The organism is Limnohabitans simekii (SeqCode) (assembly GCF_965234735.1).
GTDB lineage: Bacteria > Pseudomonadota > Gammaproteobacteria > Burkholderiales > Burkholderiaceae_C > Limnohabitans > Limnohabitans simekii.
Window position 1 is genome coordinate 1 of record NZ_OZ248541.1, and the last position, 54,036, is coordinate 54,036.

The 54,036-nt window shown below is 57.3% G+C and carries 59 protein-coding genes, 1 tRNA gene and 1 pseudogene (1 of these 61 only partly in view); 44 read left to right on the forward strand and 17 right to left on the reverse strand.

Annotated features, from left to right (window positions below; genetic code table 11):
* A pseudogene (locus AC8GFP_RS04155) lies at positions 1-140 on the forward strand (IS30 family transposase); the annotation flags it as partial.
* 339 nt (positions 141-479) lie between these two features.
* Positions 480-689 carry a HigA family addiction module antitoxin gene (locus tag AC8GFP_RS04160; RefSeq protein WP_506610562.1) on the forward strand — a complete coding sequence of 70 codons (210 nt, stop codon included), beginning with the start codon at positions 480-482 and terminating at the stop codon, positions 687-689.
* 22 nt (positions 690-711) lie between these two features.
* Here AC8GFP_RS04160 and AC8GFP_RS04165 read toward each other — a convergent pair.
* Positions 712-1,799 (reverse strand): IS3 family transposase gene (locus tag AC8GFP_RS04165; protein WP_506611399.1). Its coding sequence is split into 2 segments (ribosomal slippage): positions 712-1,547 and positions 1,547-1,799, totalling 1,089 coding nucleotides; the frame shifts between segments, so codons are not numbered across the junction.
* A gap of 283 nt (positions 1,800-2,082) precedes the next feature.
* Here AC8GFP_RS04165 and AC8GFP_RS04170 point away from each other — a divergent pair.
* Positions 2,083-2,262, forward strand: coding sequence for a type II toxin-antitoxin system HicA family toxin (locus tag AC8GFP_RS04170; RefSeq protein WP_506611400.1), 180 nt, complete (start codon positions 2,083-2,085; stop codon positions 2,260-2,262).
* Positions 2,259-2,591: a type II toxin-antitoxin system HicB family antitoxin gene (locus AC8GFP_RS04175; RefSeq protein WP_506610564.1), complete on the forward strand. Its 333-nt coding sequence runs from the start codon at positions 2,259-2,261 to the stop codon at positions 2,589-2,591. The genes AC8GFP_RS04170 and AC8GFP_RS04175 overlap by 4 nt, the downstream gene beginning before the upstream one ends.
* A gap of 20 nt (positions 2,592-2,611) precedes the next feature.
* On the opposite strand, the gene AC8GFP_RS04180 is transcribed toward AC8GFP_RS04175, so the two are convergent.
* Positions 2,612-2,875, reverse strand: coding sequence for a Txe/YoeB family addiction module toxin (locus tag AC8GFP_RS04180; protein ID WP_506610566.1), 264 nt, complete (start codon positions 2,873-2,875; stop codon positions 2,612-2,614).
* Positions 2,872-3,126, reverse strand: coding sequence for a type II toxin-antitoxin system Phd/YefM family antitoxin (locus AC8GFP_RS04185; RefSeq protein ID WP_506610568.1), 255 nt, complete (start codon positions 3,124-3,126; stop codon positions 2,872-2,874). Before AC8GFP_RS04185 ends, AC8GFP_RS04180 begins: the two co-directional genes overlap by 4 nt.
* A 145-nt stretch (positions 3,127-3,271) precedes the next feature.
* Between AC8GFP_RS04185 and hisI the strand changes: the two genes are divergently transcribed.
* Genes hisI through pdxA form a run of 9 tightly spaced genes read left to right on the forward strand, consistent with a single transcriptional unit; the run spans position 3,272 to position 8,953 of the window.
* The gene (gene hisI, locus AC8GFP_RS04190) at positions 3,272-3,682 is read left to right on the forward strand and encodes a phosphoribosyl-AMP cyclohydrolase (RefSeq protein ID WP_506610570.1); all 411 of its coding nucleotides are present in this window, start codon (positions 3,272-3,274) and stop codon (positions 3,680-3,682) included.
* On the forward strand, positions 3,679-4,047 hold the full coding sequence (locus AC8GFP_RS04195) for a phosphoribosyl-ATP diphosphatase (protein ID WP_506610573.1): 369 nt from the start codon (positions 3,679-3,681) through the stop codon (positions 4,045-4,047). Before hisI ends, AC8GFP_RS04195 begins: the two co-directional genes overlap by 4 nt.
* Before the next feature lie 28 nt (positions 4,048-4,075).
* Complete coding sequence (locus AC8GFP_RS04200; protein ID WP_506610575.1) at positions 4,076-4,435, forward strand: histidine triad nucleotide-binding protein; 360 nt, start codon at positions 4,076-4,078, stop codon at positions 4,433-4,435.
* A 35-nt stretch (positions 4,436-4,470) separates the two neighbouring features.
* On the forward strand, positions 4,471-4,719 hold the full coding sequence (tatA, locus tag AC8GFP_RS04205) for a Sec-independent protein translocase subunit TatA (RefSeq protein ID WP_506610577.1): 249 nt from the start codon (positions 4,471-4,473) through the stop codon (positions 4,717-4,719).
* A gap of 3 nt (positions 4,720-4,722) precedes the next feature.
* Positions 4,723-5,199, forward strand: coding sequence for a Sec-independent protein translocase subunit TatA/TatB (locus AC8GFP_RS04210; protein WP_506610579.1), 477 nt, complete (start codon positions 4,723-4,725; stop codon positions 5,197-5,199).
* Between the two features lie 6 nt (positions 5,200-5,205).
* Positions 5,206-5,997 carry a twin-arginine translocase subunit TatC gene (tatC, locus tag AC8GFP_RS04215; protein WP_506610581.1) on the forward strand — a complete coding sequence of 264 codons (792 nt, stop codon included), beginning with the start codon at positions 5,206-5,208 and terminating at the stop codon, positions 5,995-5,997.
* Positions 5,998-5,999: 2 nt separating this feature from the next.
* A complete protein-coding gene (locus AC8GFP_RS04220; RefSeq protein WP_506610583.1) occupies positions 6,000-7,145 on the forward strand; it encodes a S1C family serine protease in 1,146 nt (381 codons plus the stop codon).
* A 1-nt stretch (position 7,146) separates the two neighbouring features.
* On the forward strand, positions 7,147-7,902 hold the full coding sequence (locus AC8GFP_RS04225) for a Nif3-like dinuclear metal center hexameric protein (protein ID WP_506610585.1): 756 nt from the start codon (positions 7,147-7,149) through the stop codon (positions 7,900-7,902).
* Positions 7,805-8,953 (forward strand): 4-hydroxythreonine-4-phosphate dehydrogenase PdxA, encoded by a 1,149-nt coding sequence (pdxA, locus tag AC8GFP_RS04230; protein WP_506610587.1) that lies wholly within the window; start codon positions 7,805-7,807, stop codon positions 8,951-8,953. The genes AC8GFP_RS04225 and pdxA overlap by 98 nt, the downstream gene beginning before the upstream one ends.
* Before the next feature lie 28 nt (positions 8,954-8,981).
* On the opposite strand, the gene mscL is transcribed toward pdxA, so the two are convergent.
* Entirely contained in the window at positions 8,982-9,413 is a 432-nt protein-coding gene (gene mscL, locus AC8GFP_RS04235; protein WP_506610588.1) for a large conductance mechanosensitive channel protein MscL, read from the reverse strand.
* A 154-nt stretch (positions 9,414-9,567) separates the two neighbouring features.
* Here mscL and petA point away from each other — a divergent pair, with 154 nt between their 5' ends.
* From petA to AC8GFP_RS04270, 7 genes are all read left to right on the forward strand, one after another.
* Complete coding sequence (petA, locus tag AC8GFP_RS04240) at positions 9,568-10,167, forward strand: ubiquinol-cytochrome c reductase iron-sulfur subunit (protein WP_506610589.1); 600 nt, start codon at positions 9,568-9,570, stop codon at positions 10,165-10,167.
* A 15-nt stretch (positions 10,168-10,182) separates the two neighbouring features.
* Complete coding sequence (locus tag AC8GFP_RS04245) at positions 10,183-11,583, forward strand: cytochrome b (protein ID WP_506610591.1); 1,401 nt, start codon at positions 10,183-10,185, stop codon at positions 11,581-11,583.
* A gap of 20 nt (positions 11,584-11,603) precedes the next feature.
* The gene (locus tag AC8GFP_RS04250) at positions 11,604-12,368 is read left to right on the forward strand and encodes a cytochrome c1 (protein WP_506610593.1); all 765 of its coding nucleotides are present in this window, start codon (positions 11,604-11,606) and stop codon (positions 12,366-12,368) included.
* Positions 12,369-12,457: 89 nt separating this feature from the next.
* Entirely contained in the window at positions 12,458-13,069 is a 612-nt protein-coding gene (locus tag AC8GFP_RS04255; protein ID WP_506610595.1) for a glutathione S-transferase N-terminal domain-containing protein, read from the forward strand.
* 11 nt (positions 13,070-13,080) lie between these two features.
* Positions 13,081-13,506: a ClpXP protease specificity-enhancing factor gene (locus tag AC8GFP_RS04260; protein ID WP_506610597.1), complete on the forward strand. Its 426-nt coding sequence runs from the start codon at positions 13,081-13,083 to the stop codon at positions 13,504-13,506.
* A gap of 39 nt (positions 13,507-13,545) precedes the next feature.
* Positions 13,546-13,621: transfer RNA gene (locus tag AC8GFP_RS04265), tRNA-Thr, on the forward strand.
* Between the two features lie 58 nt (positions 13,622-13,679).
* On the forward strand, positions 13,680-14,849 hold the full coding sequence (locus AC8GFP_RS04270) for a serine hydrolase domain-containing protein (RefSeq protein ID WP_506610599.1): 1,170 nt from the start codon (positions 13,680-13,682) through the stop codon (positions 14,847-14,849).
* A 76-nt stretch (positions 14,850-14,925) separates the two neighbouring features.
* On the opposite strand, the gene AC8GFP_RS04275 is transcribed toward AC8GFP_RS04270, so the two are convergent.
* Positions 14,926-16,353 carry an amidase gene (locus AC8GFP_RS04275; RefSeq protein ID WP_506610601.1) on the reverse strand — a complete coding sequence of 476 codons (1,428 nt, stop codon included), beginning with the start codon at positions 16,351-16,353 and terminating at the stop codon, positions 14,926-14,928.
* Between the two features lie 72 nt (positions 16,354-16,425).
* Here AC8GFP_RS04275 and AC8GFP_RS04280 point away from each other — a divergent pair, with 72 nt between their 5' ends.
* The 7 genes from AC8GFP_RS04280 to AC8GFP_RS04310 are packed head-to-tail and all read left to right on the forward strand — an operon-like array spanning position 16,426 to position 24,260.
* Complete coding sequence (locus AC8GFP_RS04280) at positions 16,426-18,018, forward strand: ABC transporter substrate-binding protein (RefSeq protein WP_506610602.1); 1,593 nt, start codon at positions 16,426-16,428, stop codon at positions 18,016-18,018.
* A 1-nt stretch (position 18,019) separates the two neighbouring features.
* Positions 18,020-18,973, forward strand: coding sequence for an ABC transporter permease (locus AC8GFP_RS04285; RefSeq protein ID WP_506610604.1), 954 nt, complete (start codon positions 18,020-18,022; stop codon positions 18,971-18,973).
* Positions 18,973-19,851, forward strand: coding sequence for an ABC transporter permease (locus AC8GFP_RS04290; RefSeq protein WP_506610606.1), 879 nt, complete (start codon positions 18,973-18,975; stop codon positions 19,849-19,851). The genes AC8GFP_RS04285 and AC8GFP_RS04290 overlap by 1 nt, the downstream gene beginning before the upstream one ends.
* Entirely contained in the window at positions 19,851-21,431 is a 1,581-nt protein-coding gene (locus AC8GFP_RS04295; RefSeq protein ID WP_506610608.1) for a dipeptide ABC transporter ATP-binding protein, read from the forward strand. Before AC8GFP_RS04290 ends, AC8GFP_RS04295 begins: the two co-directional genes overlap by 1 nt.
* A gap of 4 nt (positions 21,432-21,435) precedes the next feature.
* Entirely contained in the window at positions 21,436-22,845 is a 1,410-nt protein-coding gene (locus tag AC8GFP_RS04300) for an amidase (RefSeq protein WP_506610610.1), read from the forward strand.
* Between the two features lie 17 nt (positions 22,846-22,862).
* Positions 22,863-23,432, forward strand: a complete 570-nt coding sequence (locus tag AC8GFP_RS04305) for an NADPH-dependent FMN reductase (RefSeq protein ID WP_506610612.1) — start codon at positions 22,863-22,865, stop codon at positions 23,430-23,432.
* A 51-nt stretch (positions 23,433-23,483) separates the two neighbouring features.
* Complete coding sequence (locus AC8GFP_RS04310; RefSeq protein WP_506610614.1) at positions 23,484-24,260, forward strand: type III pantothenate kinase; 777 nt, start codon at positions 23,484-23,486, stop codon at positions 24,258-24,260.
* Here the strand turns inward: AC8GFP_RS04310 and AC8GFP_RS04315 are convergent.
* Positions 24,242-26,278 carry a molybdopterin-containing oxidoreductase family protein gene (locus tag AC8GFP_RS04315; RefSeq protein ID WP_506610616.1) on the reverse strand — a complete coding sequence of 679 codons (2,037 nt, stop codon included), beginning with the start codon at positions 26,276-26,278 and terminating at the stop codon, positions 24,242-24,244. The two genes, AC8GFP_RS04310 and AC8GFP_RS04315, sit on opposite strands and share 19 nt — an antisense overlap.
* A 132-nt stretch (positions 26,279-26,410) precedes the next feature.
* On the opposite strand from AC8GFP_RS04315, the gene AC8GFP_RS04320 reads away from it, so the two are divergent.
* Positions 26,411-27,601: a M20 aminoacylase family protein gene (locus AC8GFP_RS04320; RefSeq protein WP_506610618.1), complete on the forward strand. Its 1,191-nt coding sequence runs from the start codon at positions 26,411-26,413 to the stop codon at positions 27,599-27,601.
* A gap of 42 nt (positions 27,602-27,643) precedes the next feature.
* Here AC8GFP_RS04320 and AC8GFP_RS04325 read toward each other — a convergent pair whose 3' ends face one another.
* On the reverse strand, positions 27,644-28,309 hold the full coding sequence (locus AC8GFP_RS04325; RefSeq protein ID WP_506610620.1) for a TetR/AcrR family transcriptional regulator: 666 nt from the start codon (positions 28,307-28,309) through the stop codon (positions 27,644-27,646).
* 11 nt (positions 28,310-28,320) lie between these two features.
* On the reverse strand, positions 28,321-28,731 hold the full coding sequence (locus AC8GFP_RS04330) for a phasin family protein (RefSeq protein ID WP_506610621.1): 411 nt from the start codon (positions 28,729-28,731) through the stop codon (positions 28,321-28,323).
* Between the two features lie 88 nt (positions 28,732-28,819).
* Here AC8GFP_RS04330 and rfaH point away from each other — a divergent pair, with 88 nt between their 5' ends.
* The 7 genes from rfaH to rfbC all read left to right on the forward strand — a co-directional run bounded on the left by rfaH (position 28,820) and on the right by rfbC (position 34,417).
* The gene (gene rfaH / locus AC8GFP_RS04335; protein WP_506610623.1) at positions 28,820-29,305 is read left to right on the forward strand and encodes a transcription/translation regulatory transformer protein RfaH; all 486 of its coding nucleotides are present in this window, start codon (positions 28,820-28,822) and stop codon (positions 29,303-29,305) included.
* 5 nt (positions 29,306-29,310) lie between these two features.
* Positions 29,311-30,075, forward strand: coding sequence for a polyprenyl diphosphate synthase (gene uppS, locus AC8GFP_RS04340; protein WP_506610625.1), 765 nt, complete (start codon positions 29,311-29,313; stop codon positions 30,073-30,075).
* An 89-nt stretch (positions 30,076-30,164) separates the two neighbouring features.
* On the forward strand, positions 30,165-31,022 hold the full coding sequence (locus AC8GFP_RS04345) for a hypothetical protein (RefSeq protein WP_506610627.1): 858 nt from the start codon (positions 30,165-30,167) through the stop codon (positions 31,020-31,022).
* On the forward strand, positions 31,019-32,080 hold the full coding sequence (gene rfbB, locus AC8GFP_RS04350) for a dTDP-glucose 4,6-dehydratase (protein WP_506610629.1): 1,062 nt from the start codon (positions 31,019-31,021) through the stop codon (positions 32,078-32,080). The genes AC8GFP_RS04345 and rfbB overlap by 4 nt, the downstream gene beginning before the upstream one ends.
* Positions 32,070-32,948 (forward strand): dTDP-4-dehydrorhamnose reductase, encoded by an 879-nt coding sequence (gene rfbD / locus AC8GFP_RS04355; protein ID WP_506610631.1) that lies wholly within the window; start codon positions 32,070-32,072, stop codon positions 32,946-32,948. The genes rfbB and rfbD overlap by 11 nt, the downstream gene beginning before the upstream one ends.
* Positions 32,949-32,988: 40 nt before the next feature.
* Entirely contained in the window at positions 32,989-33,864 is an 876-nt protein-coding gene (gene rfbA, locus AC8GFP_RS04360) for a glucose-1-phosphate thymidylyltransferase RfbA (protein ID WP_506610633.1), read from the forward strand.
* A gap of 1 nt (position 33,865) precedes the next feature.
* Entirely contained in the window at positions 33,866-34,417 is a 552-nt protein-coding gene (gene rfbC, locus AC8GFP_RS04365; RefSeq protein ID WP_506610635.1) for a dTDP-4-dehydrorhamnose 3,5-epimerase, read from the forward strand.
* Between the two features lies 1 nt (position 34,418).
* Here the strand turns inward: rfbC and AC8GFP_RS04370 are convergent, their stop codons facing one another.
* Positions 34,419-34,802, reverse strand: a complete 384-nt coding sequence (locus tag AC8GFP_RS04370; protein WP_506610637.1) for an H-NS histone family protein — start codon at positions 34,800-34,802, stop codon at positions 34,419-34,421.
* A gap of 205 nt (positions 34,803-35,007) precedes the next feature.
* Here AC8GFP_RS04370 and argB point away from each other — a divergent pair, with 205 nt between their 5' ends.
* Together argB and slmA are read left to right on the forward strand one after the other, a co-directional pair.
* On the forward strand, positions 35,008-35,904 hold the full coding sequence (gene argB, locus AC8GFP_RS04375; RefSeq protein ID WP_506610639.1) for an acetylglutamate kinase: 897 nt from the start codon (positions 35,008-35,010) through the stop codon (positions 35,902-35,904).
* A gap of 16 nt (positions 35,905-35,920) precedes the next feature.
* The gene (gene slmA, locus AC8GFP_RS04380; RefSeq protein WP_506610641.1) at positions 35,921-36,541 is read left to right on the forward strand and encodes a nucleoid occlusion factor SlmA; all 621 of its coding nucleotides are present in this window, start codon (positions 35,921-35,923) and stop codon (positions 36,539-36,541) included.
* Here slmA and AC8GFP_RS04385 read toward each other — a convergent pair.
* The 4 genes from AC8GFP_RS04385 to AC8GFP_RS04400 are packed head-to-tail and all read right to left on the reverse strand — an operon-like array spanning position 36,534 to position 40,997.
* Positions 36,534-38,060: a UxaA family hydrolase gene (locus tag AC8GFP_RS04385; protein WP_506610643.1), complete on the reverse strand. Its 1,527-nt coding sequence runs from the start codon at positions 38,058-38,060 to the stop codon at positions 36,534-36,536. The genes slmA and AC8GFP_RS04385 overlap by 8 nt on opposite strands.
* 19 nt (positions 38,061-38,079) lie before the next feature.
* Positions 38,080-39,477, reverse strand: a complete 1,398-nt coding sequence (locus tag AC8GFP_RS04390; RefSeq protein WP_506610645.1) for a TRAP transporter large permease — start codon at positions 39,475-39,477, stop codon at positions 38,080-38,082.
* Positions 39,478-39,480: 3 nt separating this feature from the next.
* Positions 39,481-40,020: a TRAP transporter small permease gene (locus AC8GFP_RS04395; protein ID WP_506610647.1), complete on the reverse strand. Its 540-nt coding sequence runs from the start codon at positions 40,018-40,020 to the stop codon at positions 39,481-39,483.
* Positions 40,017-40,997, reverse strand: a complete 981-nt coding sequence (locus AC8GFP_RS04400) for a sialic acid TRAP transporter substrate-binding protein SiaP (protein ID WP_506610649.1) — start codon at positions 40,995-40,997, stop codon at positions 40,017-40,019. The genes AC8GFP_RS04395 and AC8GFP_RS04400 overlap by 4 nt, the downstream gene beginning before the upstream one ends.
* 145 nt (positions 40,998-41,142) lie before the next feature.
* Between AC8GFP_RS04400 and AC8GFP_RS04405 the strand changes: the two genes are divergently transcribed.
* A complete protein-coding gene (locus AC8GFP_RS04405; RefSeq protein WP_506610651.1) occupies positions 41,143-42,012 on the forward strand; it encodes a fumarylacetoacetate hydrolase family protein in 870 nt (289 codons plus the stop codon).
* 2 nt (positions 42,013-42,014) lie between these two features.
* Here the strand turns inward: AC8GFP_RS04405 and ttcA are convergent, their stop codons facing one another.
* The 4 genes from ttcA to AC8GFP_RS04425 are packed head-to-tail and all read right to left on the reverse strand — an operon-like array spanning position 42,015 to position 44,471.
* On the reverse strand, positions 42,015-42,884 hold the full coding sequence (gene ttcA, locus AC8GFP_RS04410; RefSeq protein ID WP_506610653.1) for a tRNA 2-thiocytidine(32) synthetase TtcA: 870 nt from the start codon (positions 42,882-42,884) through the stop codon (positions 42,015-42,017).
* Positions 42,885-42,887: 3 nt separating this feature from the next.
* Entirely contained in the window at positions 42,888-43,256 is a 369-nt protein-coding gene (locus tag AC8GFP_RS04415; protein ID WP_506610655.1) for a dihydroneopterin aldolase, read from the reverse strand.
* 4 nt (positions 43,257-43,260) lie between these two features.
* Positions 43,261-43,674, reverse strand: a complete 414-nt coding sequence (locus AC8GFP_RS04420; protein ID WP_506610657.1) for a dihydroneopterin aldolase — start codon at positions 43,672-43,674, stop codon at positions 43,261-43,263.
* The gene (locus AC8GFP_RS04425) at positions 43,671-44,471 is read right to left on the reverse strand and encodes an SDR family oxidoreductase (RefSeq protein WP_506610659.1); all 801 of its coding nucleotides are present in this window, start codon (positions 44,469-44,471) and stop codon (positions 43,671-43,673) included. Before AC8GFP_RS04425 ends, AC8GFP_RS04420 begins: the two co-directional genes overlap by 4 nt.
* Positions 44,472-44,488: 17 nt before the next feature.
* On the opposite strand from AC8GFP_RS04425, the gene AC8GFP_RS04430 reads away from it, so the two are divergent.
* The 6 genes from AC8GFP_RS04430 to AC8GFP_RS04455 all read left to right on the forward strand — a co-directional run.
* The gene (locus tag AC8GFP_RS04430; RefSeq protein WP_506610661.1) at positions 44,489-45,595 is read left to right on the forward strand and encodes a class I SAM-dependent methyltransferase; all 1,107 of its coding nucleotides are present in this window, start codon (positions 44,489-44,491) and stop codon (positions 45,593-45,595) included.
* Between the two features lie 2 nt (positions 45,596-45,597).
* Entirely contained in the window at positions 45,598-45,792 is a 195-nt protein-coding gene (locus AC8GFP_RS04435; protein WP_506610663.1) for a DUF2905 domain-containing protein, read from the forward strand.
* A gap of 103 nt (positions 45,793-45,895) precedes the next feature.
* A complete protein-coding gene (locus AC8GFP_RS04440) occupies positions 45,896-47,107 on the forward strand; it encodes an efflux RND transporter periplasmic adaptor subunit (protein WP_506610665.1) in 1,212 nt (403 codons plus the stop codon).
* Positions 47,104-50,202, forward strand: a complete 3,099-nt coding sequence (locus AC8GFP_RS04445) for a multidrug efflux RND transporter permease subunit (protein ID WP_506610667.1) — start codon at positions 47,104-47,106, stop codon at positions 50,200-50,202. The genes AC8GFP_RS04440 and AC8GFP_RS04445 overlap by 4 nt, the downstream gene beginning before the upstream one ends.
* Positions 50,199-53,288 (forward strand): efflux RND transporter permease subunit, encoded by a 3,090-nt coding sequence (locus AC8GFP_RS04450; RefSeq protein WP_506610669.1) that lies wholly within the window; start codon positions 50,199-50,201, stop codon positions 53,286-53,288. Before AC8GFP_RS04445 ends, AC8GFP_RS04450 begins: the two co-directional genes overlap by 4 nt.
* Positions 53,285-54,036: the 5' portion of an efflux transporter outer membrane subunit gene (locus AC8GFP_RS04455; RefSeq protein WP_506610671.1), read on the forward strand. It continues 643 nt past the right edge of the window; 752 of the gene's 1,395 nt are visible here — the first part of the coding sequence; it begins with the start codon at positions 53,285-53,287; the stop codon falls past the right edge of the window. The genes AC8GFP_RS04450 and AC8GFP_RS04455 overlap by 4 nt, the downstream gene beginning before the upstream one ends.

Below are 54,036 nucleotides of genomic sequence, written 5' to 3' on the forward strand. Positions count from 1 at the left end.
GAGCCATGTCCACAGTCAGCGATGAGGAAATTAGAATGATTCAAAACAGATTGAATAACAGACCAAGAAAAAGATTGGGATTCAAAACACCCTCAGAGGTGTTTCATCAATCGCTCAAGCGCGTTGCGCTTCGAACTTGAATCCGCCAAAAATTATATGGACATGTTTTGCTATTTTTTCTTGTGTGTATTCCAACATTTGGATTTGCCATCCCAATTTGTTGGATTCTGTGCGGAATAAAAGGCAACGATTGGCATCACAAAAACCTCTTAGAAAAAGGTTATTTGACCGAAAAACAATGGGACAAAAAATAAATCATTTGAATGGCAGAAACGTTTTTATTTAATCTTGAAGCACTAATGATGATCACAAGGAACAGCACATTATTTGCAGCAATCAGCATTGTGGAGTTTGCTTCGTTTGGACACATGAAGGCGCTACAGAAGTAGAGATCGTCGACTATCACTAAAGGAAAAGCCATGCGTACCGTTAAACCTGTTTCCCCCGGCGAGATGCTTGAAGAAGAATTCCTCAAGCCACTGGGCCTGACGAAGTACCGCCTTGCCAAGGACATCGGCGTGCCTGCGCAAAGGATTGGCGAAATTGTGGCTGGCAGGCGCTCGGTCACAGCGGATACAGACCTTCGGCTATGCCGCTACTTTGGCTTGAGGGTAATCACCCCCTTTTGAAGGGGTCGCAGAAGTAGAAACGTTACGCAGCCATGGCCAGCCGCTGCTTGGGTGTGAACCCGCCCAAGGCCATGTTTGGGCGGTCATGGTTGTAAGACCACATCCACTTCGTTGCAAAGTCTTGAACCTCTGCCAAGTCTGACCAATAGTACTGTGACAGCCATTCGTACCGTACCGTCCTATTGAATCGTTCCACATAAGCATTTTGCTGTGGGTTACCCGGCTGGATGTATTCCAACCTGATGCCCCACTCTTGAGCCCAAGTCTGTATTGCCGCACTGATGTATTCGGGGCCGTTGTCACATCGAATTACCTGCGGCCTTCCGCGCCACGAGATGATCTGCTTGAGCTCCCGAATCACCCGCTCTGAAGGTAACGAGAAGTCGACCTCCATCCCAATGGCTTCGCGGTTGAAGTCGTCAATGACATTGAACAACCGAAACGTTCTGCCGTCTTCGAGCTGGTCGTGCATGAAATCCATCGACCACACCTGGTTGATACCCTGTGGCACCGTCAGCGCCTCAGGTTTCTCGCGCACCAGCCGCTTGCGGGGCTTGATCCGCAAATTGAGCTCCAGCTCCTTGTAGATGCGATACACACGCTTGTGGTTCCATTTGAAGCCCTTGACGTTGCGCAGATACAGATAGCACAGGCCAAAGCCCCAGCTGCGATGGTTATCGGTCAGTTTGACCAACCAATTGGCCACCTCATCGTTCTCAGCGTCGCGCTTACGCTCGTAGCGATAGCAGGACTCGCTGATTCGAAATGCATCGCAGGCTGCCCTGATACAAACACCTAGATCTGTTACCGCCTTCTTGGCCATCTCCCGTCTGCGAGATGGCCTCACCACTTTTTTTCGAGAGCCTCCGAGACAATTTCAGCCTTGAGCTTTTCCTCAAGGTACATCTTCTTCAAACGACGGTTTTCTTCTTCCAGCTCTTTCATGCGCGACATCATGGACACATCCATGCCACCGTACTTGGCCCGCCATTTGTAAAACGTCGCCGTGCTGATGCCCAACTCGCGGCAAATATCTGGGACACCAATGCCAGCTTCAACCCTTTTGACTGAATCAATGATTTGGCTGTCGCTGAATTTTGATCTCTTCAGTTAGAACCTCTTCCATTGGAAAAAATTCTACTTCTCAGGCCTTTGGTTCTAGGGGACGATTACCACACAAGACGAATTCATCTATATCTTGGAAGGCCACCCGACTTTGCATACCGATGAGGGCCGCTCCCGCTTGTCGCCGGGCATGTGTGCGGGTTTCAAAAACTCAACCCTTGATCAAGGTACCATAAAATAGTACCATTCAATCGTTAAGCGCAAATACCAACGCACCCTCGCTCTGATATTTGCAAGGCCAACCAGCGCCAATATTCAGTGGCGCGACATTGAGGCCATGTTTCAGCAGTTGGGTGCGGAGGTCAGTGAGCGAGAAGGCAGCCGCGTGGCGGTGGTGCTGTTCGGAGAAGTTAGGGTGTTTCACAGACCCCATCCATCCCCCAACACCGACAAAGGCGCTGTCGCCAGCATTCGTAAATGGCTAGAGCAGCACGGAGTAGAACCATGAACACCATGACAGTTGAGGGCTTTCACGCCAAGATCGAATACGACGATGAGCTAGACCTGTTTCGCGGGGAAATTCTCGGGCTCAATGGCGGGGCTGACTTCTATGGAAAGAATCCCAAGGAGTTGCGCACAGAGTTCAAAAAGTCTTTGCAGGTCTTTCTGGATGTGTGCCAAGAAAAAGGCATTGAGCCCAAAAGAAATTTCTCGGGCAAATTTAACCTGCGCATTTCACCCGAGTTGCATGAGCAACTGGCCATTGCGGCGCAGGCCCAGGGCAAAAGTATCAACCTGCTGGCGCAAGAGGCTTTGCAGCTGCGTGTGGCGTCTTGAGTTACTTGCCTAACGGCCGCTCATTTATCGTAATGAAACCGACAAGCGATGATGAGTACCGCCACATCATCTGCTTCGTAAACCAGCCGATGGGTGTCATCAATTCGGCGTGACCAATAGCCTGACAAGTTACCCACCAATGGTTCTGGTTTGCCAATGCCTGTGAAGGGGTCTCGGCAAGTGGCGTTGATCAGCGTGTTGATGCGTTTGAGGGTTTTACGGTCCTGACCTTGCCACCACACATAGGCATCCCACCCATCAGGGGTGAAGTGGATCTCCCTCATACATCCAACAACTTGCGCTTTTTGGCCTTTCCTGCTTTGGCCTGTTCAATCGAGCGCAGCAGGGCACGAGCATTGGCGGGGTTGGACATCAAATAAAAGGTTTCCTGCATGCTGGCGTAAGCCTCTTCAGACATCAGTACTGCATTGCCCCCTTCGCGGCGGTGAATCAACGTGGGCGCTTGGTCGTCTATGACCTTGTCAATCACGGCTTTGAGCGAGTTGCGAGCGTCGGTGTAACTGATGACTTGCATGGCTTGGACCTGTTCAGGTAGTTGATCAGGTATTGTAAAAGCTATTTTCTTGAATGTGAAGCCAATCTAATTGCCGGCGATGGAAACCGAATGGGGCAAAAGGCTTTCATTTCTGGCTCTGGCGATACCCTTAACATCTCCCCCTATGAATTGGTTAGACGCTATCAAATGGGACGCCCAAGGCCTGGTGCCGGTCATCGCCCAAGAACAAAGCAGCAAAGACGTGCTGATGTTCGCCTGGATGAACCGCGAGGCGCTGCAACAAACCGCCGCGCTGGGCCGCGCTGTGTATTTCAGCCGCTCGCGCAACAAGCTGTGGTTCAAGGGCGAGGAGTCGGGCCATGTGCAAACCGTGCACGACATCCGCCTCGATTGCGACAACGACGTCATCTTGCTCAGCGTCACCCAAACCGGCCACGACCCCAGCATCGCTTGCCACACCGGCCGCCACAGCTGCTTTTACCAACGCTGGCAAACCAGCCCTGACGGCGGCCAATGGCTCAGCGTCGAGCCGGTGCTGCAAGACCCCGCCACCATTTACAAAGCCCATCCATGACTTCCAACGACACCCTGAGCCGCTTGGCCGCTGTGATTGAAAGCCGCAAAGCGGCCAACGGTGGCGACCCCGACACCAGCTACGTGGCGCGTTTGCTGCACAAAGGCCCGGACGCGTTTTTGAAAAAAATCGGCGAAGAGGCCACCGAAACCGTGATGGCCGCGAAAGACCTGGACCATGGCGGCCAACCGCAGCATCTGGTGAACGAAATAGCCGACCTTTGGTTCCATTGCCTGGTGGCGCTGTCGCACTACAACCTGCACCCCGAAGATGTGCTGCAAGAGTTGTCGCGCCGCGAGGGCTTGAGCGGTTTGGAAGAAAAGGCCTTGCGCAAAGCACAAGCTCGCGAGTCGGGCGAAGATTAACCACCAGCTTTTTTCAGCAGAGTTCACCATGCACACCGATCCAAATTGCATCTTTTGCAAAATTGTTGCGGGGAAAATTCCCAGCAAAAAAGTTTATGAAGACGACGAGTTGTTCGCGTTCCACGACATCAACCCGTGGGCGCCGGTGCATTTCCTCATCATCCCCAAAGCCCACATTCCCTCTTTGGCCCAAGCCAAGCCGGAGCACGCCGCCATGCTGGGCCGCATGATGGTGCTGGTGCCCGAGCTGGCACTGCAAGAGGGCGTGAACCCCTATCCCAAGGGTGGTTTTCGGCTGGTGACCAACACCGGCGAAGAGGGCGGCCAAGAGGTTCACCACATGCATTGGCATGTCATGGGCGGCCCACGCCCCTGGTTGCGTGGCTAAGACTAGAATTCCTGAAGTTTATTGAGGAGCATCCCATGGGGACTTTTTCTGTTTGGCATTGGTTGATTGTTTTATTGATTGTTGTTTTGGTCTTTGGTACCAAAAAGCTCAAAAGTTTGGGCGGGGATTTGGGTGGTGCCGTTAAAGGATTCAAAGACGGCATGAAGGACGGCTCCGCTGGTCCTGATGCCAACGCTGGCGCTGCGGCTCAGCAAGTCGCTGGAACGCCTGTTCAAACCGCAGACAAAGCGCCCATCGACGTTGAAGCCAAATCCAAGTCTTGATCGATGTTTGATTTAGAGGTATCGAAGCTGGCCATGATTGGCGCGGTGGCACTGGTGGTCATCGGACCAGAGAAGATGCCTCGCGTGGCCCGCACCATCGGCACCTTGCTGGGCAAAGCCCAGCGCTACGTCTCAGATGTCAAAGCCGAGGTCAACCGCTCCATGGAAATGGAAGACCTCAAAAAGATGAAGGAAACCATGGACACCGCCATGAGCGATGTCCAGTCGAGCGTGCTGAACGCCACCACCAAGCTCAACCAAGGGGTGTCGGGCTTGGGCTTAGACAGCAGCGACAGCGAAACCGATGCTTGGCAAGCCCCACTGCCTGAGTACAAACACCCGCAAAAAAATTGGCGTTTAAAGCGCTCCGCCATGCCACACTGGTATAAAGCTCGTCAAGGTGTGCGCACCCGCGCTTTATCGGGCGCCGCCCGCGTCGCGCGTTACCGTCCGCCGGGCAACGGCAGCAACAGCTTTTAAGGCCACATGTCCGATTCCAGCACCCCAGAAAAAGATGAAATGGCGGGCTCAGAACAGCCGTTCATCCAGCACTTGAAAGAATTGCGCGACCGTTTGGTCAAGGGGGCCATCGCCGTGGCCGTGGTCTGTGTCGTGCTGAGCGTGTTTCCCGGGCCAGCCCAGCTCTACGACTTTTTAGCCGCACCTTTGATTGCCAATTTGCCCGACGGCACCAAGTTGATCGCCACCTCGGTCATCTCGCCATTCATGGTGCCTTTGAAGATTTTGCTGATGACTGGTTTTTTGATCGCCTTGCCCGTGGTGCTCTACCAAGCTTGGGCATTTGTGGCGCCGGGTCTTTACACGCACGAGAAAAAGCTGGTGATGCCGCTGGTCATCTCCAGCACCTTGCTGTTTTTCATCGGCGTGGCCTTTTGCTATTACTTCGTGTTTGGCCAGGTCTTCAAATTCATTCAAAGTTTTGCGCCCAAAAGCATCACGGCAGCACCTGATATCGAGGCTTATTTGAGCTTTGTGCTCACCATGTTCGTTGCATTTGGTTTGTCTTTCGAAGTGCCCATTGTGGTCATCGTGCTGGCGCGGATGAACTTGGTCACGATTCAAAAACTCAAGGACTTTCGTTCTTATTTCATTGTGTTGGCATTCATCATCGCCGCCATCGTCACGCCACCCGATGTGGTGTCGCAGTTGGCCTTGGCCATCCCCATGGTGTTGCTCTATGAGTTGGGCATCTGGGCGGCACAGTTGTTCATCAAACACACCCGCGCCCCAGAAGATGCGGGTGCAGAAGCTTCCTGACCATGAAACGCTTGTGGCTTGTGTTTTCCCAAGCAGTCACCGTGTTGCTTGCGATATGGTTTGTGGTCATCACCCTCAAGCCGGAGTGGCTGCAATCGGGAAGTGGTTGGGACGGCAGCTTGCAAGTGTTGGAGGCACCGGCCTCTGTTGCCAGCTCCACCAGTGTGGGCAGCCTGAGGGGTGCGGCCAAAAAAGCGTCGGCCTCCGTGGTCAGCATCAACACCACCCGCAACACAGATTTGCCTGACCGGGCCAAAGACCCTTGGTTTCGTTATTTCTTTGGCGACCAAGACGAGTCTTCCGCGCAAATGGGCTTGGGCAGTGGCGTCATCGTCAGCCCTGACGGTTTCATTCTCACCAACAACCATGTGGTTGAGTCGGCTGATGAAATCAATGTCGTGCTCAACGATGGTCGACGCACCCAAGCCAAGTTGGTCGGCACCGATCCAGAAACCGATTTGGCGGTGCTGAAAATCAAGCTCGACAAACTGCCCGTGATGGTCATGAACAGCTCGGAGCTCACCCAAGTGGGCGACATTGTGCTGGCCATTGGCAACCCGTTTGGCGTTGGTCAAACCGTCACCAGTGGCATCGTGTCGGCTTTGGGCCGCAACCAGTTGGGTATCAACACCTTTGAGAATTTCATCCAAACCGACGCCGCCATCAACCCGGGCAACTCGGGCGGGGCCTTGGTGGATGTGCAAGGCAATTTGCTTGGCATCAACACGGCCATTTACTCGCGCTCTGGCGGTAGTTTGGGAATAGGTTTTGCCATACCCGTTAGCACTGCCAAGCAAGTGCTAGAAGGCATTGTCAAAGAGGGCCTAGTGGTGCGCGGCTGGATTGGTGTCGAGCCCACCGACATGACCGCCGACCTGGCCAAAACTTTCAACGTGCAGCGTGACAGCGGCGTCATCATCACGGGTGTCTTGCAGTCTGGACCGGCCTTCAAAGCGGGCGTTCGCCCCGGCGATCTGATGCTGGCGGTGCAAGGCCATCCGGTACAAACCGTGTCTGAATTGTTGGCACAGGTGGCCGCCTTGAAGCCTGGCGCACAAGCTGATTTACTTGTTTTGCGCAAGAGCGAAGAACTGGTTCTGAGTGTCACACCAGCTCAGCGCCCCAAAGTCAAAACGGCACCGCGCTGACATGGCCAGCCGCGACCAACTGCTGACGCTTTGCAACGACATGTTGCAGCCAGCCAAATTCAAAGACTATTGCCCGAACGGCTTGCAAGTGGAAGGCCGCGCAGAGGTGCAAAAAATTGTTTCGGGGGTGACCGCCAGCCGTGCCTTCATTGAAGCGGCCATCGATGCGGGGGCCGACACCTTGCTGGTGCACCACGGTCTGTTTTGGCGCGGCCATGATGGCGCGGTGACTGGCTGGCTCAAGCAACGTTTGGCCTTGCTGCTGGCGCACGACATCAACCTGCTGGCCTACCACTTGCCTTTGGACGCCCACCCCGCTTTGGGCAACAACGCACAGTTGGGGTTGCTGATGGGCTGGGAAACCTTGTCGCGTTTTGGCGAGCAAGACTTGGCCTGTTTGGGCGCGCCCGCTGCGGGTTGCGAGACATTGGATGCACTGGTTCACAACCTGCACACCACCTTGGGCCGTGCACCAGTGGCGGTCTTGCCCGACCCCAAGCGACCTTTGAAACGGATTGCCTGGTGCACGGGTGGGGCGCAGTCATGGTTTGAAGCTGCCATCGCTGCTGGCGCAGATGCGTTCATCACGGGTGAAATATCCGAGCCACAAGCCCATTTGGCGCAGGAAACCGGCGTGGCGTTTTTGGCCTGCGGCCACCATGCCACTGAACGTTATGGCGCACCGGCTTTGGCCGCGCATGTGGCGTCGCAGTTGGGCATGGCCCACGCTTTCATCGACATCGGCAACCCAGCTTGAGGCGGCCCGCTTGAACGCCCCCGCATCGTCACTGCCCTTGGCCCTGACCATGGGCGACCCGGCCGGTATTGGCCCTGAAATCATTCTGAAAGCCTTCGCGCTGCACCCCGAGCAGATGCGTGGTGTCTGTGTCGTGGGCGACTTGGCCGCCATGCAGCAGCATCTGAATAGCTTGTCAGCGGTGTTGCCAGTGCAGTTGCAATGTATTGCTGTGCAAGACCTGCCGCAGGTTTGGCGCATGGGCAACTTTCAAGTGCCCGTGTTGCAAGCGGGCGCGAGCTTGCCCTTCAAGCCCGGGCAGGCCAGCGCCGAGGGCGGACGCATGGCGGCAGCTGCGGTGAGTTGGGCGGCACAAGCCGCTCTGCGCGGCGAGGTGGCCGCTGTGGTGACCGCACCGCTGCACAAAAAAGCCTTGTCTTTGGCGGGCGTGGATCACCCCGGCCACACTGAAATGCTGCAGGCTTTGGCGGCTGCACACCTTGGCGTGTCAGTGGCCGACTTGCCGGTGCGCATGATGTTGCGCAGCCCCGGCCTGAGCACCGTGTTGGTCAGCATCCATGTGTCCTTGCGACAAGCTATCGAGGCCGTCACCGTGGCCAATCTGCTGCAAACCCTGCGCATCACCCACACAGCTTGGCTGCAATTGCATGGCCGTGCACCGCGCATGGTGGTGGCGGGCTTGAACCCGCATGCTGGTGAGGATGGTTTGTTTGGCACGGAAGAGTTGACCGAGATTGCCCCGGCCATTGCGCAAGCCCAACAACTGGGCTTGCAGGTGAGTGGCCCCTACCCACCCGACACCGTGTTCATGAATGCGCACAGCGCGGCTGGCCAAGCCAGTACCGATGTGGTGGTGGCCATGTACCACGACCAAGGTTTGATTCCGGTGAAATATTTGGGCTTGGACCATGGCGTGAACCAAACACTGGGGTTGCCGTTCGTGCGCACCAGCCCCGACCACGGCACCGCCTTTGACATCGTGGGGCAGGGGGTGGCCGACCCCAGCAGCTTGCTGGCCGCAGTGCGGGTGGCACGCGGCCAGGCCGTTTAACAACAAAGCGCTTGGGTATGCAGTTTGGTCAGCGTTTGAGTTGATCGCGGATTTCGCGCAGCAACAAAATATCTTCCGGCGTGACCACCTCAGCTGCTGCTGGTGCCGCCGCCTCACTGCGTTTCAAACGGTTGATTTGCTTGACCATGATGAAAATCACAAAAGCCAAAATAAAGAAGTTGACCGCCACAGTGATGAAGTTGCCATAAGCAAACACCGGAATGCCCGCCTTTTTCAGGGCGTCCAAAGTAGGAGGCACTTGCTCGGGCACATGGGCCAGCGCAATGAAATAGTTGGAGAAGTCCAGGTGGCCAATCAACATGGACACCAGCGGCATGATCAGATCACCCACCATGGCATCAACAATTTTTCCAAAAGCCGCACCCACAATCACGCCAATGGCCAAATCAATCACATTGCCTTTGAGGGCGAACTCTTTGAACTCTTTGAGCATGGTCAAACTCCCAGATTAGTTGAACTAAAGAATGCTCTCATATTTTTTTGTGATTTATTCCGTATTCAATTAAGTAGAAACCATTGTGCGGGTTCGACCTGAGAGGCTCGGTTAGAATGTCCGGCTAACTCAAATTCGCATAGAAACATAGAGGTCTTTCATGAGTGACACCACTGTGGACACCGACAAGCGCACATGGCTGATTGCCTCCGGTTGCGCAGGTGCAGTAGGCGGCGCAGCCGTCGCGGTTCCTTTCATCAGCGCATTCAGCCCCTCAGAGCGAGCCAAAGCAGCTGGTGCCGCCGTTGAAGTTGACATTTCAGCCATCAAGCCTGGTGAAAAACTCACCGTTGAATGGCGCGGTAAGCCAGTTTGGATCATGCGCCGAACGCCAGAACAAATCGAAGCCTTGAAGAAAGTCGAGTCCCAACTCGCAGACCCCGAGTCCAAGCGCAATCCCGCCGAGTTGACCCCTGAATATGCCCGTAACCAGGCCCGCTCTATCAAGCCTGAAATCTTTGTTGGTGTGGGTATTTGCTCGCATTTGGGCTGTTCCCCCAGCGACAAATTTCAAACCGGCCCACAGCCATCATTGCCTGACGACTGGCAAGGCGGCTTTTTCTGTCCGTGCCATGGATCCACCTTCGACATGGCTGGTCGGGTTTACAAAAACAAGCCTGCACCAGACAACCTCGAAGTGCCACCCCACATGTACCTCTCCGAGACACGCCTGTTGATTGGCGAAGATAAAAAAGCTTAAAGGCGCACACCTACCATGGCTGAATTCAAAGACGTTCCACCCAATGCGCCAGCGGCTGAAAAAGCCCTGAACTGGATTGACAACCGATTCCCGCTCTCCAAGCTCTTCAAAGAGCACATGAGCGAGTACTACGCGCCCAAGAATTTCAACTTCTTTTACTTTTTTGGCGTGCTGTCACTGCTGGTCTTGGTGATTCAAATCCTGACGGGTATTTTCTTGGTGATGCACTACAAACCAGACGCCGATGAAGCCTTCGCTTCAGTGGAGTACATCATGCGAGATGTCCCCTGGGGTTGGTTGATTCGCTACATGCACTCCACGGGCGCCTCAGCCTTTTTTGTGGTGGTCTATCTGCACATGTTCCGCGGTCTCATTTACGGGTCTTACCGCAAGCCCCGTGAATTGGTCTGGGTGTTTGGTTGTGCCATTTTCTTGGCGCTGATGGGTGAAGCTTTCATGGGCTATTTGTTGCCATGGGGCCAAATGTCCTACTGGGGCGCCCAAGTGATTGTGAATTTGTTCTCTGCGATTCCTTTCATCGGCCCCGATTTGGCCTTGCTGATCCGCGGTGACTATGTGGTGGGCGACGCCACCTTGAACCGCTTCTTCAGCTTCCACGTCATCGCCGTGCCTTTGGTCTTGTTGGGCTTGGTGGTGGCGCACATCATCGCTTTGCACGAAGTCGGCTCCAACAACCCTGACGGTGTGGAAATCAAAGACAAGAAAGACGCCAACGGAAAACCGTTGGACGGCATTCCGTTCCACCCCTATTACTCTGTGCACGACCTGATGGGCGTGATTGGTTTTCTGTTGGTGTTTTGCGCCATCATTTTCTTTGCGCCAGAGTTTGGTGGTTATTTCCTGGAATACAACAACTTCATTCCGGCGGACCCACTGAAGACACCTTTGCACATTGCCCCTGTGTGGTATTTCACCCCCTACTACTCCATGTTGCGTGCGATCACCAGCGAGATGATGTATGGACTCATCCTCTGTGTGTTGGTCGCCGCTTATTTGGGTGCCACCCGCGCCAACATCAGCAACTTCCTGAAAGTGGTTGTGGTTGGGAGTGCCGTTGCATTGGTGCTCATGATGCTGAGCATTGACGCTAAATTCTGGGGCGTGGTGGTCATGGGCGGCGCTGTGGTCATCTTGTTTTTCTTGCCATGGCTTGACAACTGTGCGGTCAAATCCATCCGCTACCGCCCTGATTGGCATGTCTACCTCTATGCCATTTTCGTGATCAACTTCTTTGTCTTGGGTTACTTGGGCATTCAACCACCATCGGCGATTGGCGAACGCGTGTCGCAAATTGGCACCTTGTTCTATTTCGGTTTCTTCCTGCTGATGCCTTGGTGGAGCCGAATGGGTGAGACCAAGCCTGTGCCAGACCGCGTGAACTTCGTCGCACACTGAACCGCTTGGAGCCAATAACCATGAAAAAATTCATTCTCAGTGTGATCTTGGTCCTGACATCTGCTTTGTCTGCCGTGCCTTCTTTTGCCGCAGGTGCCAGCATTCCGTGGGACAAGGCGCCAGACCGTTTGAACGATTTGGGCGCTTTACAAAACGGCGCCAAGTTGTTTGTCAATTACTGCCTGAACTGTCACGCGGCCTCTTACATGCGCTTTAACCGCCTGACCGACATCGGTCTGACCGAGCAGCAAATCAAGGACAACCTGCTGTTCACCACCGACAAGGTGGGCGAAACCATGAAAATAGCGATGGACCCTAAGCAGGGCAAGGACTGGTTTGGCGGCAACCCCCCTGATCTGACCGTGATTGCACGTTCACGCTCCGGTTCTGGCGGCTCTGGCGCAGACTATCTCTACACCTACTTGCGCACTTACTACCGTGATGACAGCAAAGCCACTGGCTGGAACAACTTGGCTTTCCCCAATGTGGGCATGCCTCATGTTTTGTGGGAATTGCAAGGTCAGCGCAAACCAGTGTTTGAAGAAATTCATTCCAAGGGACACACCACCCAAGTGCTCAAAGGCTGGGAGCAAATCACCCCTGGCAAGATGAGCCCCATTGCATACGATTCGGCGGTGGGCGATTTGGTGAATTACATGCAATGGATGGCCGATCCCACACAATCGACCCGCATTCGCGTCGGCGTGTGGGTCATGCTCTACTTGTTGGTGTTCTTCGTCATTGCTTGGCGCTTGAATGCCGCCTATTGGAAAGACATTCGCTAAATTGCTTTGCCGTAACCCGTCTCTGACGGGTTCTTACAATGGGCATTCGGCTTGCCCATTAAATCGTTCGTTTTTCAGGAGCCACTCTCATGATGGTCTTGTATTCAGGGACAGTATGTCCTTTTTCGCATCGTTGCCGCTTCGTCTTGTTTGAAAAAGGCATGGATTTTGAAATCCGCGATGTCGATCTCTACAACAAGCCCGAGGACATCAATGTGATGAACCCCTATGGGCAGGTGCCCATTTTGGTTGAACGTGATTTGATTTTGTACGAATCCAACATCATCAACGAATACATCGACGAACGCTTTCCCCATCCCCAGTTGATGCCCGGAGACCCCGTTGACCGGGCTCGCGTTCGCTTGTTCTTGCTGAATTTCGAAAAAGAACTGTTCACCCACGTCATCACGCTGGAGTCTCGTTCACAAAAAGCCAACGAAAAAGTGTTGGAAAAAGCCCGAGCACATATCCGCGACCGGTTGACTCAACTGGCCCCCGTGTTCTTGAAAAACAAGTTCATGCTGGGCGATAACTTCTCCATGCTCGACGTGGCCATTGCACCTTTGCTCTGGCGCTTGGACCATTACGGCATCGAGTTGTCCAAAAATGCAGCCCCTTTGTTGAAATACGCGGAACGTATTTTTTCACGCCCCGCCTACATTGAAGCACTGACCCCGTCTGAAAAGGTCATGCGCAAGTAATTGGCCATTGCATGATCAACATCACGCAGTCCTCTTCCACGCGGCCCTATTTGGTTCGCGCTTTGCACGAATGGTGCACTGACAACGGCTTCACACCTTATGTGGCTGTGTCAGTGGACGATTCAGTGCAGGTGCCCCGCGAGTACGTCAGCAATGGCGAGATCGTGCTCAACATCAGTTTTGACGCCACCAGCAACCTGCAACTGAGCAACGAATTCATTGTTTTCAAGGCGCGATTCGGCGGTGTGGCACGAGAAATCTCCGTGCCCATGGGGCGGGTGATTGCCATTTACGCCAAAGAAAATGGACAAGGCATGGCGTTTCCAGCGCCAGTTGACATGGATGCATCCGCGGATGCCAAACCCCCAACTGATCTTGAACCAACACCAACGCCGCCCGCAGGCAGTGTGCGTCCTCAACTCAAACGCATCAAATAGTTGAAGGCCTGCCTCAAGCTTCGTTAGAATCTCAACCATGCCGCTTTAGCTCAGTTGGTAGAGCAACCGCCTTGTAAGCGGTAGGTCGTCAGTTCGAATCCGACAAGCGGCACCAATCCAAAAGCCAGTACCCTACAAACGTACTGGCTTTTTTTTCGACCAAGGGGACTGTCATGAAAAAATCAATTCAGTGGATGGCTGGCTTGTTGCTAGTGCTGGCATTCATTCTGCAACTCTCAGGCCATGGTTATATTTGGAAAGCGCTCTACAGCACCTATTTGCAAGGGCATCGAACCGCCCATATTGACGATGCCCACAACTTCGATCAGCGCGTGATTGCCAAAGGCGCTGAGCAAGCATGGCCCAGAGCCACCAACTACAACCAACAAACCTTGTCCGACCCGATTCAACAACACCACCAACAACACGAGACAGCTGCTTTTTTGGTGGCGCAACATGGGCAATTGGTGCATGAGCAGTATTTCGCACCCTACACAGCGCAAAGCCGCACCAACTCTTTTTCTGTCGCCAAAACCATCACCACCATGCAAGTGGGCATGGCGGTGCAACAAGGTTTCATCAGCAGCTTTGATGCGCCCATCACCGAGCAAATCAAAGAGTACGCCAACGATCCGCGCGGCAACAAAGCCACGGTGGCGCAACTCGCCAGCATGAAGTCCGGGCATGAGTGGGACGAGAACTACTACCTGCCGCTGAACATGACCACCGACTTGTATTACGGCAAGCATGCCGAGGCATTGGTGTTGTCGCATGGCTTTGAGCGTGAGCCGGGCAGTGAATATGAATACAGCAGTGGCACAACGCAGGTGTTGGGGGTGTTCCTCAAGCGTGCCTTGCAAGCCAAAGAGCCCACGCTCACTGTCAGTCAGCATTTGTCTCGCAGTTTGTGGGCGCCGTTGGGCATGGGCAGCGACGCCATCTACACCATGGACCGCCCTAGCGAACAAGGCGGCATGGAGCGCACCTATTGCTGTATCTTCGCGACCGCTCAAGATTTTGGCCGCATTGGACAACTGCTGTTGCAAGATGGCGTGTGGAATGGCCAACAGTTGCTCGACAAAGCCTTTGTCGAGCGTATGCGCCAACCAGATTTGCAACCTTTCTATGGCCACTCACTGTGGATGGATTGGAATTACCAGCACCCGTTTTACTTGCTGCAAGGCCATGAAGGCCAATATGTGATGGTGGTGCCTTCCCATGGTTTGGTGGTGGTCAGAACGGGCAAACACCGGGATAAAAAAACCTTGGGTCCAAATGGCCAAATTCCCAAAGAGGTTTACAGCTATGTGGACGAAGCTGTGCGCTTGGTTCAGAAGCCGTGAGTGCAATCATGTTTGGTGAAAGCTCATGCGAGCTTGGCGCGCTGAATGCACCACAAAGGCTGATTGGCAATGCTGGTCAAGGTCGAATGGTCAACCAATCTTGCACCGTCTCTTCATAAGCCAATCCCAATGACAGCAATGCCAAGTCACCTTGCGTTTGGCCAATCAGTTGCATGCCCATGGGCAAGCCTTGGGGGTTGAAACCCACCGGCACATTCAGCGCAGGCAGGCCGCACAAACTCGCATACAGCACCACTTCCATCCAACGGTGGTAGGTGTCCATCTGCACCTTGCCAGTGGGGGTGTCAATCTGCTCGGGCCACCGCTTGTGAATCTCAAACGGCCACACTTGGCAAGACGGCAACACCAATACATCAAACCGGGACAGCAGCCCCAGCATGTGCTGATAAAAAGCGGTGCGATCGATGCTGGCTTGCAAAAAATCGGTGGCGGTCATGCCCGCAGCTTGGTCAAACTCCCACAAGGCTTCAGGCTTCACAAGGTGTCGCCCCTTGGCCACCATGGGCGCGATGCGCGAGGCCGTGAGAACACGCCGCCATGCCAGCCAGGTTTGCCACACCGCCTCGGGCGGGTAGCCCAGCGACACGGGCTCCACGTTGCAGCCCAAACCCTCAAGCCTTTTCAAACCCTGCTCGCAAGCTTCCAAGATGCCTGCTTCCATGGGCAAATAGCCGTCCAAGTGGCCCAACCAACCGATGCGCAGGCCGCTGGCTTGGGGTCGCAACCCACTTGCAAAACCTTTTGGCAACGGCGCCAACGACAACGGCGACCGCGCATCAAAACCCGCCATCACCTCCAAGCTGTGCGCCAAGTCGGTCATGCTGCGTGCCATCGGCCCGTCGGTGCTGAGTTGACTCACCCACACATCGTTGGCGGGGTAGGCTGGCACCCGGCCTTGCGAGGGCCGCAGGCCAAACACATTGTTCCAAGACGCAGGGTTGCGCAAGCTGCCCATGAAATCCGAGCCATCGGCCACTGGTAACAGCCTGAGCGCCAAGGCCACCGCCGCGCCGCCACTGCTGCCGCCCGCACTGAACGCTGGGTTGTAGGCGTTGCCCGTGCTGCCAAACACAGGATTGAAGGTGTGCGAGCCCAGACCCCACTCAGGCGTGTTGGTTTTGCCAATCACGATGCCCCCAGCGGCTTTCAGGCGCTGGGTCAGCAAAGCGTCTTGCTTGGGGATGTTGTGCGTCAACAAGGGCGAGCCGCAGGTGGTGGGAATGCCCGCCACATCCACCAAATCTTTCAAAGCGATGGGAAAGCCGTGCATCCAGCCGCGTGAGTGACCGCGGTGCAAGGCTTGATCAGCTGCATCGGCTTGCGCCAACAGCAGGCCCGGGTCTTGCAAGCTCACCAGGGCATTGAAGCGCGGGTTCAAGGCATCGATTCGGCCTAAATAGGCCTGCATCACCTCGCGGCAAGACAACTGCTTGCCGTGAAGGGCTTTGGAAAGTTCTTGGGCGCTGAGTTCGGTGACAACCATAGACAAGCCTGCGGATCATGGAATCGCTTATATTGAGCTTGAAATGTAGCTTGCAAAAAAGAAAGGCAGCTGATGCGACGAGGATTTTTGAAAACACTGGTGCTGGGCTGTGCTGCCCTGCTGTTGGCCACAACAGCCATGGCGCAAAATGCCGTGCCGCCCAACAAGGTGTTTCGCTTCGTGCCCCACACCAATTTGGCGGTGCTCGATCCCATTTGGACCACGGCCTATGTGACGCGCAACCATGGCTACATGATTTACGACACCCTGTTCTCTGAGGACGGCAAGGGCAAGATCCAGCCTCAAATGGTGCAAAGTTACAGCACCAGCAAAGACGGCAAAACCTGGACTTTCAAGCTGCGCCCTGGTTTGGCCTTCCACGATGGCAAGCCGGTCACCAGCGAAGATGTCGCGGCATCCTTGAAACGATGGTCCAGTCGTGACGCCATGGGTGGCGTCTTGTTTGGATTTGTCGATAAATTGGAAACACCCGAAGCCAGCACCCTGCGCATGGTGTTGAAGGAGCCTTGCGCCATCGTCCTGGAAGCCTTGGGCAAAGCCTCCAGCAATGTGCCGTTCATCATGCCAGCCCGCATCGCCGCCACGCCTGGCACCGAACAAATCAAAGAGCACATCGGCTCGGGACCCTTCATCTTCAAGGCCGATGAATTCAAGCCCGGCGCCATCGCGGTGTACGAGCGCAACACCAAGTACGTGTCGCGCCCCGAAGCGCCCAGCGGCTTGGCTGGTGGGCGGCCCGTCAACTTCGACCGTGTGGAATGGGTCATCATCCGCGACCCGCAAACCCAGTTCAATGCCATCTTGGCCGGTGAAGTCGACATGGTCGAGCAACCCAGCTTTGAGCAGTACGAAACCTTGAAGAAAAGCGCTGGCGTGAAAGTGGACGATTTCACGCCCGCAGGTTTTCAGTATGTGATGCGTTTCAATCATCTGCACCCACCATTCAACAACCTGAAAGTGCGGCAAGCCGCCATGCTGGCGGTGGGCCAACAAGCCTTCATCAACACCCAAGTGGGCGTGCCCGAGTTGGTCAGGCCGTGTCGCAGCATCTACCCATGCAGCTCGGTGTTCGCCGATGAAAACACCGCAGGCTTCACGGGTGTGAGCAATGCTGCCAAAGCCAAAGAGTTGCTCAAAGAAGCGGGCTACGACGGAACGCCGATTGTCATGATGCGCCCGACCGATTTGGCCGCCATCACCAAGCTGCCCTTGGTGGCCAAGCAACAACTTGAAGCTGCTGGTTTCAAAGTGAATTTGCAGCAAATGGACTGGGCCTCCTTGGTGGCTCGCCGCGCCAAAAAAGAGCCGCCTGCGCAAGGCGGCTGGAACATGTTTTTCACCACCTGGAGTGCGCAAGACATTGACAATCCGCTCAGCAGCGCCATGCTCAACACGCGCGGTGCCACGGGTTGGTTTGGTTGGCAAGATGAACCCCGCATCGAAGAATTGAAGGCCAAATTTGCCCGAACGCCCGAAGCGGCTGAGCAGAAAAAAATCGCCTCGCAAATTCAAGCCTTGGTGTTTGAAACTGCCGCCTTTGCGCCACTGGGCCAATACCGCAATCCCACGGTCTTGCGCAACAACGTGAGCGGCATGTTGCAAACCCCGGGCATCCCTGTCATGTGGGGTCTGTCCAAGCCATGACATGCTGAGCTTTTTAGGCCGCCGCTTGTTGGCGGTGATCCCCGTTCTGCTGGTGGTGTCGGTGGTGGTGTTTTTGCTGCTGCGCCTCTCACCCGGCGACCCTGCTGCGGTCATTGCGGGCAACAACGCCACCTCCGAAGACATCGCCAACATCCGACAACAGCTCGGCCTCGACAGCAACTTGGCAACCCAATACGGCATCTGGATGGGCCGCGTGTTACAAGGCGACTTGGGCTATTCCTACTACTTGGGCAAACCGGTGTTGGCGCTGATCGCACAACGTGTTGAGCCCACCTTGTCCTTGGCCTTGGGCACGGCCTTGTTGGCGGTGTTGATCGCGGTGCCCTTGGGCACCTTGGCAGCTTGGCGCATGGGTGGCTGGCTCGACCGATCGTTGTCGGCATTTTCGGTGGCGGGTTTTTCGGTCCCGGTGTTCGTCATCGCCTATGTGCTGATTTATGTGTTCGCCATGCAGTTGCAATGGTTGCCAGTGCAGGGTTACAAGCCGCTCACCGGGCCGCAAGCGCAAGGCGTGTGGGACTGGGCGCGGCAACTGATCTTGCCGTGGTTGACCTTGTCCACCATTTACGTGGCGTTGATCGCCCGCATCACCCGCGCCAGTGTGTCGGAGGCTTTGAGCGAAGACTACATCCGAACCGCACGCGCCAAAGGCTTGGCCGAGTTCAGCGTGTTGCTGCGCCATGCCTTGGCCAATGCCGCCGTGCCCATCGTCACCGTGGTGGGCATTGGCGTGGCGTTGCTCATCGGCGGCGTGGTGGTCACTGAAACCGTGTTCGCGATTCCTGGCTTGGGCTCGCTCACGGTGGACGCGGTCTTGAACCGCGACTTCCCCGTCATTCAAGGTTTGGTCTTGTTGTTCTCGTTGTCGTATGTCGGCATCAACCTCTTGGTGGACACCAGCTATTTGTGGCTGGACCCGAGGATTCGCCACTGATGGCCGCGCTTTCGCATCGCTTGTGGGTCCATGGCTCGGTGCGTTTTGGCACGGCCGTGTTGGGCTTGATGCTGTTGGTGTCCTTGTTCGCGCCATGGTTGGGCACGGTGGACCCGGCCGCCATGGACGCCAACCACATCAACAAAGCGCTGGGCTTGGCAGGCGAGTTTGCTTTGCCCGATGGCAGCGTGGTGGCCCACACTTTTTGGTTGGGCACCGACAGCTTTGGCCGCGATGTCTACAGCCGGGTCTTGTTTGGCGGGCGCATCTCTTTGTTGGTTGGTGTCGCCACCGCTTTGCTGGCGCTGGGCCTGGGTGGTTTGTGCGGCATGTTGGCCGGTTACTTTCGCCAAGTGGACATGGTGCTGATGCGCTTCATGGACGGCTTGATGGCCATTCCGGCGGTGTTGTTGGCCATTGCTTTGGTGGCGGCGCTGGGCGCGAATGTGGCCACGGTGGTCATCGCCATTGCCATACCCGAGGTGCCGCGTGTCACGCGGCTGGTGCGCTCCTTGGTGCTCACGCTGCGCGAAGAGCCGTATGTGGAAGCCGCACGCGCCTTGGCCACACCCACGCCGGTTATTTTGTGGCGGCACATCCTGCCCAACGCCATGGCGCCGCTCTTGGTGCAAGGCACGTTTGTGGCGGCGTCTGCGGTGTTGACCGAAGCGATTTTGAGTTTCTTGGGGCTGGGCTTGCCGCCCGATGTGCCCACCTGGGGCAACATCATGGCCGAGGGCCGCACCCAGTTCAGCCAACAACCCGGGCATGTGTTGTTCCCCGCATTGTTTTTGGTGCCCACGGTGTTGGCCATCAATTTGCTGGGCGATGGTTTGCGCGACGTGCTCGATCCGAAATTCGCCAAGCGGGTGGGCTGATGAACACACCTGTGTTGAGCATTCAGCAGTTGAGCGTGGCCTTGCCAGCGGGCGCGGACCGCAGCCACGCCTTGCAAGACATCAACCTGCAACTGCATGCGGGGCAAACGCTGTGCGTGGTGGGTGAGTCTGGCTCGGGCAAATCGGTGCTGGCCACCACGGTCATGGGTTTGTTGGCATCCGAATTGAAAGTGACTCAAGGCCAAGTGGCTTTGCAAGGCGAAGCGCTGCTGAGTGCCACACCTGCACGTTGGCGTGCTTTGCGCGGCCAGGCCATGGGCATGGTGTTCCAAGAACCGATGACCGCCTTGAACCCGGTGATGCGTTGCGGCGACCAGGTGGACGAGGTGCTGCGCACCCACACCGATTGGCCCGCTGCGCAACGCCGCGACCACATCATGCACATGCTGGCGCAAGTGCGCTTGCCTGACCCCGAGCGTGTTTGGCACAGCTATCCGCACCAACTCAGTGGCGGGCAACGCCAGCGCATCGTCATTGCCATGGCCATGGCGATGAAACCGGCGCTGCTCATTTGCGATGAACCGACCACAGCGCTGGACGTGACCACGCAAAAAGACATCTTGCAACTCATCCACCAGTTGCAACAAGACACCGGCAGCGCCGTGCTGTTCATCACCCACGACATGGGCGTGGTGGCCGATATTGCCGACCAGGTGTTGGTGATGCACCAGGGCCTGGCCGTGGAAATGGGCTCGCGTGACGATGTGCTGTTGCGCCCGCAAGCCGACTACACCCGCGCCTTGTTGGCCGCGGTGCCGAGCATGACGCCGCCGCCCGCCAAAGTGATGGCCGATACGCCGCCCGTGTTGCAAGCGCAAGCCGTGTGGAAAACCTATGGCACGCACTTGGCCTTGCAAAACGCGGCGCTGCAATTGCGTGCGGGTGAAACCGTCGGGGTGGTGGGCGAGTCGGGCTCGGGCAAGTCCACCTTGGCGCGGTGCATCTTGCGCCTCATCGACCCCACATCCGGCGACATCCATTGGGGCCAGGACAACATCGCCCCTTGGCCTGAAAGTCGTTTGCGGCCATTGCGCCACCGGGTGCAGGTGGTGTTCCAAGACCCGAACCGTTCATTGAACCCGCGTTTGACCATCGGTCAGTCGATGGTGGAAGGGGCACGCAACTTTGGCCAAAGCGCATCGCAGGCCGAGCAATTGGGCCGCGATTTATTGCAACAAATGCGCTTGCCCGAGGGCGCATGGCAACGCTATCCCAGCCAGTTCAGCGGCGGCCAACGCCAACGCATCGCCTTGGCGCGAGCCTTGGCCTGTCGGCCCGATGTGTTGGTGGCCGATGAAGCGGTGAGCGCTTTGGACGTGTCGGTGCAGGCGCAAATTTTGGATTTGCTGCGCGAGGTGCAAGCCCGCATGGGATTGGGCTTGCTGTTCATCACCCACGACCTGCGGGTGGCGGCGCAACTCTGCGACCAAGTGATCGTGATGCACCAAGGCCAGATTGTGGAGCGCGGTGCCACCGCCACGTTGTACGCCCAACCGCAACACGCCTACACCCGCGCCTTGCTCGCCAGTGCGCCCGATGTGCAAGCTTTGATGGAGTAACACCATGCAGCAACTGACCCAATGCACCGCCACCCAATTGCTCACGCTCTACCGAAGCGGCGCTGCTTCACCGGTGCAAGCCACCGAGGCGGTGCTGCAACGCATCAACCAGCTCAACCCACGCTTGAACGCGTTTTGCCTGGTCGATGAAGAAGCGGCTTTGCAATCGGCGCGGGACAGCGAAGCGCGTTGGCAAGCCCACAGAAACAACGGCACCGATGTCTTGCCCCTGGATGGCGTGCCAGTCTCCATCAAAGATTTGATCTTGACCCGGGGTTGGCCCACGCTGCGCGGCAGCAAAACCGTCAACCCGGATCAGCCTTGGGAAGTGGATGCGCCAGTGACGGCACGGTTGCGCGAAGCGGGCGCGGTGTTGCTGGGCAAAACCACCACGCCTGAATTTGGCTGCAAGGGCGAAACCAATTCACTGCTCACAGGCATCAGCCGCAACCCCTGGAATCTGGAGCACACGCCCGGTGGTTCATCGGGCGGTGCATCAGCCGCGGTGTCTGCAGGTTTGGGGCCCTTGGCGGTGGGCACCGATGGCGCGGGCAGTGTGCGCATTCCCGCGGCCTTTTGCGGCAACGTGGGTTTCAAGCCCAGCTTTGGCCGTGTGCCTGCCTACCCCTTGTCGCCGTTTGGCTCGGTGGCGCATTTGGGGCCGCATGCCATGACGGTGGAAGACGTGGCCTTGATGATGAACAGCATCAGCCAGCCCGATGCGCGGGACTGGACCTCGCTGCCGTTTGATGGCACCGACCACACGGAGCTGTTGGACTTTGGGGTGCGCGGTTTGCGCGTGGCTTATTCACCCACGCTGGGTTACGCGAAAGATGTGCACCCCGAGATAGCCGCCGCCACGGCGCAAGCAGCGCAACATTTGCACCACCTGGGCGCGTTCGTGGAGCAGGTGGACCCGGGCATTGACGACCCCCTCGACATCACCACTGGTTTGTGGTTTGCCGGGGCGTACCAGGTGTGGCAAACCTTGAGCCCGGCGCAACAAGCCCTGACCGACCCCGACTTTGCCGCCGAAGCCGCCTTGGGTGCCAAGTTGGACGCCAACGCTTTGCATCAACTCAACCAACGGCGTGGCGTTTTGGGTTCGCATTTGCGCCAGTTCATGCAGCGCTTTGATCTGATTTTGACGCCCAGCACCGCGGTACCGGCCTTCAAAGCGCGGCCTGCTGGTCACAGCCCCATGACGTCCGAGGCCATGCTGGGCTGGACCCCGTTCAGCTACCCGTTCAACCTGAGCCAACAACCGGCCATCAGCCTGCCTTGTGGCTTGACATCCGAGGGCTTGCCCATGGGTGTGCAGTTGGTCGGGCCCATGTTTGGTGATGCGCTGGTGTTGCAAGCGGCGCAGGCCTTGCAAGCTTGTTATCCGCTGCAACGACCTACACTCTCCTGATTTGCCTTTCAACAACAATGACATCTCCTCTTTTCATCGTCGGCTTGGGCGGTACCTTGCGCGACGGTTCGTCCAGTGAACACGCCTTGAAACTTTCTTTGGCCCATGCGGCCAGCTTGGGCTGCGACACGCAACTTTTTGCCGGGCCCGATTTGGATTTGGCGTTGTACGACCCCAGACGCACCGAGCGCAGCCCTGCTGAAGCGGCCTTGGTTGCAGCCTTGCGCCGCGCCGATGGCGTGATTTTTTCCACGCCCAGTTACCACGGCAGCATCTCGGGCTTGCTGAAAAACGCCATCGACTACATCGAAGACATGAACCAAGACGAGCGCGTGTACTTGACAGGCCGAGCCGTGGGTTGCATTGTGTGTGCGTATGGCTCGCAGGCCATGGGCACCACCTTGTCCTCCATGCGCGACATCATCCACAGCTTGCGCGGTTGGCCCACGCCCTTTGGTGCCAGCTTGAACGTGTTGCAAATGCCTTTTGAAAACCCAGGCAGCGACAGCGCCAACGAAGCTTTGCATGCTTGCCAAACCGTGGCCGAAGAAGTTGTTCAATTTGCCAAGGCTTGGCGCAAGTCCTGAAGCGCTCCTGGGTGGGTATCATCCCGCCCACCTTGGCAGCCCATTCACCCCATGACATTCATCGCCCTTGATGTTGGCAACACCCGCTTGAAGTGGGCTTTGTTCGACAGCCACCAACCCGATGCGCAACTGCTGTCGCACGGCGCGGTGTTCTTGGAGCACATCGACCGACTCGCCGATGAAGATTGGAAAGACCTGCCAGCCCCCTCTGAAACACTGGGCTGTATTGTGGCCAGTGATGCGTTGCGTCGGCGGGTGGGCGAGCAAATGGAGCACTGGGATTTGTCACCGCGTTGGGTCGTGCCCAATGCCGCCGAAGCGGGTTTGGTGAATGGCTATGACCACCCGACACGCTTGGGTGCCGACCGCTGGGTGGCCATGATCGGCGCCCTGGCTCGCATGAAAGAACAAACCCAAGGCCAAGCGCCGCGCCCCATGGTGGTGGTGATGGTGGGCACAGCGGTGACGGTGGAGGCCATTGACGCGCAAGGACATTTTTTGGGCGGCTTCATCTTGCCGGGCCACGGCATCATGTTGCGGGCCTTGGAGTCTGGCACCGCTGGCTTGCGTGTGCCCACCGGCGAGGTGCGTGAATTTCCAACCAACACCAGTGATGCGCTCACCAGTGGCGGTACCTATGCGATTGCAGGTGCTGTTGAACGCATGGTGCAGCATGTTCGCCAACACACCCACAACGAACCGCTGTGCTACATGACCGGTGGCGCAGGCTGGAAGATGGCCCCCAACATGTCGGTGAAATTCGAATTGGTGGAAAGCCTGATTTTTGATGGCCTGCGGCAAATCGCCAGTCAGCGTTTGGCCACCTGAACCGCGCAGTCGTAGAACACCGGTGCGCGGCCCATGTCGGTGAGTTTTTGCGAGGTGAGTTCGTTCACATTGGTGCCATTGGCACCCAGCTTGCGCCACCAAATCCCCAAACCCACCACCATGCCCACACGCGCACGTGTGCTGACGTGGGCTTTGCATTCATAGCTGCCTCGGTCGTTGAACACCCGCACCATGTCGCCGTCTTGCAGTTGCCGCAGGGATGCGTCATTCGGGTGAATTTCAAGCAGCGGTTCGCCCTCCATGTCGCGCAGACTTTTCACATTCACAAACGACGAGTTCAAGAAGTTGCGGGCGGGCGGCGAGATCATGGCCAGCGGGTAGGTGTCTTGCGCGGTGGGTGCTTCGTAATTGGGAATGAAGTCGGGCAAACCGTCTGCGCCCAGTGCCACCAAACTGCTGCTGACGAATTCACACTTGCTCGAGGCGGTGGCAAAACCGCCTTGCGCAAACGGGGCGTCGTTCATGGGCCAATGTGCAAAACCATCTTGCAGCAATTTCTCCCACGTGACGGGCGCAGCGCTTTGCAGGTTGCGCGGGTGTTGCAGCGCCAAGCGGCACAGGCTTTCATCGTTTTCTTGCAGCAAGGGGTTGTGCAGGCCCATGCGCAAGGCGAGTTCTCGAAAGATCTGCGTGTTGGTTTTGGCCTCACCCAGCGGTGCGATGGCTGGGCGGTTCAACAGCACATCGGTGTGGCCATAGCTGTTGTGGATGTCCCAGTGTTCAAGTTGTGTGGTGGCGGGCAACACAAAGTCGGCATGGTCGGCGGTGTCGGTCATGAAATGCTCGAGCACCACGGTGAACAAATCCTCACGTGCAAAGCCCTTCACCACCTTGGCCGATTCGGGGGCCACCGCCACCGGGTTGCTGTTGTAAACCACCATGGCTTCAATCAAGTTGGGCGTGTTCAAGGCGTCGCCGATCGTGCTCATGTTCACCAATGGCGCAAGCGGGTTGGTGTGCAGATCCGGGCGTTGCAAGGCCACGCCGTTGTGCAGCGCATGGCCTGAAGCACTCAGCACCACGCCACCAGCACGGTGCCGCCAAGCGCCAATGAGCGCGGGTAAACAGGCCACGGCTCGCACCGCATTGCCACCACCCCGCGAGCGTTGCACGCCGTAGTTCAAACGGATGGCCGCGGGCTTGATGTGCGCATAGTCGTGCGCCAGTTGGCGAATGGCTTGCACGTCCAAACCACACACCTCGGCCGCGCGTTCGGGCGGCCATTGCAAAGCCCGTTCACGCAAGGCTTCAAAGCCCACGGTGTGCTGCGCGATGTAGTCGTGGTCCAGCCAGTCGTGGGTGATGAGTTCGTGCATCAGCGCCAACGCCAACGCGGCATCGGTGCCGGGCTTGAGCGCCAGGTGCAGATCGCATTTGTCGGCGGTTTCGCTGCGGCGCGGGTCGATGCACACCAGCTTGGCGCCGTTGCGTTTGGCCTCTTGCGCAAGTCGCCAAAAATGCACGCTGCTGGTGATGGCATTGCTGCCCCAAATGAGGATGAGTTTGCTCTCGGCAAAAAACTGCACCTTCATGCCCAGCTTGCTGCCAAAGGTGTGGGTCAGCGCCTCGGCACCGGCGCTGGCACAGATGGTGCGGTCGAGTTGCGCGGCGCCCAGCAGATTGAAGAAACGCATGGCGATGGACTCGCCTTGCACCATGCCCATGGTGCCCGCGTAGCTGTAGGGCAGGATGCGTTCTGGGTTGCGATCGGCGATGCCCTTGAGCTTGGCGGCGATGTCTGACAGCGCTTCGTCCCAACTCACCCGTTCAAACTGACCACTGCCTTTGGGGCCGCTGCGCTTCAAGGGGTGCAACACCCGCTCGGGGTGGTAAGTGCGCTCGGTGTAGCGCGACACCTTGGTGCACAACACACCATCGGTGAGCGGGTGGGCCGGGTTGCCTTGCACCTTGATGGCCACGCCGTCTTGCACGGTGGTCAAAAGGGAACAGGTGTCGGGGCAGTCGTGCGGGCAGGCGCCCAGGATGGTGGTGGTCATGGCTGCATTGTGCTGTTTCTTGGCCCGGTTGACCATGGCGGAAGTACCCGCCTGAGGGAGAAAATCAACACAAACTGCGGCCCTTTGCCCTTCAGGTAGACTGATTCTTCAAACCACAAACAGGTGAGACTCATGAAACTCCTCGACACCATGGTCCTCGAAGCCGCCAGCCTGGTGGCGGTGCGCCGCGACATCCACGCCCATCCCGAACTCTGCTTTGAAGAGCAGCGCACCTCGGATCTGGTGGCCGCCAAATTGACCGAGTGGGGCATCGAGGTGCACCGCGGTTTGGGCACCACTGGCGTGGTGGGCATCATCAAAAACGGCACCAGTTCACGCAGCATCGGTTTGCGTGCCGACATGGACGCGCTGCCGGTGCACGAGGCCAACACCTTCGCCCATGCCAGCCAACACGTGGGCAAGATGCACGCTTGCGGCCACGACGGTCACACCACCATGTTGCTGGCGGCTGCGCAGCACTTGGCCAAGCACCGCAACTTTGACGGCACCGTGGTGCTGATTTTTCAACCGGCGGAAGAGGGCGGCGGCGGTGCCCGCGAAATGATCAAGGACGGCTTGTTCGAGAAATTCCCGGTGGATGCGGTGTTTGGTTTGCACAACTGGCCGGGCATGGCGGTGGGCAAGCTCGCGGTCAGTGCTGGCCCGGTCATGGCCTCCAGCAACGAATTCAAAATCACCATCCAAGGCAAAGGCTGCCACGCCGCCTTGCCGCACAACGGCATTGACCCGGTGCCTATCGCTTGCGAGATGGTGCAGGCCTTTCAAACCATTGTGTCGCGCAACGTCAAGCCCGTGGACGCAGCCGTCATTTCAGTCACCATGATCCACGCGGGTGAAGCCACCAATGTGGTGCCCAACAGCTGCGAGTTGCAAGGCACGGTGCGGACCTTCACCGTCGACATCCTCGACATGATCGAGCGGCGCATGCGGACCGTGGCCGAGCACGTGAGTGCCGCGCACGAAGCCAGCTGCACCTTCGAGTTTGTGCGCAACTACCCGCCCACCATCAACCACCCCCAGGAAGCCGATTTCACCCGCGAGGTGTTGGCCGACATCGTCGGTGCCGAGAACGTGCTGGCGCAAGAACCCACCATGGGCGCGGAAGACTTTTCCTACATGCTGCTGGCCAAACCCGGGGCGTATTTCTTCATTGCCAACGGCGAAGGCGCACACCGCGAAATGGGCCATGGCGGGGGCCCTTGCACCTTGCACAACCCCAGCTACGACTTCAACGACGACCTGATTCCGCTGGGCGGCACGGTTTGGGTGCGCATGGTGGAACGCTTCTTGGCCAAGGCCTGAGCCTCCTCATACAACCTCCTTCAGCGGGCACGCTGCCTGCGTTCAAGCGGGCAGGGCGTCGGCATACACCTGCATCAAGGCCAGCAATTGCGCTTTCGGGGTGTTGGACAAATACGGCAGCATCAAACTGAGCACCTGCTGCGCCCCGTGCAACACGCCATGTTGGGCACTGGCGTCTTCCATGGCGTGGCGCGGGTTGCGCACATATTCATAGCTCAGCCACCAGGTGAGCATCACCACCATGTGGGTGGCGCAGTGTGTGCGCTCCGTGGCGGTTTGTTGCAACAGTTTGGCTGATTGCAGCTGCCCCAGCAACTGCCCCAAAGCTTGTTCTTTCAGCGCCAGGATGTCTTTCATCTGCCCTTCCACATGCCGGTTCTTGCTCAGCAAATCGTTCAGGTCGCGGTAAACAAAGCGGTAGCGCCACACCAGCTCGAACAGGCTGTGCATGAAAAACCAACTGTGCTCGAGGTCGCGCACGTCAGCCGCAGCGGGCAAGAGCCCGCGCATCTCGGCTTGGTAACTGTCGAACAAGGCGTTCACCAACAACTCTTTGCTGGCGTAGTGGTAGAACAAATTGCCGGGACTGATGCCCATGTCTGAGGCAATCAGCGTGGTGGCAACATTCGGTTCGCCAAAGCGATTGAAGAGTTGCAGCGCCGCCGTCTGAATCCGCTCGGCGGTGCGACGGGGCGCTTTTTTCACCATGTGTTTGATGCTTATTTGCGTTTGGCTGGGGTGGTTTGCTCAGCCAGCTGTGCTTCCAAAGCCGCCACCCGCGCCTCCAATGCGGCCAGGTCTTGGGCGCTGGGCAAGCCCATGCTTTGCAAGGCTTTGGCCACGCGCTCTTCAAAAATGCCTTCCAATTTATCCATTTGGCCGCTGGCGCGTTGCCCCATGTCGCTGGCCATGGCGGTCATTTTGTGCGCGGCTTCGGTCACTTTGGCCTGCGCTTGCTGGGTGGCTTCTTGCAATTTGGAACCGTCTTTCACCAGGGTTTCGAACACCTTGGTGCCCTCTTGCTGGGCCTTGGCGAATGCGCCCATGCCAGCCAGCCAAATTTGCTGGGCCGAGTCCTTCATGTGTTCACTCATCTTGAGCGGGTCAAAATCGGGTTTGTTGCTGGCCATGGCGTGCTTTCAAGGTGTCTGGGATCTGTCAATTTAACCGCTTTACAATCACTTCTCAAATAAATTAATTACTCATCTATTCCAACGCATGCTTTGGTACGCCGTTCACTCCAAACCCAAACAAGAGCACCGCGCCCTTGAAAACCTGCAGCAGCAGGGCTTCGAAGCGTGGTTGCCTATGTTGACGGTGGAAAAACTGCGTCGTGGCCGCTTGGCCGAAGTGGTGGAACCCATGTTCAGCCGCTACTTGTTCATCCGCTTAGACACCGAACACAGCAATTGGGCCCCCATCCGTTCTACCTTGGGCGTCAGCCGTTTGGTGAGTTTTGGCAACCGACCCGCGCCCATGGCCGATGAATTGATTCAAGCTCTGCGTGGTTTGCCCGAGCGGGCCCCCGAGCGTTTGCTCAAAGTCGGTCAAGAAGTGGTGTTCATCGACGGCCCCTTGAAGGGCTTGCAAGGCATTTACCAACAAACCGACGGTGAAGCACGGGCCATGGTGTTGGTGGAACTGATGAGCAAACAGCACAGCATCACCGCCGATGTGCGGCACCTGCACCCTGTCACAATTTAGGCCACATGAGTCAACCCCTCCAACACATCGCCATCATCATGGACGGCAACGGTCGCTGGGCCAAAAAGCGCTTGTTGCCGCGCACCGTGGGCCATGTGCGTGGGGCCGCCAATGTGCGACAAATCGTCAAGGCGGCCAGCGAGCAAGGCGTGAAATACCTCACGCTGTTTGCCTTCAGTTCGGAAAACTGGCGGCGTCCGGCCGAGGAAGTCTCGGCGCTCATGGGTTTGTTTTTGCAATACCTCGAGAGCGAAGTCGCCGAGATGAAAGCTGCGGGCATTCGTTTGCGCGTGATTGGCGACCGCAGTGCGTTTGCGCCTTTGCTGCAGTCGCGCATCGACCAAGCCGAGCAAGACACAGCGCTCAACGACCGGTTGTACCTGACCATCGCCGCCAACTACGGTGGCCAGTGGGACATCTTGAATGCAGCACGCGCTTGGCAAATGGCGCACCCCGAGAAAACGCTGCAAGACATGGACGATCAAGCCTTGGCCGCGCACCTGAGCACCGCTGGTTTGCCCGACCCCGAATTGCTCATCCGCACCGGCGGCGAGTCACGCATCAGCAATTTTTTGCTTTGGCAAACCGCTTACACCGAGTTGTATTTCACCGACTTGCATTGGCCCGATTTCAATGCCGCTGCCTTGCAACAAGCCATTGCTTCCTACGGCAAACGGGTGCGTCGCTTTGGCCAAACCGATGAGCAGGTGCTCAGCCACAACACCACAGATAACAACCCTGTCGCTCAGCCCACTTTCAAGATCAGCTAATATTCGTCCGTTCAACGTAGACATTACTTTCAAACGTTTCCTGCTCACTTTGACAGGCGTTTTCCAAATACCTTCCTAGCTTTTTAATGATGAAAAACGACACCCGCACACCCCATCCTCGCAAAGAGAATGCGCCTGCCCGCGCTGGCCGCTGCATCGCATTGATCGACAGCAATTACATGGCTTGGTTGGTTCGCCAGTCCCCTGAAGCCAATGCCGAACCCGAAAATTACAACCGCGCCGCCTTGCTGCCCACCTTGGCCCATGCCTTGAAGCAAGCCGGTTTGAATGTCGATGTGCAACGCGTTTATTGGTACACCGACACACCAGACAACCAATTCCCGCAAGACCAAATCGTGCGCCACTTGGACGTGACCAGTGGCGAGCCCAGCGATGTGGTGTTGCAAGCCCTGTCCTCGGACATCAGCCGCTTGGCCGAACGCCATGCCTGCGAGCACCTGCTGGTGGCCAGCGACGACGACCGATTGACCAACGTGATTGATGAAGCCCAGTTGCACGGTTTGAATGTGTATTTGCTGGCCGATGAATCCGCCCGGCACATGGACCAGTTGGTGAATGAAGACCCGGCTTGGTGCCGTTTGCTTGGCCAAGCCGACCGCCGTGTGCTGTTGTTGCCGCAAGCCGCACGTGAAGTCAACACCCCACCGCGTGCCCCTTCCGCACCCGCGCAAGACCCCGAGGTGGTGCGAGTGAAATTGCAAGAAGTGGTTGACGCTTGGTGGGACGACGAGCCCGAAGACCTGCGCGAAGACCTGCGCGACGAGTTGCGTGGCAGCCAAGGCTTGCCGCAAGAAGTGGACCGCCACATGCTGCTGCGTGTGCGCCGCGCCCTAGATCGGCCCTTGAGTTTCCCCGAGAAAAAAATGCTGCGCGAAATGGTGCGTGGCCGCGTTTTGGGCGTGTCTGAGGAAGGCATGCCTGTATGACCATCCTGGTGACGGGCGGCGCTGGCTTCATTGGCAGCAACTTCGTTCACCACTGGTTGGCCTCGGCCAACGAAGCCGTGGTCAATTTGGACAAGCTCACCTATGCGGGCAACTTGGCCAATTTAGCCAGCCTGCAAAACAATCCGCACCATGTGTTTGTGCAAGGCGATATTGGCGACACCACGCTCTTGCCTCAACTGCTGGGCCAGCACCAACCCCGCGCGGTAGTGCATTTCGCCGCCGAGTCGCACGTGGACCGCTCCATCCACGGCCCCATGGATTTCATCCAAACCAATGTGGTGGGCACGTTTCATTTGCTGGAATCTGTTCGCGCCTATTGGGCCGCGCTGGCCGCTGAACAACAAACCGCGTTTCGCTTTTTGCATGTCAGCACCGACGAGGTGTATGGCAGCTTGGCCCCCGACGCCCCGGCCTTTGCCGAAACCCATGCCTACGAGCCCAACAGCCCTTACAGCGCTTCCAAAGCCGCCTCCGACCACTTGGTGCGGGCCTGGCACCACACCTATGACCTGCCCGTCCTCACTACCAATTGCAGCAACAACTATGGCCCCTACCACTTCCCCGAAAAACTCATCCCGCTGGTGATCCACAACGCCTTGGCGGGCAAGCCCTTGCCGATTTATGGCGACGGCATGCAGGTGCGCGATTGGCTCTATGTGCAAGACCATTGCAGCGCCATTCAGCGGGTGTTGCAAGCCGGTCGCTTGGGCGAAACCTACAACGTCGGTGGTTGGAATGAAAAGCCCAACATCGAGGTGGTGCGCACCTTGTGCAGCTTGCTCGACGAGTTACAACCACGCGCCGACGGTCAAAGCTATGCCACGCAAATCACTTATGTGAAAGACCGCGCAGGGCATGACCGCCGCTATGCGATTGACGCGCGAAAGATTGAGCAAGAACTCGGCTGGCGCCCGCAAGAAACCTTTGAAACCGGTTTGCGCAAAACCGTGGTTTGGTATTTGGCCAACGCCGATTGGGTGGCCAACGTCACCAGCGGCCAGTACCGCCAATGGGTCGGCAAACAGTATGGCGCTTGACGGCGTTTTGTTGTTCGGCGCTGCCGGACAACTTGGCCATGAACTCGCCTCTCGCTTGCCTGTTTTGGGGCCCGTCACCGCGCTCACCCGACAAGACATCGACCTGAGCAACGCAGACGCACTTCGCAGCCTGCTGCAAGCCCAGCGGCCCGCCGTGATCGTCAATGCCGCCGCTTATACAGCTGTGGACAAAGCCGAGCAAGAACCAGCGCTGGCGCAGGCCATCAATGTCACGGCACCATCCGTGATGGCTGAAGAGGCTGCCCGCAGCAGCGCCGTGTTGGTGCATTACTCGACCGACTATGTGTTCAACGGCCAGGCCACGCGGCCCTACCTTGAAACTGACCCAACCGATCCGCAGTCGGTCTATGGCCGAACCAAACGCGATGGCGAGCAGGCGGTGATCCAAAGCGGAGCCCGGTATGTGCTGTTGCGCAGCTCTTGGGTGGTCGGGGCGCACGGCCAGAATTTTTTGAAAACCATGCTGCGTCTGGCGCAAGAACGCGACAGCCTGCGGGTGGTGGCCGACCAGGTCGGCGTGCCCACCTCGGCCGCCTGGATGGCCGAGACCACGGTCTTGGCCTTGCAACAAGGCTTGAACGGCCTGTTTCACCTGACGCCTGCCGGTCAAACCAACTGGCATGCCTATGCCCAATACGTGTTGCAGCAAGCCCAAAGCTTGGGCTGGCGCTTGAAAGCGAGCCCCGAGCAAGTGCAGGCCATCACCACCGCCGACTATCCGCTGCCCGCGCCGCGCCCAGCCTATTCCATGCTGGAGAGCAGCCTGTTGGCCAAGGCTTTGAATCTCGAGCTGCCGCCCTGGCAGGCGGGCGTGGACAGCGTTCTGCGGGCATTGCGGACAGATTGATAATCTCCAAATTCATTCAAGCGCCCTCTGGCGACAGCACATGACAACACCTCGAAAAGGCATTTTGTTGGCCGGTGGCTCAGGCACCCGGCTCTACCCCCTCACCTTGGCGGTCAGCAAGCAGCTGATGCCCATTTACGACAAGCCGCTGGTCTATTACCCGCTCACCACCTTGATGTTGAGCGGCATCCGCGACGTGCTGATCATTTCCACGCCGCAAGACACGCCGCGTTTTGCCGATTTGTTGGGCGACGGCTCGCAATGGGGCATGTCGATCCGCTATGCGGTGCAACCCTCACCCGATGGCCTGGCCCAAGCCTTCATCATTGGCCGCGACTTTGTGAACAACCATCCCAGCGCCTTGGTGCTGGGGGACAATATTTTTTACGGCCACGACCTGGTCAAACAACTCGAAGCCTCCAATGCCCGCCAAGACGGTGCAACGGTGTTCGCCTACCACGTGACCGACCCCGAGCGCTATGGCGTGGTCACCTTCGATGCCCAGCGCAAAGCGGTTCATATTGAAGAAAAACCGAAAAAACCGCAGTCCAATTACGCGGTCACCGGTCTTTATTTTTATGACAAGCAAGTCTGCGATATTGCCGCCGATATTCAACCCTCCGCCCGGGGTGAATTGGAAATCACCGATGTCAATAAACGTTATTTAGAACAAGGCCAATTGAATGTGGAAACCATGGGCCGTGGGTATGCCTGGCTCGATGCCGGTACCCACGATGGTTTGATGGAAGCCGCCACCTTCATTGCCACGCTGCAAAAACGCCAGGGGTTGATGGTGGCCTGCCCGGAAGAAATTGCCTATTCACAAGGCTGGATCGACGGCGAAGCCTTGCTGCGCTTGGCTTCCCCGCTGCAAAAGACCCATTACGGCCAATATCTCATGAAATTGCTGGATTAACATGCCCTATACCGTTGAGAAAACTGATTTAAATGAGGTGTTATTGCTGGCGCCCAAGGTATTTGCCGATTCACGTGGATTTTTCTTTGAAAGTTTCAATCAAAGAGATTTTGAACAATCCACTGGTTTAAATATCAAATTTGTACAAGATAACCACAGTTTGTCCGCCCATGGCGTGCTGCGCGGCCTGCATTTTCAAAAGCAATTTCCGCAAGGCAAATTGATTCGGGTGGTGCGTGGTGAGATATTCGATGTGGCGGTGGATATTCGCCCGCAATCGCCCCAATATGGGCAGTGGACCGCCACCCGCTTAGACAGCGTCAAGCACCACCAGCTCTGGATTCCGGGCGGTTTTGCCCATGGTTTTTTGGTACTGAGTGAACAGGCCGAGGTGATTTACAAAACCACCGATTATTGGGTGGCCAGCGATGAAGACGCGATTATGTGGAATGACCCCGATTTGGGGATTGAATGGCCCTTGGATTTGATTCAAGGGCCGCCGCAGCTGTCGGGTAAAGACGCTGCGGCGCGGGCTTTCAAGCCCCAAGCTTGAATTAAGCCGTTGCTTTGATCTCAGCGCTGGCCAAATTGCCAGCGGTTTGCAAGGCTTGCACCCACAGCGGTGTGCGGCCACGCCCGGTCCAGGTTTGATTCGCATCAGCCGGATTGCGGTATTTGGGCGCGACTTTTTTACCAGCGGTGGCCCGCTTGGCTTTGGCGGGTTTGCTGCCTGCAGCCTTGCTGGTCTTGGCTTTGCCCTTGACGCCCATGGCGGCGCTGATTTGCGCGGCGCTCAAGCCGGCTTTTTCAGCCAATTGAACGATTTGCGCCAAGGTTTTATCGTGGTTGCGCGACATCAAACGCTGTTCTTCTTTTTCCAACTTGAGTTTGGCAGCGCGGATTTTTTCTAATTGGGCAGTTGCGGTTAAACGAGACATATTATTTCTCCAGGTGGTTAATATTCAACTCTTATTATCTCTGATATTTAAATAATTGAAATGGCCTATTTAGAAGCATGTCCATTGATTGCCAAATTGAATATCTTTCAACTTCTATCGCCATCCCCCGCATAAACCCATACCGCAAAGCCTTGCACTCGGCATGGCATGGGGCACAATGCAAGCACACATTCACTTCACGTCCATGAACACCCCAGTTGCTCCCACCATTGCCAACAGCGACAAGGCCGAGATCCTGGCGCAGGCGCTGCCCTACATCCGCAAATTCCACGGCAAAACCTTGGTCATCAAATACGGCGGCAACGCCATGACCGACCCGGCCTTGCAAGCCGATTTCGCCGAAGACGTGGTGCTGCTGAAACTGGTGGGCATGAACCCGGTGGTGGTGCACGGCGGCGGCCCGCAAATTGAAAACGCCTTGCAGCGTTTGGGCAAGAAAGGCGAGTTCATCCAAGGCATGCGCGTGACCGACGCCGAAACCATGGAAGTCGTCGAGTGGGTGCTGGCCGGTGAGGTGCAGCAAGACATCGTTGGTTTGATCAACCAAGCCGGTGGCAAGGCCGTGGGCCTGACAGGGCGAGACGGCGGCATGATCCGCGCCACCAAACTCAAGATGCTGGACAACCAAGACCCCAGCATCGAGCACGATGTCGGCCAGGTCGGCGACATCCAAAGCATCGATCCCAGTGTGGTGAAAGCCTTGCAAGACGACGCCTTCATCCCGGTCATCAGCCCCATCGGTTTTGGCGAGAACAACGAGAGCTACAACATCAACGCCGATGTGGTGGCGGCCAAACTGGCCACTGTGCTGAAAGCCGAAAAGTTGGTGCTGCTGACCAACACCGCGGGCGTGCTCGACAAAGCAGGCACATTGCTCACCAACCTGAGCGCTCGCCAAATTGACGGCTTGTTCGCCGACGGCACCATCAGCGGCGGCATGCTGCCCAAAATCAGCGGCGCCTTGGATGCCGCCAAAAGCGGCGTCAACTCGGTGCACATCATCGATGGCCGGGTGCCCCACGCGCTGCTTTTAGAAATCCTGACCGACCAAGCCTTTGGCACCATGATCCGTTCGCACTGACCCAGGAGACGCTCCCATGGCCGACGACACCACTACGCCCGCCGCTGAAACCACGGTGCGCAAGCGCCCCAAACCGGGCGAGCGCCGGATTCAAATCTTGCAGGCTTTGGCGGCCATGCTCGAGTTGCCTGGTGCCGAGCGGGTGACCACAGCGGCCTTGGCAGCGCGCTTGCAGGTGAGCGAAGCCGCGCTGTACCGGCATTTCGCCAGCAAGGCGCAGATGTTCGAAGGCCTGATCGAGTTCATCGAAACCAGCGTCTTCAGCTTGCTCAACCAAATCACCGATGGACCGCATCCGCCGCTGGACAAGGCGCGGCGCATGATCACCGTGCTCTTGCAATTCGCCGAGCGCAACCCCGGCATGGCGCGGGTCATGGTGGGCGACGCCTTGGTGTTTGAAAACGACCGCTTGCACCAGCGCATGAATTTGTTTTTCGACAAGGTGGAGGCCAGCTTGCGCCAGGTGTTGCGCGACGCTGCAGCGTCGCGGTCTTCGGCCACGCCCACCGTGGACGCCCAAGTGCAGGCCTCGTTGTGGGTGTCCTTCGTGGTGGGGCGCTTGCAGCGCTTTGCCCGCTCGGGCTACAAGCGTTCACCCCTGGAGCATTTGGACGCCAGCTTGGCCTTGCTCACATGACCGCGCCAACCTGCCAAGGCACAAACTCGTTCTGTCCATAGCCATACAGCTCGCTCTTGCTGGACGCGCCTGAAGCGCAAGACACGATGCGCTGAAAAATCTCCTCGCCCTTGGCTTGCACTGTGCTGCCACCATCCACCACGTCGCCGCAGTTGATGTCGATGTCAGCGCTTTGGCGCTGCCACAAGGCGCTGTTGGTGGCGAGCTTGAGGGACGGTGAGGGTGCACAACCATAGGCCGAGCCGCGACCCGTGGTGAAGCAAATGATGTTGGCCCCGCCCGCCACCTGCCCCGTGGCGCTGACCGGGTCGTAGCCCGGCGTGTCCATGTAGACCAAGCCATGCGCCGTGACTTTCTCGGCGTACTCATACACCGCTTGCAAATTGCTGGTGCCCGCTTTGGCCACCGCGCCCAAGGATTTTTCCAAGATGGTGGTGAGGCCACCGGCCTTGTTGCCGGGCGAGGGGTTGTTGTTCATCTCGCCGCCGTTGATGGCGGTGTAGTGCTCCCACCAGCGGATGCGCTCGATGAGTTTTTCGCCCACCTCGCGGCGCACCGCACGGCGCGTGAGCAAATGCTCGGCGCCGTAAATCTCGGGGGTTTCGCTCAAGATGGCCGTGCCGCCATGCGCCACCAGCAAATCCACCGCCGCGCCCAGCGCTGGGTTGGCGCTGATGCCCGAGTAGCCATCCGAGCCGCCGCATTGCAAGCCGACGATGATGTGCTCCAAACTGCAAGGCACACGCTGGGCTTGGTTCACGCTGGGCAGCATGGCTTTGATCAGGTCAATGCCTTTGGTCACGGTCATCACCGTGCCGCCGCTGTCTTGGATGTTGAAGGTTTGCAAACTGCTGCCTTGTTGCAAGCCGCTTTGCGACAACCAGACATTGATTTGGTTGGACTCGCAACCCAAACCCACCACCAGCGCTGCGGCCAAATTCGGGTGCGTGGCATAGCCGGTGAGGGTGCGCGTCAGCAGTTGCATCCCCAAGCCACTGCCGTCCATGCCGCAGCCGGTGCCGTGGGTGAGGGCGATGACGCCGTCCACCTGCGGATAGTCGGCCAAGGCGGCGGGGTTGGTCAGCCGTGAAAAATGATCGGCGATGGCACGTGACACCGTGGCTGAGCAATTGACGCTGGACAAAATGCCGATGAAGTTGCGGGTGGCCACGCGGCCATCGGGGCGCACATAGCCCATGAAGGTACCGTGCTGTGCCGGTGCATCGGGTTTGATATCGGCACCAAACGCGTAGTCGCGCTCGAAGCTGCCTTTGTCGGGCCCCATGTTCAGGTTGTGGGTGTGCACATGCTCGCCGGGGGCGATGGCTTGCGACGCAAAGCCGATGATTTGGTTGTAGCGGCGCACCGGTTCGCCTGCTGCAATGTTTCGCATGGCCAGCTTGTGACCGGGTGGCACCAAGCCGCGCACCGCCACATCCTCCACGATGGAACCGGAGATCAGTTGTTGGCGGGCGATGACGACATCATCGGCGGCGTGAAGGCGAATAGACAAACTCATGTTGAACCAGCGCAGTAAGTTAGGGAGACAAAAGCCGCGGCAACCACAAAGAAATGCTGGGCACGTAGGTGATGAGCATCAAGCTGCCCAGCAAGGGCACCAACCACGGCAGGATGGCCATGGTCGTGCGCTCCACACTCAGGTTGGCGACACGTGCCAACACAAACAACACCATGCCCATGGGTGGGTGCAACAAACCAATCATCAGGTTCAACACCATCACCAATCCAAAGTGCACCAGATCGATACCGAGTTGTTGGCAAATCGGAATCAGGATCGGGACCAAGATGGTGATGGCGGCGGTGGGTTCCAGAAAGCAACCAACAAACAGCATGAGCAGATTGGCCAGCAGCAAAAACTGCCAAGGCTCATCCGTCACGCTCAACACCCACGTGCTGATGGCGGCGGTCACGCCGGTGGAGGTGAGCAGCCAACCAAAGATGCTGGCGGCCGCGACGATGAACAAGACGGTGGCTGTGGTTTCCACCGTGTCCAAACAAATTTTCAAAAACAATTTGAAGTTCAGGGTGCGGTACCAAACGAAACCCAAGATCAAGGCCCAGACACACGCAGCAATCGCGCCCTCGGTGGGGGTGAACACACCGGTGCTCATGCCGCCAATCAGCAGCACGGGCGTCATGATGGGCAGCAGCGCTTGGAACTTGAACAATTTGTCGGCGGCAAACAGCAACAGCAATCCAACGACCACGGTGACTTGCGGATTCGTGCCCACTGCTGTGACCAGCCACCAAATGCACACGGGCCAGGCCAGCACCACGCAGGTTTCAAGCAAGGCTTTCAAGAAGGTGGGCCAGTGCAGTTGAATGTCGCCACCCCAGCCGTTTTTGTGGGCGAAATAGGCCACGGTCAGCATGATCAGCAAGGCCATCACCACGCCAGGAAAGATGCCTGCTAAAAACAAGGCACCGACCGACACATTGGCCATCATGCCGTAGATGACGAAGGGCAAACTGGGCGGAATGATGGGGCCAAGCGTGGCTGAAGCGGCGGTGACACCCACCGCAAACTCGGGGTCATAGCCATGGTCGGTCATGGCCTTGACTTCCACCGTTCCCAAGCCTGCAGCATCCGCGATGGCGGTGCCGCTCATACCGGCAAACACCACCGAACCCATCACGTTCACATGGCCCAGCCCGCCTTTGAGCCAACCGACCAAGGCCAGGGCGTAGCTGTAAATCCGGTGCGTGATGCCCGAGGTGTTCATCAGGTTGCCAGCCAAAATGAAAAAAGGCACAGCCAACAACGGGAAACTGTCGATGCCGGACACCATGCGGTGGATCACCACAAACGGCGGTGAACTCGGGACCCACCACAGGTACAGCAGGGCAGCAGCAGCCATGGCCATGGCCACGGGCAAGCCGCCACTGAGCAACACCAAAAAAATGATTTTCAACATGGCTTACATGTTCTCCGGGCGTTCCAACACGCTGTGGCCTTGGCGCCAATGGCGTCTCAACACACCCACCGAGCGCAGCGTCATCAGCACAAAGGCCAGCAAGACCACGCCATACACCAGGTTCATCGGCAGATCAACCACGGTCATTTGGTAGCTACCCATTTTTTGCATCAGCATCCAGGTGAGGATGCTGGCGCTGGCCAAAAAACCAATGCGCAACACATCGGTGAACAAGGACAAGGCGCGTGACACAGCGGGGGACATGAAACGGTAGAAAAAATCCACTTGGATGTGGTTGTTTTTGGCCACGCCAATGACCGCCCCGGTGAACACCGTGCCGATCAACAAATAGCGAGCCACTTCTTCGGTCCAAGCGGCCGAGTCGTTGAACACATAGCGGGTGATGAATTGGTAGAAGACAGTCAGGCCCAGCGCAAAAAACAACAGCAATGCCAGCCATGCCTCGGGCAAGGTGTCGGACAAATCAACTTGGGCATCGTTGTCGCCAAAGGAGGCGGCCAATTGGTCCAGCTCTTGGCTCATTTCACCGCCTGAATCCGGTCGTAATCCGTGCGCGTGAAGCCCAGGCTTTCCACGGGTTTGTTTTTCAATACCGAGGTTTGAAAACTTTTCCGGTCGACCTCAACCACCTTCAAGCCTTTTTTCTTGAAGATGTCGATCAACTCTGCTTCACGCTTTTTGATTTTGACGGTGATGCGTGCCGAGGCTTCTTGCATCACCTCGGTGAACATTTTTTGTTCGGCGGGGCTCAAGGTGTTCCAGACATGCGGGCCGACCATGGTGATCAGGCCTTCAACCACATGCGAGGTCAGCATGATGGTTTTTTGCACTTCAAAAAACTTCTTGGCTTCGATGGCGGTGAGTGGGTTTTCCTGGGCGTCCACTGTGCCGTTTTGCAGCGCCAAATACACCTCGGCAAACGCAATGGGCGTGGGGTTGGCACCGCAGGCTTGCCAGGTGGTGATGTAGGCCGGTGCATCCGGCACACGGATTTTCAAGCCCTTGATGTCGGCGCAGGTGTTGAAGACTTTTTGTCCGGTGGTTTGACGCGCACCGTAGTAGGCGTAAGCGGTGACTTGGATGCCGGTTTTGCGGCGGAACTCTTGGGTCATTTCTTGGAACAGCGCACTCTTTGAAAAGGCCAGCAAATGGTCGCTGTCGCGGAAGATGAACGGGTAGTACGCAATGCCAAAGCGCGGATAGGTGCGAGCCGCAAAAGAGGCGCCGCTCATGATGATGTCCACCGTGCCCAATGTCAGGCCTTGGTTCAGGTCGGTTTCTTTGCCCAAGCTGGAAGCAGGAAACACCTGGATGTCAAATTTCCCGTTGCTGCGCTTTTTGATTTCTGCGGCGGCCCACACCGACTCGGTGTGAAACGGCTCACTGGTTTCATACACATGCGCCCATTTGAGTTTTTGCGCGGCCATGGCACTGAGCGCAGCCCAACACAACAAGCCCAGCGCCAGCGCCCGCACAGGTCTGAATAAAAGATGCTGCATGCAAAAGCTTTCTGAAACAAAAGAAGAGGGTATTTTCTGTGCACCTTAACGCCGCCTCAGACCGCCTCTCATCGGCATAAACCCGTAGCCGGGTGCGTCAAGCACAAGCCCTATCATCCATGCCACCTCAAAGACAGGAGCACCCATGAAACTTGTTCGTTTTGGCCCAGCGGGCCGCGAAAAACCCGGAATGATCGATGTCAACGGCCAATTGCGCGACTTGAGCGCCATCATCCCCGACATTGGCGCCGCCCAGCTTGACGACAAAACCTTGGCCAAACTTGCCAAGCTGAAAACGGACACCCTGCCCAAGGTGCGCGGCAACCCGCGCATGGGCTGCCCCATCAGCCATGTGGGCAAGTTCATTGCTATTGGGTTGAACTACGCCGACCACGCCGCCGAATCCAACTTGCCCGTGCCCGCCGAACCGGTGGTGTTCATGAAGGCCAACAGCTGCGTGCAAGGGCCCAACGACACGGTGATGCTGCCCAAGGGTTCGGAGAAAAGCGATTGGGAAGTGGAGCTGGGTGTGGTGATCGGCAGCAAGACCAGCTATGTGTCACAAGCCCAAGCCTTGAACCATGTGGCCGGTTATTGCGTGGTCAATGATGTGTCCGAACGTGCCTTTCAGCTCGAGCGCGGCATGACTTGGGACAAGGGCAAGGGTTGCGACACCTTTGGCCCCATCGGTCCGTGGTTGGTCACGCGCGACGAGGTGCCCAACCCACAGCGCTTGGGCCTTTGGCTGTATGTGAACGGGGTGCGCATGCAAACCGGCAACACCAAAACCATGGTGTTCAACGTGGCCAAGCTGGTGAGTTATGTCAGCCAATTCATGACGCTGATGCCTGGCGACGTGATCACCACCGGCACCCCACCGGGTGTGGGCATGGGCCGCAAAAACAAAAACGGCAAACCCGCGCCTGTGTTTTTAAAACCCGGGGACGTGATGCACTTGGGCATCGACGGCTTGGGCGAACAAACCCAACACGTGGTGGCCTACAAAAAACACTGAGCCTAGATGGTGATGGTTTGAATGCCCGCCAAGCTGGGCATGGCAAAACTGTCCTTGTCAAATGCCGTGTCGCCATCGGGGTCGGGCACCCCGGTGGACGCCAAGCCCTTGAAGTCAAACAGCGTGTCGTCCAGCAAATGCGAAGGGGCCACGTGCTGCAGTGAATTGAACATGATGTCCAAGCGGCCTGGGTGTTTCTTCTCCCACTCGCGCAGCATGTCGCCCACTTGCTGGCGCTGCAAACCATCTTGGTTGCCGCACAAGGTGCAAGGGATGATGGGGAATTCGCGGTGCACCGCCCAGCGTTGCAAGTCTTTCTCGGCCACAAACGCCAAGGGCCGGATGACGATGTGGTGACCGGCGTCACTCACCAATTTGGGCGGAATGCTTTTGAGCTTGCCCGCGAAAAACATGTTCAAAAAGAAGGTTTGCAAGATGTCGTCGCGGTGGTGACCCAGCGCGATTTTGGTGGCGCCAATTTCATCGGCCACGCGGTACAAAATGCCTCGGCGCAAACGGCTGCACAGGCTGCACATGGTTTTGCCTTCAGGGATTTTGCTTTTCACAATCGAGTAGGTGTCTTGCGTTTCAATCCGATAGGGCACGCCGAGTTGACTCAGGTAGTCGGGCAGCACATGGGCCGGAAAGCCAGGTTGTTTTTGGTCCAGGTTCACCGCGATCAGATCGAAGTGAATCGGGGCACGGGCTTTGAGCTTGAGCAAGATGTCAAGCATGCCGTAGCTGTCTTTGCCACCCGACATGCAGACCATCACCTTGTCGCCCTCTTCAATCATGTTGAATTGCACGATGGCTTGGCCGACTTGTCTGCACAAGCGTTTTTCGAGTTTTTGGGTTTCGCGTTCAATTGACATAGGTCACCATTGTCCAGATTCCATGTGGATCGCGACTTCGCAATCTTCGAAGATTTCAAGCTTGGCAATTTTCACCCGAACACCCAACACACCCGGCAATTGCAGCAAGCGGTGGCTGAGTTTGCCGATCATGGTTTCAAGCAGGTTGATGTGCACGGCCGTGCATTCTTCAATGATGATTTTGCGCACCTGACGGTAGTCGAGCACCTGCTGAATGTCATCGTCTCGGGGCAGCAAGGCCTGCGGACCCAGGTTCAGCTCGGCATCCACTTGAATCGGCTGAGGCTTGGTTTTCTCCGATTGCAAAATGCCCAAGCTTGCATCAAAACGCAGACCGGTGAGCGACAAAGTTTGTGATTGGCAGTGGTTCATGGGTTCACCAAGGTTTGAAACCCACACGCTCGGTGCCCACCGAGGCGCAGTCTGTGTAGACATCAGGTTTGCGGGTCTGTACACGCGCGGCCACGATGCTGGTGTGGCGCATCAAGTCGGCCAACAAGGTGTCGCACAAGGTTTCTTGCAGTTCATGGTGCACCTCGCCCGTGGTTTGCAACACCAGCTCGCGCAAAAAATCGTAATTCAGCGTTTGCGAAATATCGTCTTGGGCGGCGGGTGCATCGGCCAAACGCACACACAGGTCGATGTCAAACCACATGCGTTGTGCGCTTTGTTTCTCGAAGTCGTGCACACCAATGTGCACCATGCATTCAAACTGGCGCAGGCTGAGCAAGCGGCATTGCGTGGCGATCCGCGCATCCACAACAGAAAAAGCAAGCAGTCCAGGGTTCATGGCGATGGCGGGGTGATGGTGAACATGACGTCTCGGGACAGTGGCACCAGATGTTGGCCGTTGTCCACTTGAATCGTGGTGCCGGTCAGTGCCTGGTTTTCAGCGATGAACACAGCGGTGCGGGCAATGTCGGTGGTGTCGATAGGGCGCTGCAGCAAATTGATACGGGCCGCTTGATCAAAATTGTCTTGGGTTTGTGGGCCGCTCAAAAAACTCAAGCCTGGTGACAAACCACACACCCGAACCTGCGGCGCGAGGGCTTGTGCCTGCAGTGCCACGCTGCGCTCGAGCGCGAGTTTGCTCACTGTGTAGGAAAAGTAATCGGGGTTTAAGTTGTGCACTTTTTGGTCCAGCACATGGATCACACAGGCCTGGGTGTTGGCAGCGGCTTGCAAGCGCTTGGCCAAACCATTGGCCAGCATCAAGGGGAGCACCGTGTTGGTGTGGAAGTGCGCTTGCATGTGCGCGGGGGTGCTGGTTCGTGCGCTGTCTTCTTCAAAAACAGAAGCGTTGTTGACAATGCACTGCGGCAAGCCCAGGGCTTGCCCTTGGCAGGTGTTGAGCAACTGCTCGTGTGCATCTGTCAAATTCAAATCAAGTTGCACCAAGAGACACTGAACGCCCAGCGCTTGCACCATCTGCTGGGTCTGCAATGCTTCGGCCTTGGAACTGTTGTAGTGGCAGATGATGTGCCAACCTGCTTTGGCAAAGGCCAAGCAGAATGCGCGGCCCAGTCGCTTGGCGCCGCCGGTGACCAGCACCACAGGGGAAGAAGGGAATGAATCCGCAACAGACATGAACGACAATCCACGCGATGAATGAACAGGCAAAGAGTGTACCGACTGCCCCAACGGCAACGGGCCGTTTGATCCAGGCCAGCTTGGACAAGCAAGGCGGTTGGATGCCCTTTGATCGCTTCATGGCGCTGGCCCTATACGCCCCAGGCTTGGGCTATTACAGCGCGGGCCAGCAGCAAATTGGCCGCATGCCCAGTGGCGGCAGTGATTTCGTCACCGCCCCCGAAATCTCTGCCTACTTCGGCCAAGCGCTGGCCAACAGCATTCGAGAAGCTTTGCAGCACAGCCACACCGACACGGTCTACGAGTTCGGTGCAGGCAATGGCAGCTTGGCTTTGCAACTCTTGAACGCCTTGGGCGACGATGTGCAGCACTACACCATCATCGATGTGTCTGGCAGTTTGCGCCAGCGTCAAGCCCAAACCTTGCATGCCCATGCCCACAAGGTGACTTGGCTGGAGGCCTTGCCCGAACAGCTGCATGGCGTGGTGGTGGGCAACGAGGTGTTGGACGCGATGCCGGTGCGTTTGCTGCACCGCTTGAACGGTGTGTGGCTCGAGCGCGGCGTGGTTTGGCGTGAGGACACGCAAGCGTTTGATTGGCAAGACCGAGCCACCACGGACACGCCGCCGGTTGAGATTGAAGGTGCCCAAGACTACCTGTGCGAAGTCCACGCGCAAGCCGAGGCTTTTGTGCGCAGCCTGGCCGAGCGCTTGACTCAGGGTGCGATGTTCTTGATCGACTATGGTTTTCCTGCGCACGAGTACTACCACCCGCAACGCCACATGGGCACCTTGATGTGCCATCAAGGCCACTTGAGTGACACCGACCCGTTAAGCCAAGTGGGTTTCAAAGACATCACCACGCATGTGAATTTCACGGGCGTGGCATTGGCCGCGCAAGAGATGGGTTTGCAGGTGTTGGGCTACACCAGCCAAGCACACTTTTTGCTCAACAGTGGCTTGTTGCCACTGCTTGAAAACGCCAGCGTGCCCGAGCGCAGCATGGCGCAAAAACTGATCCAAGACCATGAGATGGGCGAGTTGTTCAAGGTGATCGCTTTCGGCACCGACGAGTGGACGCCCATGGGCTTTGTGCAAGCCGATCGAACCCACAGGCTCTAGACATGATTCGCTGGCTGATCGTGGTGTTCGTGGTCTTGCTGCTGATTCAAGGCATCACGCCGTGGCTAAGCAAAATAGGCTTGGGCCGTTTGCCCGGTGACCTGCGCTTTCGAATGTTTGGCCGTGAATTTTTCATTCCATTCACCACCACCATCATCCTCAGCATGGTCTGCGCAGGTATTGCACACTTTATTTGAACAACTGCTTTAGTCCCCTTCGGCGCAGGGACATGGTCGAGGGTTAATATGTCAACTGACCTGAATTTGAATGCTTGACATGTCTTTCGTGAAACAAAATTTAATGCGTTCCAAATGGCTTGCTGTGATGGTGATGGTGTTGGGTGTCACCACAGCTTGGTGGTACCCCGAGATCAAACAGTGGATGAGCCCCAGCACAACCACGGCCCAGCAAGGCTCAGACAAGGCGAGCGACAAAAACGCGGACAAAACCAAAGGCATGGGTCGCCCGAGCAACAAAGAGGGCGGCGGTGGCAAACACACACCGGTCAGTGCTGTTGAAGTCAAACAAATGGACATCCGCCAAAGCGTTGACGCCTTGGGCACACTCACGGCGCTCAACACCGCCGTGGTTCGGGCCAAGGTGGATGGCGAACTCAAGGCTGTGCGTTTCACTGAAGGCCAGTGGGTGCAAGCCGGTCAGGTGCTGGCCGAGATTGACGCCCGTGCCTATGAAGCCCAACTCAACCAAGCGCAAGGCCAGTTGGCACGCGACACCGCACAGTTGAAAAACGCACAACTTGATTTGCAACGCTATCAAGACCTGCTGAGCAAAGATGCGATTGCCCGCCAACAGGTGGAAACCCAAGCTGCACTCGTGGGCCAGTTGCAAGGCACCGTGCAAGCCAATCAAGCGCAAGTTGAAGCAGCGCGTTTGCAGTTGTCCTACACCAAAGTCACCGCACCCATCAGTGGTCGCTTGGGCTTGAAGCAATCCGAATTGGGCAGCTTGGTGCGGGCCAGCGATCCGAATGGTTTGGTCAGCATCACGCAAACCCAACCGATGGCCGTGGTGTTTGCGGTGCCCGAGGTGCATGTGCCGCTCATCATGCGCAAACTCAAAGCAGGGCAAGCTCTGCCGGTGCAAGCTTGGGACCGCGATCGGCAACAACGCTTGGCGCAAGGTCGGGTCAGCACCACCGACAACGCGATCGATATCGCCACGGGCACCTTGAAACTCAAAGCCACCTTGGACAACAAACAAGGCTTGCTGTTTCCCAATCAATTTGCACAAATTCGCTTGGAACTCGACACCTTGAAAAATGTGCTGGTGGTGCCCACACAGGCCATCCAACGCGGTGCACAAGGCACCTTTGTCTGTGTGGTGCAGGCTGACAACAGCATCCGTTTGCAAAACGTGAAGTTGTTGGCCGTAGAAGGCGAATGGCAGGCCGTGCAAGGCGAATTGAAAGTGGGTGAGCGGGTCGTAACCGATGGCGCAGACAGATTGCGCAATGGCAGCACGGTCGAGGTGGTGATGCCCGCCAAACCATGAATTTCTCGCGCTTGTTCATCTTGCGGCCAGTGGCCACCTCGTTGTTGATGGTGGCTTTGTTGCTGAGTGGTTTGTTGGCCTATCGTTTTCTACCAGTCGCCTCGCTGCCGCAGGTGGACTACCCCACGATTCAAGTGAGCACCTTGTACCCGGGTGCCAGCCCGGAAGTCATCACCGCGTCCATCACCGCACCACTGGAGCGCCAGTTTGGTCAGATGCCCGGCTTGGCCTTGATGACCTCGGTCAGCTCGGGTGGGGCCTCGGTCATCACTTTGCGGTTCTCCTTGAAGCTGCCACTTGATGTGGCAGAGCAACAAGTGCAAGCGGCGATCAATGCCACCGCCAGTGTCTTGCCCAACGACTTGCCGATGTCCCCGGCTTACAGCAAGGTCAATCCGGCCGACGCGCCCATCCTCAGCTTGGCCATCAGTTCGGGCAGCTTGCCGATGACCCAAGTGCACGACATGGTGGAGAACCGGTTGGCCATGCGCTTGTCGCAAGTCGCTGGCGTCGGCTTGGTCAGCATTGCAGGCGGTCAGCGACCGGCGGTGCGGGTGCAGGTGAACAGCCAAGCCTTGGCGGCATCTGGGTTTTCATTGGACGATGTGCGCAACGCCATCAACCAAGCCAATGTGAACATGGCCAAAGGCAGTCTGGATGGTCCTGCGCGGGCCTCGAGTTTGGATGCGAATGATCAACTGCGTTCGGTGGACGAGTACGCCAACATGGTGCTGACCTATGTGCGCGGCAATCCCCTGCGCTTGCGCGATGTGGCCAGCATCGTCGAAGCACCTGAGAACAACCGTTTAGCGGCTTGGGCCAACGAAGAACCCGCCATCATCTTGAACATTCAACGACAACCGGGTGCGAATGTGATTGAAGTGGTGGAGCGGGTTCAAGCTTTGCTGCCATCCCTGAAAGCGTCCTTGCCCCCCAGCGTTGACATGCAAGTGATGACCGATCGCACCGTCACCATCCGTGCGTCGGTGCGCGATGTGCAGTTTGAGCTCATGCTGTCGGTGGCCTTGGTGGTGATGGTGATCTTTTTGTTTTTACGCAGTGCCGCTGCCACCATCATTCCAGGCGTGGTGGTGCCACTGTCCTTGGTCGGTACTTTTGGCTTCATGTACTTGGCGGGTTTTTCCATCAACAACCTCACCTTGATGGCGTTGACGGTGGCCACCGGTTTTGTGGTGGACGACGCCATCGTGATGATCGAGAACATCGCGCGTTATTTGCAAGACCCGAAACGCCCCAGCACACCGTTGCAAGCGGCCTTGGAAGGTGCGCGGCAAATTGGTTTCACGATTTTGTCGCTCACGTTTTCGTTGGTGGCCGTGTTGATTCCTTTGTTGTTCATGGGTGATGTGGTGGGACGCTTGTTCCACGAGTTCGCCATCACGTTGGCTGTGGCTATCCTGATTTCGGCCGTGGTGTCGCTCACACTCACGCCCATGATGTGCGCACATTTGTTGCGCCCCGTTTTGAACCGTGCAGACAGTGCGCAGATGCACAACCCAGCTTGGCTGCAAGCTTTGATAGACCGGTATGCCGATGCGCTCAAAACGGTGTTGAACCATCCGCTGCAAACCACCTGGGTATTTGCCGCCACTGTGTTGCTCACTGTGGGGCTGTATGCATGGATACCCAAAGGATTCTTTCCACTGCAAGACACTGGTGCGATCCAAGTCATCACCGAAGCCACGCAATCCACGTCTTTCACGGCCATGGCTGAACGCCAGCAAGCCTTGGCGCAAACCTTGTTGAAAGACCCGGCGGTGCAAAGCCTCACCTCTTTCATTGGTGTCGATGGACCCAACACCAGCATGAACACCGGGCGCATGACCATCAACCTGGTGCCCAAAAACCAACGAGACGCGCCTTTGCCAGAGATTTTGCAGCGCCTGAACCAAGCTGCATCCAATCTCAGTGGCATGCGCATGTACCTGCAACCGCTGCAAGACTTGACACTCGAAGACCGGGTGGCGCGAACCCAATATCGATTTTTATTGAGCGGTCCAGACATGCAGGCCTTGGGGGTTTGGTCGGCACGATTGCAAGAACGATTGCAAGGTCATCCGGACTTGGGCGAGGTGGCCTCTGATTTGCAAAACCAAGGTTTGCAAGCTTATGTGCGCATCGACCGTGAAACCGCCAGCCGCTTGGGTGTCAGTGTGCTGGCCATCGACAACGCGCTCTACAACGCCTTTGGACAACGCTTGGTCTCCACCATCTTCACGCAAAGCAACCAGTACCGCGTGGTGCTGGAGGTGCAGTCGCAAGACCGCTTGGGTCCAGCCGCCCTGTCACGCTTGATGGTGCCCGCCAGTTCGGGCGCCCAGGTGCCGCTCAGCAGCGTGGCCAGCATTGAAGAGCGTGCCGCGCAGTTGAGCATCTTGCATGTGGGTCAGTTTCCAGCGGTCACGGTGTCTTTTGAACCTTCCGCACAAGCTTCTTTGGGCGAGGCTGTGCAAGCCATCGAAACGACTTGGCAGGCGTTGCGTGCAGCAGAGCCGGTTCCTGCCAACATCGAATCCCGTTTTGAGGGTGCGGCCTTGGCCTTCCAGGCCTCGCTCAGCAACAACCTGTGGTTGGTGCTGGCGGCGGTGGTCACCATGTACATCGTGCTGGGTGTGCTGTATGAAAGTTACATCCATCCGATCACCATCTTGTCCACCTTGCCTTCAGCCGCCTTGGGCGCATTGTTGGCACTGATGCTGTCGCGCACCGATTTGGATTTGATGGCGGTGATTGGCATCATTTTGTTGATTGGCATTGTCAAGAAAAACGCCATCATGATGATCGACTTTGCACTCGATGCCGAGCGCCATCAAGGCATGACACCACGGCAAGCCATTGAGCAAGCGTGCTTGTTGCGGTTCAGACCGATTTTGATGACCACCTTGTGTGCCTTGCTAGGCGCACTGCCTTTGATGTTGGGATCGGGTGTGGGCAGTGAATTGCGTCAACCTCTGGGCGTGACGCTGGTTGGGGGCTTGTTGGTGAGTCAGTGGCTCACCTTGTTCACCACGCCCGTCATCTATTTGCAACTGGATGCATGGGCCAAGCGTTTGACGCCCCCACAAAGCGCATGAACTTCTCGGCCTTTTTCATTGACCGCCCCGTCGCCACGACACTGCTGAGCTTGGGTGTGGCCTTGGCGGGTGGTTTGTCTTATGGTTTGCTGCCTGTGGCCCCTTTGCCGCAAGTGAGTTTTCCCACCATTTCGGTGCAAGCCAATCTGCCCGGTGCCAGCCCAGAGACGATGGCGGCCACCGTGGCCACGCCCTTGGAGCGGGCGTTGGGCAACATCGCAGGCGTGAATGAAATGACGTCGAGTTCGATGCAAGGCTCAACCCGCATCAACCTGCAATTTGATTTGAACCGCGACATCAATGGCGCTGCGCGTGAAGTCCAAGCCGCCATCAACACCGCACAAAGCTTGTTGCCCTCGGGCATGCCGAGTCGCCCCACCTACCGCAAAACCAATCCGGCAGAAAGCCCCATGTTGGTGATTGCGCTGACCTCCAGCACCTACACGCGCGGTCAGATGTACGACTTGGCCTCGACCATCTTGGCGCAACGTTTGTCGCAAGTTGATGGCGTGGGGCAGGTCACCATTGGCGGTGGTGCATTGCCCGCGGTGAGGGTGTCGATTCAACCAGACAAACTTGCCGCACATGGCTTGTCGCTGGAGGATGTGCGCTTGGCCTTGGTCGGCACGAATGCGCACCGGCCCAAAGGGGTGTTGGATGACGAGACGCAAATGTGGCAGATTGAAGCCAACGACCAAGCCCGCAGTGCAGCGGACTATGCTGGATTGATTCTGCGCTTCAAGGATGGCCGGGCTGTGCGCTTGCAAGATGTGGCCGATGTGCAAGATTCGGTGCAAGACCTGCGCACCGATGGCATCTCACAAGGTGAACCTGCGGTGTTGCTGGTGCTGAATCAACAGCCTGGCGCCAACGTGATTGAAACGGCGGACAAGGTGCGCGACCTGCTGCCGATCTTGCAGCAATCAATCCCGAGTGTTGTCAGCATGACCGTGGTGTCTGACCGCACACCAACCATTCGCGGCTCTTTGAACGAGATTCAAAAATCGCTGGTGCTGTCGATGGCCTTGGTGATCTTGGTGGTGGCCTTGTTTTTAAGGCGTTGGCGCACCGCCTTGATTCCCAGTGTGGCCGTGCCGCTGTCGTTGGCGGGCACCTGCGTGGTGATGTATTTGCTGGACTTCAGCTTGAACAATTTGAGTTTGATGGCCTTGACGATTGCCACCGGCTTTGTGGTGGATGACGCCATCGTGGTGTTGGAAAACGTCACGCGTTTGCGTGAACGTGGTATGCCCTTGCGTCAAGCTTGTTTGCAAGGGGCGCGGGACATCAGTTTCACGGTGGTGGCCATCAGCATCTCTTTGGTGGCGGTGTTCATTCCCATTTTGTTCATGGGCGGCGTGCTGGGGCGCTTGTTCCACGAGTTTGCGTTGGTGATGACCGCGGCCATTCTCACCAGCATGGTGGTGTCGCTGACCACCACGCCGATGATGTGCGCGGCGTGGCTGCCCCAAGATGCGCCAAAGCCAGCCCCGCGCAAACGCCTGCAGGTGGCCAAGTGGTACCGACACTCGTTGGGATGGGCATTGCGTCACCAGTGGTTGATGTGGTTGGTGTTGCTCGTCACGATTGTGTTGAACGTGAGTTTGTACCGCGCCATTCCCAAAGGGTTTTTCCCGCAGCAAGACACCGGACGCATCAACGGCTACATCCGCGCCGACCAAAGCACCTCGTTTCAATCCATGCAACAGCGCTTGCAGTCCATGCTGGCCATTGTGCAAGCCGACCCAGATGTGTTGACCGTGACCGGCTTCACCGGCAATGGCCAACGCAACGCCGCGCAAATGTTCATGACCTTGAAGCCGCCCCCCGAGCGACGCGCCACCGCCGATCAAGTGGTGAACCGATTGAAAGCCAAGTTGTCCAAGGAAGCCGGTGCGCGGTTGTTCTTGATGCCCGTGCAAGACCTGCGCATGGGGGCGCGTGGCAGCTACGCCCAATTCGAGTACAGCATCAAGGCTGATGAATTGAGCGAGTTGCGCGAGTGGGAGCCGAAATTGCGCCGCGCCTTGGCCAAGCTCAAGTCTTTGGAGGACGTGAACAATGATTACGAAGACCGTGGCTTGCAAACCTCGTTGGTGATTGACCGGGATGCGGCGTCCCGTCTGGGCTTGTCGGTACGCGCGATTGACACGACCTTGGCCAATGCCTTTGGTCAACGCCAGGTGACTGTGATTTACAACCCCCTGAACCAGTACCGCGTGATCATGGAATTGGCACCCGAGCATTTGCAAAGCGCCGAGTCGTTGAAGCGTTTGCAGTTCATCAACAACCTGGGCCAGCCCGTGCCCTTGAGCGGTTTTGCGCGGGTGGAACTCACCAACACCTCGCTGTCGGTGGCGCATGAAGGCGGTGTGCCCTCGGACACCTTCAGCTTCAATCTCGCACCCGGCGTGAGCTTGTCGCAAGCCACGCAAGACATTGAAGACGCTGTGGCGAAACTGAACATGCCGGTATCGGTGCGCGGTGGTTTTGCAGGATCGGCGAATGCGTTTCAACAATCTTTGCAAACCCAACCCCTGTTGATCCTGGCGGCCTTGCTCACCCTTTACCTGGTGTTGGGTGTGTTGTACGAGAGCCTGTTGCATCCGCTCACCATCTTGTCCACCTTGCCCTCGGCGGGTGTGGGCGCCTTGCTCACGCTCATGGCCTTTGACACCGAGTTCAGCGTGATCGCCATGATCGGCATCATTTTGCTGATTGGCATCGTGAAGAAGAACGCCATCTTGATGATTGACTTTGCGCTGCAGCGACAGCGCCGAGGCTTGAGCGCAGCGCAAGCGATTCATGTCGCCGCGCAGCTGCGCTTGCGCCCCATTTTGATGACCACGGCCGCCGCCATGTTGGGTGCGATTCCGTTGGCTCTGGCTTTTGGTGTGGGTGCTGAAATGCGCCAACCCTTGGGGCTGGCGGTGCTCGGTGGTTTGGCCCTCAGCCAACTCCTGACGCTCTACACCACGCCCATTGTGTTTGTGGGTCTGGAAGCCTTGCGTGCCAAAGTCATGGGTCCGCGGGTGCATGCCAGTCCGTCTGTACAGTTGCCAGCCATGATTGGGCAAAGCGCATGATTCGTTTTCATTTCATCACGTGGACACTGTGCCTGTTCAGCCTGAGTGCTTGCGGCAGTTTGTTCAAGCCTGCCGCACCGCAAGCCGCTGTGCCCGCAAAGTTCGCAGCCGCAGCCGTTCAAACCACAGCCTTGGAGATCGCACCGCAATGGTGGACTGTGTTCAATGATCCGGTGCTCAATGATTTGCAAACGCAGTTGTTGCAAGGTCAGTTGAATGTGCAATTGCTCGCCAGCAAAGTGCGACAAGCCCAAGCTGCCGTGGCGCTGTCGCAAAGCAGCTTGTGGCCCTCACTGTCCTTGAATGTGGGCGCTGGTCTGGCGCAAGACACAGGCAGCAAGGCAGCGAACAACATCAGTGTTGCCGCACCCTTGAGTTGGGAGTGGGATGTCTGGGGTCGTTTGAGTGCGCAAAACGCAGCTGCTCAAGCTTTGTTGCAGGCCAGCCAAGATGACTTGGCTTTGGCACGCTTGTCGGCCCAAGCCAGTTTGGTGCAAACCTATGTGGCGTTGCGAACAGCACAGCGTCAAGTGGCGGTGTTGAACCAAGCAGAGCAGGCCTATACCAAGGCGCTGAGCCTGACCCGCTACCGCTATGAAGCTGGTGTGGTGTCGGCAGCTGATGTGGCGCAGGCCGAGTTGCAACTCAACACCACCTTGGCGCAACGCATTGAAGTGGACACCACCCGGCTGCAGTTGCAAAACGCTTTGGCGGTGTTGCTGGGCAAGGCCCCAGGTGAGTTGCAAAT

Excerpts from the sequence above, each read along its gene's own strand:
- AC8GFP_RS04435 (WP_506610663.1), top strand. The coding sequence starts at position 45,598 with ATGATTCGCTGGCTGATCGTGGTGTTCGTGGTCTTGCTGCTGATTCAA.
- AC8GFP_RS04195 (WP_506610573.1), top strand. The coding sequence starts at position 3,679 with ATGACTTCCAACGACACCCTGAGCCGCTTGGCCGCTGTGATTGAAAGC.
- uppS (WP_506610625.1), top strand. The coding sequence starts at position 29,311 with ATGAGTCAACCCCTCCAACACATCGCCATCATCATGGACGGCAACGGT.
- AC8GFP_RS04425 (WP_506610659.1), bottom strand. The coding sequence starts at position 44,471 with ATGTCTGTTGCGGATTCATTCCCTTCTTCCCCTGTGGTGCTGGTCACC.
- AC8GFP_RS04160 (WP_506610562.1), top strand. The coding sequence starts at position 480 with ATGCGTACCGTTAAACCTGTTTCCCCCGGCGAGATGCTTGAAGAAGAA.
- AC8GFP_RS04275 (WP_506610601.1), bottom strand. The coding sequence starts at position 16,353 with ATGGTTGTCACCGAACTCAGCGCCCAAGAACTTTCCAAAGCCCTTCAC.
- AC8GFP_RS04280 (WP_506610602.1), top strand. The coding sequence starts at position 16,426 with ATGCGACGAGGATTTTTGAAAACACTGGTGCTGGGCTGTGCTGCCCTG.
- tatC (WP_506610581.1), top strand. The coding sequence starts at position 5,206 with ATGTCCGATTCCAGCACCCCAGAAAAAGATGAAATGGCGGGCTCAGAA.
- AC8GFP_RS04390 (WP_506610645.1), bottom strand. The coding sequence starts at position 39,477 with ATGTTGAAAATCATTTTTTTGGTGTTGCTCAGTGGCGGCTTGCCCGTG.
- AC8GFP_RS04180 (WP_506610566.1), bottom strand. The coding sequence starts at position 2,875 with ATGAGGGAGATCCACTTCACCCCTGATGGGTGGGATGCCTATGTGTGG.
- pdxA (WP_506610587.1), top strand. The coding sequence starts at position 7,805 with ATGCCACTGAACGTTATGGCGCACCGGCTTTGGCCGCGCATGTGGCGT.
- AC8GFP_RS04290 (WP_506610606.1), top strand. The coding sequence starts at position 18,973 with ATGGCCGCGCTTTCGCATCGCTTGTGGGTCCATGGCTCGGTGCGTTTT.
- rfbA (WP_506610633.1), top strand. The coding sequence starts at position 32,989 with ATGACAACACCTCGAAAAGGCATTTTGTTGGCCGGTGGCTCAGGCACC.
- AC8GFP_RS04260 (WP_506610597.1), top strand. The coding sequence starts at position 13,081 with ATGATCAACATCACGCAGTCCTCTTCCACGCGGCCCTATTTGGTTCGC.
- AC8GFP_RS04430 (WP_506610661.1), top strand. The coding sequence starts at position 44,489 with ATGAATGAACAGGCAAAGAGTGTACCGACTGCCCCAACGGCAACGGGC.
- AC8GFP_RS04330 (WP_506610621.1), bottom strand. The coding sequence starts at position 28,731 with ATGGCCAGCAACAAACCCGATTTTGACCCGCTCAAGATGAGTGAACAC.
- slmA (WP_506610641.1), top strand. The coding sequence starts at position 35,921 with ATGGCCGACGACACCACTACGCCCGCCGCTGAAACCACGGTGCGCAAG.
- hisI (WP_506610570.1), top strand. The coding sequence starts at position 3,272 with ATGAATTGGTTAGACGCTATCAAATGGGACGCCCAAGGCCTGGTGCCG.
- AC8GFP_RS04285 (WP_506610604.1), top strand. The coding sequence starts at position 18,020 with ATGCTGAGCTTTTTAGGCCGCCGCTTGTTGGCGGTGATCCCCGTTCTG.
- AC8GFP_RS04175 (WP_506610564.1), top strand. The coding sequence starts at position 2,259 with ATGAACACCATGACAGTTGAGGGCTTTCACGCCAAGATCGAATACGAC.
- AC8GFP_RS04295 (WP_506610608.1), top strand. The coding sequence starts at position 19,851 with ATGAACACACCTGTGTTGAGCATTCAGCAGTTGAGCGTGGCCTTGCCA.
- AC8GFP_RS04200 (WP_506610575.1), top strand. The coding sequence starts at position 4,076 with ATGCACACCGATCCAAATTGCATCTTTTGCAAAATTGTTGCGGGGAAA.
- AC8GFP_RS04420 (WP_506610657.1), bottom strand. The coding sequence starts at position 43,674 with ATGAACCCTGGACTGCTTGCTTTTTCTGTTGTGGATGCGCGGATCGCC.
- AC8GFP_RS04405 (WP_506610651.1), top strand. The coding sequence starts at position 41,143 with ATGAAACTTGTTCGTTTTGGCCCAGCGGGCCGCGAAAAACCCGGAATG.
- AC8GFP_RS04270 (WP_506610599.1), top strand. The coding sequence starts at position 13,680 with ATGAAAAAATCAATTCAGTGGATGGCTGGCTTGTTGCTAGTGCTGGCA.
- AC8GFP_RS04245 (WP_506610591.1), top strand. The coding sequence starts at position 10,183 with ATGGCTGAATTCAAAGACGTTCCACCCAATGCGCCAGCGGCTGAAAAA.
- AC8GFP_RS04225 (WP_506610585.1), top strand. The coding sequence starts at position 7,147 with ATGGCCAGCCGCGACCAACTGCTGACGCTTTGCAACGACATGTTGCAG.
- rfaH (WP_506610623.1), top strand. The coding sequence starts at position 28,820 with ATGCTTTGGTACGCCGTTCACTCCAAACCCAAACAAGAGCACCGCGCC.
- AC8GFP_RS04440 (WP_506610665.1), top strand. The coding sequence starts at position 45,896 with ATGCGTTCCAAATGGCTTGCTGTGATGGTGATGGTGTTGGGTGTCACC.
- AC8GFP_RS04310 (WP_506610614.1), top strand. The coding sequence starts at position 23,484 with ATGACATTCATCGCCCTTGATGTTGGCAACACCCGCTTGAAGTGGGCT.
- argB (WP_506610639.1), top strand. The coding sequence starts at position 35,008 with ATGAACACCCCAGTTGCTCCCACCATTGCCAACAGCGACAAGGCCGAG.
- AC8GFP_RS04325 (WP_506610620.1), bottom strand. The coding sequence starts at position 28,309 with ATGGTGAAAAAAGCGCCCCGTCGCACCGCCGAGCGGATTCAGACGGCG.
- rfbC (WP_506610635.1), top strand. The coding sequence starts at position 33,866 with ATGCCCTATACCGTTGAGAAAACTGATTTAAATGAGGTGTTATTGCTG.
- ttcA (WP_506610653.1), bottom strand. The coding sequence starts at position 42,884 with ATGTCAATTGAACGCGAAACCCAAAAACTCGAAAAACGCTTGTGCAGA.
- AC8GFP_RS04250 (WP_506610593.1), top strand. The coding sequence starts at position 11,604 with ATGAAAAAATTCATTCTCAGTGTGATCTTGGTCCTGACATCTGCTTTG.
- AC8GFP_RS04395 (WP_506610647.1), bottom strand. The coding sequence starts at position 40,020 with ATGAGCCAAGAGCTGGACCAATTGGCCGCCTCCTTTGGCGACAACGAT.
- AC8GFP_RS04210 (WP_506610579.1), top strand. The coding sequence starts at position 4,723 with ATGTTTGATTTAGAGGTATCGAAGCTGGCCATGATTGGCGCGGTGGCA.
- AC8GFP_RS04450 (WP_506610669.1), top strand. The coding sequence starts at position 50,199 with ATGAACTTCTCGGCCTTTTTCATTGACCGCCCCGTCGCCACGACACTG.
- rfbD (WP_506610631.1), top strand. The coding sequence starts at position 32,070 with ATGGCGCTTGACGGCGTTTTGTTGTTCGGCGCTGCCGGACAACTTGGC.
- AC8GFP_RS04305 (WP_506610612.1), top strand. The coding sequence starts at position 22,863 with ATGACATCTCCTCTTTTCATCGTCGGCTTGGGCGGTACCTTGCGCGAC.
- petA (WP_506610589.1), top strand. The coding sequence starts at position 9,568 with ATGAGTGACACCACTGTGGACACCGACAAGCGCACATGGCTGATTGCC.
- AC8GFP_RS04185 (WP_506610568.1), bottom strand. The coding sequence starts at position 3,126 with ATGCAAGTCATCAGTTACACCGACGCTCGCAACTCGCTCAAAGCCGTG.
- AC8GFP_RS04400 (WP_506610649.1), bottom strand. The coding sequence starts at position 40,997 with ATGCAGCATCTTTTATTCAGACCTGTGCGGGCGCTGGCGCTGGGCTTG.
- AC8GFP_RS04445 (WP_506610667.1), top strand. The coding sequence starts at position 47,104 with ATGAATTTCTCGCGCTTGTTCATCTTGCGGCCAGTGGCCACCTCGTTG.
- AC8GFP_RS04320 (WP_506610618.1), top strand. The coding sequence starts at position 26,411 with ATGAAACTCCTCGACACCATGGTCCTCGAAGCCGCCAGCCTGGTGGCG.
- AC8GFP_RS04415 (WP_506610655.1), bottom strand. The coding sequence starts at position 43,256 with ATGAACCACTGCCAATCACAAACTTTGTCGCTCACCGGTCTGCGTTTT.
- AC8GFP_RS04315 (WP_506610616.1), bottom strand. The coding sequence starts at position 26,278 with ATGACCACCACCATCCTGGGCGCCTGCCCGCACGACTGCCCCGACACC.
- tatA (WP_506610577.1), top strand. The coding sequence starts at position 4,471 with ATGGGGACTTTTTCTGTTTGGCATTGGTTGATTGTTTTATTGATTGTT.
- AC8GFP_RS04385 (WP_506610643.1), bottom strand. The coding sequence starts at position 38,060 with ATGAGTTTGTCTATTCGCCTTCACGCCGCCGATGATGTCGTCATCGCC.
- AC8GFP_RS04345 (WP_506610627.1), top strand. The coding sequence starts at position 30,165 with ATGAAAAACGACACCCGCACACCCCATCCTCGCAAAGAGAATGCGCCT.
- AC8GFP_RS04220 (WP_506610583.1), top strand. The coding sequence starts at position 6,000 with ATGAAACGCTTGTGGCTTGTGTTTTCCCAAGCAGTCACCGTGTTGCTT.
- AC8GFP_RS04255 (WP_506610595.1), top strand. The coding sequence starts at position 12,458 with ATGATGGTCTTGTATTCAGGGACAGTATGTCCTTTTTCGCATCGTTGC.
- AC8GFP_RS04370 (WP_506610637.1), bottom strand. The coding sequence starts at position 34,802 with ATGTCTCGTTTAACCGCAACTGCCCAATTAGAAAAAATCCGCGCTGCC.
- AC8GFP_RS04300 (WP_506610610.1), top strand. The coding sequence starts at position 21,436 with ATGCAGCAACTGACCCAATGCACCGCCACCCAATTGCTCACGCTCTAC.
- rfbB (WP_506610629.1), top strand. The coding sequence starts at position 31,019 with ATGACCATCCTGGTGACGGGCGGCGCTGGCTTCATTGGCAGCAACTTC.